Origin of the sequence: Pseudoalteromonas nigrifaciens (assembly GCF_002221505.1) — a bacterium.
Taxonomy (GTDB): Bacteria; Pseudomonadota; Gammaproteobacteria; order Enterobacterales; family Alteromonadaceae; genus Pseudoalteromonas; species Pseudoalteromonas nigrifaciens.
Window position 1 is genome coordinate 576,714 of the sequence record NZ_CP011037.1, and the last position, 57,671, is coordinate 634,384.

General features: G+C 39.5%; 51 protein-coding genes and 2 pseudogenes (2 of these 53 cut by a window edge). 27 read left to right on the forward strand and 26 right to left on the reverse strand.

Annotated features, from left to right (window positions below; translation table 11 throughout):
- Together PNIG_RS19115 and PNIG_RS19120 are read left to right on the forward strand one after the other, a co-directional pair.
- Window positions 1–283, forward strand: partial view of an RNA-guided endonuclease InsQ/TnpB family protein gene (locus tag PNIG_RS19115; RefSeq protein WP_089369279.1) — the 3' end only. 944 nt of this gene lie to the left of the window's left edge; only the last 283 of its 1,227 coding nucleotides appear in the window; its start codon lies beyond the left edge, outside the window; it ends in the stop codon at window positions 281–283.
- A gap of 243 nt (window positions 284–526) precedes the next feature.
- Complete coding sequence (locus PNIG_RS19120; RefSeq protein WP_086997434.1) at window positions 527–2,698, forward strand: S46 family peptidase; 2,172 nt, start codon at window positions 527–529, stop codon at window positions 2,696–2,698.
- A gap of 133 nt (window positions 2,699–2,831) precedes the next feature.
- Here PNIG_RS19120 and PNIG_RS19125 read toward each other — a convergent pair.
- Both PNIG_RS19125 and PNIG_RS19130 read right to left on the reverse strand, forming a co-directional pair.
- Window positions 2,832–2,933, reverse strand: a pseudogene (locus PNIG_RS19125) (SEC-C metal-binding domain-containing protein); the annotation flags it as partial.
- Complete coding sequence (locus tag PNIG_RS19130) at window positions 2,923–3,174, reverse strand: helix-turn-helix domain-containing protein (protein WP_225740920.1); 252 nt, start codon at window positions 3,172–3,174, stop codon at window positions 2,923–2,925. The gene PNIG_RS19130 and the pseudogene PNIG_RS19125, both read right to left, overlap by 11 nt.
- 415 nt (window positions 3,175–3,589) lie before the next feature.
- Here PNIG_RS19130 and PNIG_RS19140 point away from each other — a divergent pair, with 415 nt between their 5' ends.
- Window positions 3,590–4,861 carry an O-acetylhomoserine aminocarboxypropyltransferase/cysteine synthase family protein gene (locus PNIG_RS19140; RefSeq protein WP_086997553.1) on the forward strand — a complete coding sequence of 424 codons (1,272 nt, stop codon included), beginning with the start codon at window positions 3,590–3,592 and terminating at the stop codon, window positions 4,859–4,861.
- Window positions 4,862–5,097: 236 nt separating this feature from the next.
- The gene (gntR, locus tag PNIG_RS19145; RefSeq protein ID WP_089369280.1) at window positions 5,098–6,108 is read left to right on the forward strand and encodes a gluconate operon transcriptional repressor GntR; all 1,011 of its coding nucleotides are present in this window, start codon (window positions 5,098–5,100) and stop codon (window positions 6,106–6,108) included.
- A gap of 172 nt (window positions 6,109–6,280) precedes the next feature.
- Here the strand turns inward: gntR and gntU are convergent, their stop codons facing one another.
- On the reverse strand, window positions 6,281–7,624 hold the full coding sequence (gene gntU / locus PNIG_RS19150) for a gluconate transporter (protein WP_089369281.1): 1,344 nt from the start codon (window positions 7,622–7,624) through the stop codon (window positions 6,281–6,283).
- A 154-nt stretch (window positions 7,625–7,778) separates the two neighbouring features.
- Between gntU and PNIG_RS19155 the strand changes: the two genes are divergently transcribed.
- Window positions 7,779–8,318 (forward strand): gluconokinase, encoded by a 540-nt coding sequence (locus PNIG_RS19155; protein WP_208619501.1) that lies wholly within the window; start codon window positions 7,779–7,781, stop codon window positions 8,316–8,318.
- Window positions 8,319–8,487: 169 nt separating this feature from the next.
- Here PNIG_RS19155 and PNIG_RS19160 read toward each other — a convergent pair whose 3' ends face one another.
- The 14 genes and pseudogenes from PNIG_RS19160 to hisG form a co-directional block, all read right to left on the reverse strand.
- Complete coding sequence (locus PNIG_RS19160; RefSeq protein WP_086997542.1) at window positions 8,488–8,664, reverse strand: DUF1289 domain-containing protein; 177 nt, start codon at window positions 8,662–8,664, stop codon at window positions 8,488–8,490.
- Window positions 8,665–8,681: 17 nt separating this feature from the next.
- Window positions 8,682–9,197: a hypothetical protein gene (locus PNIG_RS19165; RefSeq protein ID WP_086997539.1), complete on the reverse strand. Its 516-nt coding sequence runs from the start codon at window positions 9,195–9,197 to the stop codon at window positions 8,682–8,684.
- Between the two features lie 105 nt (window positions 9,198–9,302).
- The gene (gene hisIE, locus PNIG_RS19170; RefSeq protein ID WP_086997536.1) at window positions 9,303–9,917 is read right to left on the reverse strand and encodes a bifunctional phosphoribosyl-AMP cyclohydrolase/phosphoribosyl-ATP diphosphatase HisIE; all 615 of its coding nucleotides are present in this window, start codon (window positions 9,915–9,917) and stop codon (window positions 9,303–9,305) included.
- Window positions 9,914–10,687: an imidazole glycerol phosphate synthase subunit HisF gene (gene hisF, locus PNIG_RS19175; RefSeq protein WP_011330107.1), complete on the reverse strand. Its 774-nt coding sequence runs from the start codon at window positions 10,685–10,687 to the stop codon at window positions 9,914–9,916. Before hisF ends, hisIE begins: the two co-directional genes overlap by 4 nt.
- A gap of 391 nt (window positions 10,688–11,078) precedes the next feature.
- Window positions 11,079–13,454 carry a diguanylate cyclase domain-containing protein gene (locus tag PNIG_RS19180; RefSeq protein ID WP_089369282.1) on the reverse strand — a complete coding sequence of 792 codons (2,376 nt, stop codon included), beginning with the start codon at window positions 13,452–13,454 and terminating at the stop codon, window positions 11,079–11,081.
- A 310-nt stretch (window positions 13,455–13,764) separates the two neighbouring features.
- Window positions 13,765–13,920 (reverse strand): annotated as a pseudogene (locus PNIG_RS20440) (SDR family NAD(P)-dependent oxidoreductase); the annotation flags it as partial.
- Between the two features lie 235 nt (window positions 13,921–14,155).
- On the reverse strand, window positions 14,156–17,221 hold the full coding sequence (locus PNIG_RS19190; RefSeq protein WP_011330110.1) for an efflux RND transporter permease subunit: 3,066 nt from the start codon (window positions 17,219–17,221) through the stop codon (window positions 14,156–14,158).
- An 11-nt stretch (window positions 17,222–17,232) separates the two neighbouring features.
- Window positions 17,233–18,300 (reverse strand): efflux RND transporter periplasmic adaptor subunit, encoded by a 1,068-nt coding sequence (locus PNIG_RS19195; protein WP_089369283.1) that lies wholly within the window; start codon window positions 18,298–18,300, stop codon window positions 17,233–17,235.
- 564 nt (window positions 18,301–18,864) lie between these two features.
- The gene (locus PNIG_RS19200) at window positions 18,865–19,593 is read right to left on the reverse strand and encodes a 1-(5-phosphoribosyl)-5-[(5-phosphoribosylamino)methylideneamino] imidazole-4-carboxamide isomerase (protein ID WP_089369284.1); all 729 of its coding nucleotides are present in this window, start codon (window positions 19,591–19,593) and stop codon (window positions 18,865–18,867) included.
- A gap of 33 nt (window positions 19,594–19,626) precedes the next feature.
- The gene (gene hisH / locus PNIG_RS19205; RefSeq protein ID WP_089369285.1) at window positions 19,627–20,217 is read right to left on the reverse strand and encodes an imidazole glycerol phosphate synthase subunit HisH; all 591 of its coding nucleotides are present in this window, start codon (window positions 20,215–20,217) and stop codon (window positions 19,627–19,629) included.
- Complete coding sequence (gene hisB, locus PNIG_RS19210; RefSeq protein ID WP_011330115.1) at window positions 20,214–21,275, reverse strand: bifunctional histidinol-phosphatase/imidazoleglycerol-phosphate dehydratase HisB; 1,062 nt, start codon at window positions 21,273–21,275, stop codon at window positions 20,214–20,216. The genes hisH and hisB overlap by 4 nt, the downstream gene beginning before the upstream one ends.
- Window positions 21,272–22,381, reverse strand: coding sequence for a histidinol-phosphate transaminase (hisC, locus tag PNIG_RS19215; protein ID WP_089369286.1), 1,110 nt, complete (start codon window positions 22,379–22,381; stop codon window positions 21,272–21,274). The genes hisB and hisC overlap by 4 nt, the downstream gene beginning before the upstream one ends.
- Window positions 22,371–23,672: a histidinol dehydrogenase gene (hisD, locus tag PNIG_RS19220; protein WP_089369287.1), complete on the reverse strand. Its 1,302-nt coding sequence runs from the start codon at window positions 23,670–23,672 to the stop codon at window positions 22,371–22,373. The genes hisC and hisD overlap by 11 nt, the downstream gene beginning before the upstream one ends.
- Before the next feature lie 5 nt (window positions 23,673–23,677).
- Entirely contained in the window at window positions 23,678–24,577 is a 900-nt protein-coding gene (hisG, locus tag PNIG_RS19225) for an ATP phosphoribosyltransferase (protein ID WP_011330118.1), read from the reverse strand.
- A gap of 397 nt (window positions 24,578–24,974) precedes the next feature.
- Between hisG and PNIG_RS19230 the strand changes: the two genes are divergently transcribed.
- On the forward strand, window positions 24,975–25,211 hold the full coding sequence (locus PNIG_RS19230; RefSeq protein WP_011330119.1) for a hypothetical protein: 237 nt from the start codon (window positions 24,975–24,977) through the stop codon (window positions 25,209–25,211).
- Window positions 25,212–25,319: 108 nt separating this feature from the next.
- On the opposite strand, the gene PNIG_RS19235 is transcribed toward PNIG_RS19230, so the two are convergent.
- Window positions 25,320–26,615 carry a cation:proton antiporter gene (locus PNIG_RS19235; protein WP_086993462.1) on the reverse strand — a complete coding sequence of 432 codons (1,296 nt, stop codon included), beginning with the start codon at window positions 26,613–26,615 and terminating at the stop codon, window positions 25,320–25,322.
- 265 nt (window positions 26,616–26,880) lie between these two features.
- Window positions 26,881–27,849, reverse strand: coding sequence for an IS30 family transposase (locus PNIG_RS19240; RefSeq protein WP_089368521.1), 969 nt, complete (start codon window positions 27,847–27,849; stop codon window positions 26,881–26,883).
- 198 nt (window positions 27,850–28,047) lie between these two features.
- On the opposite strand from PNIG_RS19240, the gene yoaA reads away from it, so the two are divergent.
- The 3 genes from yoaA (at window position 28,048) to PNIG_RS19255 (ending at window position 31,084) form a co-directional block, all read left to right on the forward strand.
- The gene (yoaA, locus tag PNIG_RS19245) at window positions 28,048–29,964 is read left to right on the forward strand and encodes a DNA repair helicase YoaA (protein WP_058375083.1); all 1,917 of its coding nucleotides are present in this window, start codon (window positions 28,048–28,050) and stop codon (window positions 29,962–29,964) included.
- A gap of 9 nt (window positions 29,965–29,973) precedes the next feature.
- Entirely contained in the window at window positions 29,974–30,678 is a 705-nt protein-coding gene (tsaB, locus tag PNIG_RS19250; protein WP_011330122.1) for a tRNA (adenosine(37)-N6)-threonylcarbamoyltransferase complex dimerization subunit type 1 TsaB, read from the forward strand.
- A 76-nt stretch (window positions 30,679–30,754) separates the two neighbouring features.
- On the forward strand, window positions 30,755–31,084 hold the full coding sequence (locus tag PNIG_RS19255) for a hypothetical protein (RefSeq protein WP_089369288.1): 330 nt from the start codon (window positions 30,755–30,757) through the stop codon (window positions 31,082–31,084).
- A gap of 91 nt (window positions 31,085–31,175) precedes the next feature.
- Here PNIG_RS19255 and PNIG_RS19260 read toward each other — a convergent pair whose 3' ends face one another.
- Window positions 31,176–32,465 (reverse strand): alkaline phosphatase, encoded by a 1,290-nt coding sequence (locus PNIG_RS19260; protein WP_011330124.1) that lies wholly within the window; start codon window positions 32,463–32,465, stop codon window positions 31,176–31,178.
- Between the two features lie 324 nt (window positions 32,466–32,789).
- Here PNIG_RS19260 and PNIG_RS19265 point away from each other — a divergent pair, with 324 nt between their 5' ends.
- From PNIG_RS19265 to kch, 4 genes are all read left to right on the forward strand, one after another.
- Window positions 32,790–33,641: an alpha/beta hydrolase gene (locus tag PNIG_RS19265; protein ID WP_011330125.1), complete on the forward strand. Its 852-nt coding sequence runs from the start codon at window positions 32,790–32,792 to the stop codon at window positions 33,639–33,641.
- A gap of 114 nt (window positions 33,642–33,755) precedes the next feature.
- A complete protein-coding gene (gene fadD, locus PNIG_RS19270) occupies window positions 33,756–35,408 on the forward strand; it encodes a long-chain-fatty-acid--CoA ligase FadD (protein WP_089369289.1) in 1,653 nt (550 codons plus the stop codon).
- Between the two features lie 51 nt (window positions 35,409–35,459).
- Window positions 35,460–36,590 carry a ribonuclease D gene (gene rnd / locus PNIG_RS19275; protein ID WP_011330127.1) on the forward strand — a complete coding sequence of 377 codons (1,131 nt, stop codon included), beginning with the start codon at window positions 35,460–35,462 and terminating at the stop codon, window positions 36,588–36,590.
- Between the two features lie 188 nt (window positions 36,591–36,778).
- Window positions 36,779–37,954: a voltage-gated potassium channel protein gene (gene kch, locus PNIG_RS19280; RefSeq protein WP_011330128.1), complete on the forward strand. Its 1,176-nt coding sequence runs from the start codon at window positions 36,779–36,781 to the stop codon at window positions 37,952–37,954.
- Between the two features lie 212 nt (window positions 37,955–38,166).
- Here the strand turns inward: kch and minE are convergent, their stop codons facing one another.
- The 3 genes from minE to minC are packed head-to-tail and all read right to left on the reverse strand — an operon-like array spanning window position 38,167 to window position 39,954.
- Window positions 38,167–38,433 (reverse strand): cell division topological specificity factor MinE, encoded by a 267-nt coding sequence (gene minE / locus PNIG_RS19285; RefSeq protein WP_024604840.1) that lies wholly within the window; start codon window positions 38,431–38,433, stop codon window positions 38,167–38,169.
- 1 nt (window position 38,434) lies between these two features.
- Complete coding sequence (gene minD / locus PNIG_RS19290) at window positions 38,435–39,244, reverse strand: septum site-determining protein MinD (RefSeq protein ID WP_011330130.1); 810 nt, start codon at window positions 39,242–39,244, stop codon at window positions 38,435–38,437.
- 5 nt (window positions 39,245–39,249) lie between these two features.
- The gene (minC, locus tag PNIG_RS19295) at window positions 39,250–39,954 is read right to left on the reverse strand and encodes a septum site-determining protein MinC (protein WP_011330131.1); all 705 of its coding nucleotides are present in this window, start codon (window positions 39,952–39,954) and stop codon (window positions 39,250–39,252) included.
- Window positions 39,955–40,109: 155 nt separating this feature from the next.
- Here minC and PNIG_RS19300 point away from each other — a divergent pair, with 155 nt between their 5' ends.
- Window positions 40,110–40,391 (forward strand): YcgL domain-containing protein, encoded by a 282-nt coding sequence (locus PNIG_RS19300; RefSeq protein WP_011330132.1) that lies wholly within the window; start codon window positions 40,110–40,112, stop codon window positions 40,389–40,391.
- A complete protein-coding gene (locus tag PNIG_RS19305) occupies window positions 40,384–41,400 on the forward strand; it encodes a lytic murein transglycosylase (protein ID WP_011330133.1) in 1,017 nt (338 codons plus the stop codon). Before PNIG_RS19300 ends, PNIG_RS19305 begins: the two co-directional genes overlap by 8 nt.
- 64 nt (window positions 41,401–41,464) lie before the next feature.
- On the opposite strand, the gene PNIG_RS19310 is transcribed toward PNIG_RS19305, so the two are convergent.
- Window positions 41,465–42,010 carry a GbsR/MarR family transcriptional regulator gene (locus PNIG_RS19310; protein ID WP_011330134.1) on the reverse strand — a complete coding sequence of 182 codons (546 nt, stop codon included), beginning with the start codon at window positions 42,008–42,010 and terminating at the stop codon, window positions 41,465–41,467.
- Between the two features lie 225 nt (window positions 42,011–42,235).
- Between PNIG_RS19310 and adhP the strand changes: the two genes are divergently transcribed.
- Entirely contained in the window at window positions 42,236–43,246 is a 1,011-nt protein-coding gene (gene adhP, locus PNIG_RS19315) for an alcohol dehydrogenase AdhP (RefSeq protein WP_086999083.1), read from the forward strand.
- A 78-nt stretch (window positions 43,247–43,324) separates the two neighbouring features.
- Here adhP and PNIG_RS19320 read toward each other — a convergent pair whose 3' ends face one another.
- Both PNIG_RS19320 and PNIG_RS19325 read right to left on the reverse strand, forming a co-directional pair.
- The gene (locus PNIG_RS19320; protein WP_089369337.1) at window positions 43,325–45,745 is read right to left on the reverse strand and encodes a TonB-dependent receptor; all 2,421 of its coding nucleotides are present in this window, start codon (window positions 45,743–45,745) and stop codon (window positions 43,325–43,327) included.
- A gap of 277 nt (window positions 45,746–46,022) precedes the next feature.
- Entirely contained in the window at window positions 46,023–47,294 is a 1,272-nt protein-coding gene (locus PNIG_RS19325; RefSeq protein WP_089369290.1) for a Xaa-Pro dipeptidase, read from the reverse strand.
- A 157-nt stretch (window positions 47,295–47,451) separates the two neighbouring features.
- Between PNIG_RS19325 and PNIG_RS19330 the strand changes: the two genes are divergently transcribed.
- The 11 genes from PNIG_RS19330 to PNIG_RS19380 all read left to right on the forward strand — a co-directional run.
- The gene (locus PNIG_RS19330; protein ID WP_089369291.1) at window positions 47,452–49,305 is read left to right on the forward strand and encodes a DUF885 domain-containing protein; all 1,854 of its coding nucleotides are present in this window, start codon (window positions 47,452–47,454) and stop codon (window positions 49,303–49,305) included.
- Window positions 49,306–49,398: 93 nt separating this feature from the next.
- Complete coding sequence (locus tag PNIG_RS19335) at window positions 49,399–49,911, forward strand: YcgN family cysteine cluster protein (RefSeq protein ID WP_011330139.1); 513 nt, start codon at window positions 49,399–49,401, stop codon at window positions 49,909–49,911.
- Window positions 49,911–50,423 (forward strand): RNA methyltransferase, encoded by a 513-nt coding sequence (locus tag PNIG_RS19340; protein WP_011330140.1) that lies wholly within the window; start codon window positions 49,911–49,913, stop codon window positions 50,421–50,423. The genes PNIG_RS19335 and PNIG_RS19340 overlap by 1 nt, the downstream gene beginning before the upstream one ends.
- Before the next feature lie 279 nt (window positions 50,424–50,702).
- Entirely contained in the window at window positions 50,703–52,592 is a 1,890-nt protein-coding gene (locus PNIG_RS19345; RefSeq protein WP_089369292.1) for a methyl-accepting chemotaxis protein, read from the forward strand.
- Window positions 52,593–52,695: 103 nt separating this feature from the next.
- The gene (locus tag PNIG_RS19350; RefSeq protein WP_089369293.1) at window positions 52,696–53,310 is read left to right on the forward strand and encodes a DsbA family protein; all 615 of its coding nucleotides are present in this window, start codon (window positions 52,696–52,698) and stop codon (window positions 53,308–53,310) included.
- A 300-nt stretch (window positions 53,311–53,610) separates the two neighbouring features.
- A complete protein-coding gene (locus tag PNIG_RS19355) occupies window positions 53,611–54,363 on the forward strand; it encodes a DUF3450 domain-containing protein (RefSeq protein ID WP_058375113.1) in 753 nt (250 codons plus the stop codon).
- 10 nt (window positions 54,364–54,373) lie between these two features.
- A complete protein-coding gene (locus PNIG_RS19360; protein WP_089369294.1) occupies window positions 54,374–55,741 on the forward strand; it encodes a MotA/TolQ/ExbB proton channel family protein in 1,368 nt (455 codons plus the stop codon).
- A gap of 3 nt (window positions 55,742–55,744) precedes the next feature.
- The gene (locus PNIG_RS19365; RefSeq protein ID WP_089369295.1) at window positions 55,745–56,272 is read left to right on the forward strand and encodes a MotA/TolQ/ExbB proton channel family protein; all 528 of its coding nucleotides are present in this window, start codon (window positions 55,745–55,747) and stop codon (window positions 56,270–56,272) included.
- Between the two features lie 54 nt (window positions 56,273–56,326).
- Window positions 56,327–56,737 (forward strand): ExbD/TolR family protein, encoded by a 411-nt coding sequence (locus PNIG_RS19370; protein ID WP_011330147.1) that lies wholly within the window; start codon window positions 56,327–56,329, stop codon window positions 56,735–56,737.
- A 9-nt stretch (window positions 56,738–56,746) separates the two neighbouring features.
- Window positions 56,747–57,352, forward strand: coding sequence for an energy transducer TonB (locus PNIG_RS19375; RefSeq protein WP_086999106.1), 606 nt, complete (start codon window positions 56,747–56,749; stop codon window positions 57,350–57,352).
- 67 nt (window positions 57,353–57,419) lie between these two features.
- On the forward strand, window positions 57,420–57,671 hold the 5' end (the start) of the coding sequence (locus PNIG_RS19380; protein ID WP_089369296.1) for a tetratricopeptide repeat protein. 1,074 nt of this gene lie beyond the right edge of the window; the window shows 252 of its 1,326 coding nt (coding positions 1–252); it begins with the start codon at window positions 57,420–57,422; the stop codon falls past the right edge of the window.

The window sequence follows — 57,671 nt, forward strand, 5'->3', positions numbered from 1 at the left end:
GATTGGCAGGTTTGAAAAATCCACTGGGGTTTGTTCTGAATGCGGCCAACATCATGTTTTAACATTGAACGACAGAAATTTCACATGTACGGCTTGTGAAACTAACCAAAGCCGAGACTTGTCAGCGGCTAAAAGCATAGCAAAAACAGGTGAATTAGATTTGATTGCGGCTGGGATCGTCGCAAGGGTTACCCCCACATCTCAGCAGAAATCAGCCATTAAAACGAAAGTCTTCGAGCTATCGAAGTTTGCTGTTGGAACTGAGAAAAAAGAAGCAGCCTAGTCTCTAAGTCAAGGCTGTAGAAGCCCATTGATCGACACGGAGTGGCGTCGATGGGTAGTTCACAAATAATCACATATTATATAAAGTAGTTATAAGTAAATACAAAATATAGCTGCCTCAGTTTGCTATTAACGCTATATATGAAGGTTTATAGGCCACATTGTAACAATTTATTACCACGGTATTGACCTGCATAATACTTCACGAGTAACCTGTTATAGAAACAATAAAAAGGACTCTATAATGCGTTTAACACCTCTTGTCGCTACAATAGCATCAACTTTAGCAATTACACTTTCAAGCACTGCAATTGCAGATGAAGGCATGTGGCAACCACATCAGCTTCCAGAATTAGAATCAATATTAAAAGCCAAAGGGCTTGAAATAGATGCTAAATCTATTTCAAAATTAACCGAATTCCCGATGAATGCGGTAATTAGCTTAGGTGGTTGTACGGCATCATTTGTATCGCCAAAAGGTTTGGTGGTAACAAACCATCACTGTGCTTATGGCTCTATTCAATACAACTCAACAACCGATAATAATATTTTAGAAAATGGCTTTTTAGCTAAAACTCCAGCGCAAGATTTACCCGCAGCTCCTGGCTCTCGTGTTTATGTTACTAAAACCGTAACTAACGTTACCGACAAAGTAATTAAAGACACTCAACAGTTAAGTGCTAAAGCACGCTACGATGCCCTTGAAAAAAATGAAAAAGCACTGGTGGCTCAGTGTGAAGCCGATGAGAGCTATCGTTGTAATGTGTATTCGTTTCATGGTGGCTTAGAGTATTACCTCATTAAGTCGCTAGAAATAAAAGATGTACGCTTAGCATACGCTCCCGCTATGGGCGTAGGTAAATATGGCGGTGATATAGACAACTGGATGTGGCCGCGCCATACCGGCGACTTTGGTTTTTACCGTGCGTATGTAGGAAAAGATGGTAAACCAGCACAGTACAGCGAAGATAACGTACCTTATGAACCCGATTCTTACTTAAGTGTAAGTGCTAAAGGTGTGCAAGAGGGCGACTTTGTTATGGTAACAGGCTATCCGGGGCGCACTAACCGTTACCGTATTGCTGCAGAAGTAGATAACGTATTTAACGACAGCTATCCTAAAGCGCGTGAACATAATTCAAAATACGTAGCACTTATTGAAGAAAACGCAGAGGACGGCAGTAAAGCGCGTATAGCTTACGAAAGCACTATTGCAGGTTACAATAATTACATTAAAAACTATGGCTCAATGATAGAAAGCTTTAAAAAAGGCACCATGTTTGAGCGCAAAAAACAGTTTGAGCAAGAACTAACTCAATGGATTAATAGTGATAAAACACGCAAGCAGCAATATGGCGATGTTTTAAATGAGCTATCGGCATTAGTAGCGCAATCGCAACTGCATAGCGAGCGCGATCGTATGTTAGGTTATGTACACAGATCACAAATGATCAGTACCGCTCGCAGCTTATACCGTTTAGCGTATGAGCAACAAAAGCCAAATGCAGAGCGAGAGTCTGGATACCAAGAGCGTGACTTACCGCGCATTAAAGCTGGGCTTGAGCGTATGACGCGTCGCTTTGATGCCAATGTAGATAAAGCTATTTTACTGCACTTTTTAGAGCTTTATGCTGCACTTCCGAAAGAAGAGCGCTTTAGCGAGGTTGATAAGGCATTTAAACTACAGAATGGTTTTGATAAAGCGAAACAAAGTGCATTGCTTGAGCAAATGTATACTAAATCAACACTTGATAACGAAGTTGTACGCAATTCATTGTTTGAGCAATCGTTTAGCCAGCTAAACCAAAGCCAAGACCCATTTGTGCAATATGCTAAAGCAATATTTAAAGTAATGAAAGCTGAGGAAGATAAATCAAAAGCACTTGCAGGCAAGTTACAAGCTGCTCGCCCGCAGTTAATGAGCGCTATTATTGCCTTTAATAAAGCACAAAATAAGGCCGTATATGCAGATGCAAACAGCACATTACGAGTAACTTACGGCACGGTAGGTGGCTACTCACCTCAAGATGGCTTGGTAGCAACACCCTTTACATCGCTTGAAGGGTTACTAGCTAAAAACACCGATGTTGACCCATTTAATGCACCTAAAAAGTTACAAGAGCAAATTAAAGCCAAGCTTTATGGTGATTACACCGGCGGCATGAACACAGTACCTGTTAACTTTTTATCAAACGTAGATACAACCGGCGGTAACTCAGGCTCGCCAACACTCAATGGTAAAGCCGAGCTGGTGGGTTTATTGTTTGATGGCGTATATGAAAGCATCATTGGCGATTGGGATTATAACCCAGAACTAAACCGCTCAATTCACGTAGATTCTCGTTACATGCTATGGGTAATGGACAAGGTAGATAATGCCCAAAATTTATTAGATGAAATGAAAATAGTAAAATAAGTTAAGCGTAAAAATAAAGCCGAATCTTTATTTTAGCTGAACTTTATAGCAAATAATAAAATGCCACTTGTTATTAACAGGTGGCATTTTTATATTAAAGAATGAGAAAGGAGGTTAAATTGTGAGCTATAATTTAAGCACAACACTTTTTATACTTTTTACCACTACCGCATAAACAAGGAGAGTTACGCTCAGGGACTTTATCGAATACTTGCGGTGTAGACTTAACCAGTTTGTTGGATAGTTTGTGCGGGCGATAGTGTTAAAAAGCCATACTCCTCGCTTTTTTTCCAAAGTTTGGAAAAGAAATCCAACTCTTGGTAGTAGCAAATTTTTTGTTTATTCTGTAACTTAAATAAGTTAATCGCTAAGGCTTTATTCCACAAGAATCGACAATTTCCCGCATATTGCGCCATTTTAGCGTTAATATCGGGTGTTGTTTTTAAACGAAATTTATAAGCTTTGCGAATAACCATACTGTTATTATATACAGTTAATCAAAAAGGAACAACCCACTTAGTCGCTTCGCGACTATTGCCTTATATCACCGACCTAAAGGAACGGTGTTTTACGGCAAAAGTTGATAAATTTAAATAACTATAGACTAACAGTGGGAGTATTATTTGTGTGCAAAGGGATATATACAGGCACGTGCGACCTGATTGCAGGTGAGACATCAAAAAATATGAATCTGCATGTATTATTTATTTAGGCGTAATACTCTTTATTATTGGTTTTAGTTTACAGCTAAACTAGTTATAGCTTTAAAAGTTAACAGTGGTTGTTTTTAAAGGTTAAAAATTTCAATTGTCATTAGTATATTTCAAGTGCACTTAGTAGCATATAAGTGCTAATTTAACGCTAAGTGAATTAATAACAGGGAATATACTAATGAAACTAGAATCTTTAGCGCTGCATCATGGCTACGAATCAGAATCAACCACAAAGTCTGCAGCAGTGCCAATTTATAATACGTCATCTTATACGTTTGATAACACCCAGCATGGTGCTGATTTATTTGATTTAAAAGTACCTGGTAATATTTACACCCGTATTATGAACCCAACTAACGCAGTATTAGAGCAGCGTATCGCGGCTATGGAAGGGGGCGTAGGCGCACTGGCTGTAGCCTCTGGCATGGCAGCAATTACTTACGCAATTCAATGTTTATGTGAAGTTGGCACCAACATTGTTAGTACTAGCCAAGTATATGGCGGCACTTACAACTTATTTGCACATTCATTACCACGCCAAGGTATTGAAGCACGGATGATCAAAGCAGATGACTTTGAGGCCTTTGAAAACGCAATAGATGATAATACTCGAGCAGTATTTTGTGAATCAATTGGCAACCCTGCAGGTAATATTGTTGATATTGCCCGATTAGCCAAAATAGCACACAGTAAAGGTGTGCCCCTTATTGTTGATAACACAGTAGCAACGCCGTACTTATGCCGCCCATTCGAGCTGGGTGCCGATATAGTGGTGCATTCATTAACTAAATACATAAACGGGCACGGCACTGCCATTGGCGGCATGATTGTTGACTCAGGTAAATTTGATTGGAAAGCAAATGCTACGCGTTTTGCCATGATGAACGAGCCCGATCCGTCTTATCATAATGTTGTTTATACCGAAGCCTTTGCAGAAGCCGCGTTTATTGGTCGCTGTAGAGTGGTTCCGCTTAGAAATACCGGTGCGGCACTTGCACCAAAAAATGCATCAGACATTCTAATTGGCCTTGAAACCTTAGGTTTGCGAATGGAACGTCACTGCGAAAATGCACAAAAGGTGGCTGAGTATTTACAAAAGCACCCTAAAGTTTCATGGGTTAACTATGCAGGCTTAGCGTCAAGTCCATACAACGCAATGTGTAAAAAAACAACTAATGGTAAAGCATCGGGTATATTAAGTTTTGGTATTGTAGGTGGCTTGGAAGCAGGCACTCGTTTTATCGACGCACTCAATATGATACTGCGTTTGGTAAACATCGGTGATGCTAAGTCGCTAGCGTGTCATCCTGCATCAACCACGCATCGTCAGCTTAATGATGAAGAACTCGCTAATGCGGGTGTGAGCCGTGATTTAGTGCGTTTATCGATTGGTATTGAAAATATCGACGATATTATTGCAGATGTAAGTCAAGCGCTCGATAAAGCGTAAGCTATTTATAAGTAATAACATCGTTTAAAATGCCTCTATACACTGAGGCATTTGTATTTTTTTCATTGAAAAGCATATAATTAAGTATCTAATTTGATAATCAGTTGATTTAAGTAAGCCTAGGCAGTATAGATATTATCAATAAGGTTAAATTTACCTAGAAAAATAGCTTAAAAGTGGCTAACCGCGATTATAATTGTTATGTTACTTGTAACATAATAAATTAATTACCTGTGATGAAAAAAAATAAACGCTCTTCACTTCAAAATATAGCGGATGCAGTAGGGGTAACTAAAATGACGGTAAGTCGTTATTTACGTAACCCAGAGAAAGTATCAGCAACAACTCAAATCAAAATTAAAGCAGCCATAGATTCACTTGGTTATATTGCTAATAAAGCCCCTGATTTATTATCCAATGCCAAAAGCTACTCTATAGGTGTGCTTGTCCCATCGTTAACTAATCAAGTGTTTTCGCAAGTTATTCGCGGAATTGAAGATATTACTGAGCCTGCTGGGTATCAAACAATGCTCGCGCATTATGGCTATAGCCCCGACATTGAAGAAAAGAGAGTTGAATATTTATTATCATATCATGTTGATGGGTTAATATTATCGGAAACAACGCATACCGACAGAACCCGAAAAATGATTGCTATGGCGGATATTCCTGTGGTTGAAATAATGGATATTCATCACACTCCAATACAACAAGCGGTTGGTTTTGATAACGCTAAAGCTGCTTTTGAGATGACCAATGCGCTTTTAGATAAAGGCTACCGGAATATTGTTTACCTTGGTGCAAGGTTAGATATGCGCACACAATTGAAGTTTCAAGGCTATAGCGACGCAATGTTACTAAGGGGGCTTACTCCTAAAAGTGTGATGACAAATGAAGCTTCGTCGTTTAGTTTGGGCGCTAAATTATTGCAAAAAACACGTACTGAACACCCAGATACTGACTGTATATTTTGTACTAATGATGATTTGGCTATTGGTGCTATTTTTGAGTGTCAAAGAAATAATATTTCTGTTCCTCAACACATGGGGGTTGCAGGCTTTCATGGCCATGATATTGGTCAATCTATGGTGCCTCAGCTAGCCAGTGTGATCACGCCGCGTTATCGAATTGGTAACCTTGCGGGGGCTAAATTACTCAGTCGTATTAGTTCAACAGCAGATATTGAAATACCCGATGAGCAAATATGTGATACCGGTTATGTGATTCATTTAGGTGAAAGTGTTTGATTAACTATGTCACTCATAAAGCAACCAAATATTAAACCTAGAATATTGAGTTGTAAGTGAAATATGGTGCTTGCCTCCATCAAACAGTAAAAGCTATAACACTCGAAGTAAACACCGATGCTGCTATTTAAGCACAGCATCGGACATATTCAGGGTTTTGAATAAAAATAATTTATAAAAAGAGGGAAATAATCATAGCTACAATAGCACCCGTTGTACCAATAATGGTCTCCATCACCGTCCATGTTTTCAGCGTTTGCATTTCAGTTAGGCCAAGGTAGCGATTAGCTAACCAAAAGCCAGAGTCATTTACATGCGATAAAACGATTGAGCCTCCACCAATGGCGATAGTAACCGATGCAAGTTGAGCGCCATCTAGTCCAAGCGGCTCTAACATAGGTATAATTAAACCGCATGCTGTAAGCATAGCAACAGTTGCAGAGCCTTGAATTACGCGTACAGCGGCTGCTAGTATAAAAGCTAACATAACAATCGGTAAGCCAGATCCCGCAAGCATATTACCAAGCGCTTCCCCTACACCCGAATCAACCAATACTTGTTTAAATACTCCCCCAGCGCCTGTTACCAAAATGATAACGCCAGCAGGTTGTAAGGCACTACTGCAAATTTCCATTATACGATCTTGAGGCACACCACGTTTTACACCCAGTAAATAAAATGCCATTAAGCAAGCTGCAAGAATTGCAGTAAATGGGTGACCGATAAACTCCAGCCAATGATGTAAGTTAGATTGTTGTTCAACAAAACGAGAGCCAATCGTATTTAAAGCAATCATTAATAATGGCAGTGCAATTAAACCTAGAGCTAAGCCAAAACTAGGCTCGCCCTCACCGTCTCTAGTATTATCATTATTTTGGGCGTGTTCAGGTAGTTCAACATGAATTGACTTAGCAATTAGCGATCCCCAAAGAGGGCCGCCAATGATCATAGCTGGAATAGCAGCAAGCAAACCAAATAAAATCATATAACCGTAATCGGCACCAAGTTGAGATGCCACTAAAATAGGGCCTGGCGCAGGGATAAGAAATGCCTGACAAGCAGCAATACCAGCAAGCAATGCGATACCTATTTTAATAACACTACCACCGCTTTTACGTACCACAGCAAATGCAATACCAATTAAAAGTACCACAGCAACATCAAAAAATAGTGGTAAAGCACATATAAAACCAGTAAAGGTGAGCGCCCAGTTAGCGTTTTTCTCGCCAAAACGATGTAATAAGGTATGAGCAATACGGTCAAGCGCTCCAGTCTCTTCCATTACTTTGCCAAACATAGCACCTAATGCAACCACTACAGCAACAAAGCCTAAAGTGCCGCCCATTCCTTTTTGGATAGTTCCAGCGATCATTTGTGGGCTCATTCCAGAGAATAGCCCGGCTATCATCGAAACTAAAATTAAAGCGACAACCGCGTGTAGCCTTACTTTCATGACTAAAAAAAGTAACAGTAGAATAGAGCCTACCGCGGTTAGTATTAAAGATAAATCTGACATATGTTCCCTACTTAAATCCAACTCAAATTATGACGGTTAACTTGTGTTTAATTTCATATTATATTAAGTTACGCGTAACATGTTGCCAGTAACTTAATATAAAAATTCATTCAAAGCTAATGAATTTTTAAAAAAGTAGAGTGAGATTAGCTAAATGAGCCACATAAATATGGGTCGAATATTTATTATTATGGGTGTATCAAGCACCGGAAAGTCGAGTATTGGTTATGCGCTTGCGAAAAAAATGGACGCTAAATTTATTGATGGCGATGATTTACATCCCAAAGCAAATATTTTAAAAATGTCATCAGGACAACCGCTTAATGATGATGATAGGGTGCCGTGGTTAGAAAGAATTCGTGACGCTGCGTTTAGTATTGAGCAGAAAAATGAAGTGGCCGTTATTGTTTGTTCAGCCTTAAAGAAAAAATACCGAGAGCAAATATGCGAAGGAAATGTGAATATTACTTTTTTACATTTACAGGGAAATTTTGAATTAGTTAAGCAGCGAATGCAAGATAGAAGAGGGCACTTTATGCCTACTGAGCTATTAAAAAGTCAATTCGAGACATTGGAAATCCCCCAAGCAGATGAGTTAAATGTAATTAGTATCGACATTAATAAATCATTTAAGCAGGTTGTAAGCGCTTGTTTTCAAGCTACGCAAACCGATATAAATTTAGCTAGCGGGTAACCTATAAGGTATAAATACAAAAATAATGAGTAATAAAGTAGATACCATTTATTTCAAACGTTCAATAACAGGCTAAATTTAACAACAGTTAGTTTTAGTCTATTATTGAAGTTAAAGTTTTATAACCCAGATGTTTAGCTTACCTATTAAAACCCCAGCTATTCATTGCTTAATCGGCTCGTGGGGTTGCTAAAATCACCTTTTTTTCATCTTCAGATAAAATAATCCACTCAAAAATTTCATCATTGGTACGACCGCAGCCGGTACATAGCCCACTGCGTCGTTGGCAAACTCCAATACAATCGGTTTTAAATTTAGACTTGCTAGTTTTTGTTTGAAAACCCATAAAACCCTATAAAAAAATTATTGTTTAGTAGCCACTGATTTGCCAATTTCTAATGAGGTAGACCACGATTTTAAACTAGATAACGTTTTACCTGTGTAGATTGAAATAACAGGGGTGTTTTCATCAAGTACGAAAGTAGTACGAATCGAGTTTTTTGACTCTTTTTGGCTTTCATGCCAATTACTTTCAAGCAAGCATTGGCGAGTAAAAGCGACAGCTTTTTGATGATCTGTTACAGCAGCCATTTGCTCTTTGTAACTATTTTGACAGCGGTAAATAACATTGTCATGATCAAACGCAGTAATTTGGCACTGTTGACCCACTAAGTGATAGTTAGTGCTCCAGCTATCCATAAATTTTGTGGTTACTTTGGTTGTTTTTAGCGATTCAAAACGGGTATCGTATGCACCTAGTAAGGTTTGAATTTTATTACATGGTGTAAGTTGATCTATGGCGGCTGTTTGCTCAGTAACAACGCTAGAACAACCTGAAATTACCAAGCCAGTAAATACGACAGAGGCTAACTTCTTCATTCAATATATCCTTTTAATTAATGAATTTAGTGCGCTATGTGCTAAAGCACACTAAATAATTTAAGTGTGCTTTTTATAGGAAGTTGTTGGTATTAAAGCTACAACTTACTTATGGCGACCTATTAAGCATTTTACTACGTCTTCAAGGGCTAAGCCTTGGCGTTGTAATAACACTGTAAGGTGATAAATTAAATCAGCCGACTCGTTTGTTAGCTCATCGTTATCGTGTTTCATTGCTGCAAGGGCAACTTCTACGCCTTCCTCGCCTACTTTTTGACAACTACGGCTTAAATCTTCTGCGAACAAAGACGCTGTATAACTTTTAGCTGGGTCGTCGTTTTTACGCGCTACAATAACATCTTCAAGTTGCGCTAAAAAGCTTAGGCTTGGTTTTGCATCATCGCCAAAACAGCTTTGTGTGCCTAAGTGGCACGTTGGGCCTTCTGGGTTGGCAAGTACTAAAATAGAATCGTTATCACAATCGGTATGCACTGACACAACATTTAAATAGTTTTGAGATGACTCGCCTTTGGTCCATAAACGCTCTTTTGAGCGCGAGTAAAAGGTTACTTTTTCAGTTTTTAATGTCACGTTAAGTGCTTCGCTGTTCATGAAGCCTTGCATTAAAATAATACCAGAGCGTGCATCTTGAATAATAGCAGGGATCATTTCACTTTTAGTGAAATCAACTTGAGTTTGGTTGTCGAGTGTTAATATCATAATCTTGCGGCCACTTGGTTATTAGTTAAAAATTGTTTTAGTTCACCAATGTTAATCACATTTTTATGAAAAACACTGGCTGCAAGTGCGCCATCAACTTCACTTTGTTTAAACACATCTACAAAATCTTGCATAGATCCAGCACCGCCTGAGGCGATAAGAGGAATATTACACAGTTCGCGTATTTTACTTAATTGCTCAATATCATAACCGTTACGTACGCCGTCTTGGTTCATACAGTTTAATACTATTTCGCCAGCACCAAGATCTTGTACACGTTTAACCCATTCTTGCGTTTTATAGCGGGTACGGCTTGACGCATTAGGATCGCCAGTAAGTTGGTACACTAAGTATTCACCGGTCACTTCATCGTAAAAGCTATCTATACCGACCACTACGCATTGCTTACCAAATTCATCGTGCAGCTCTTTTATTAGCTCAGGGCGGGCAATAGCAGGGCTGTTAATGCTGATTTTGTCTGCGCCGCGTTCAAGTACGCGAGCTGCATCGGCAACCGACTTAATACCACCTGCCACGCAAAAAGGAATATCAATATGGCGGGCAATACTCTCTACCCAATTTACATCGAGTAAGCGTTTTTCAACACTGGCACTAATTTCGTAAAAAACCAGTTCGTCTGCACCGGCTTCGCTGTAAGCTTTTGCCATAGTTAAAATATCACCAACTACTTCATGGCCTTTAAACTTTACGCCTTTGACTACTTGGCCGTCTTTAACGTCGAGACATGGAATTATACGTTTTGATAACATGGGAAAGTCTCGCAGGTAGTGTGTTTATTTTTAAAAATCATAGCTACTATTCTTTTCGTTAATATTTTGCATTAATAACAACACTAAAAACATTATTGTCGGCAAAAGTGATCTTAATAATTACCTACAGTATATATATATCTAAGCGTTATTTATAGGCGAAATATCTTATAGTTAATTACTTTTAAAGCTATTCAGAGGATTGTATAAATAACAAAAAGTGCGTGTTTACGGATGCTAATTACGTGCTGTATTAATGCGTTAACCTATAATGAACGGCTCTAAGCAGCCGCTAACTTAGCGCTTTTTAGGATATACATAGTGAAGCTGTAGGAATATTTGAGTTTTTCAGTTCAGTTCATTTAAGTTATGTATTGTTAAAATTAAATGCTCAACTTAAATTGACTTGTGGTTGGCTGTTATTAGCATGGTCATGCTTTTTACTTTTATGTTCATACATTCTTTTATCCGCTTTGTTAAGCAACTCATCTAAGTTTGCTGCTTCGTCGGGATATAACGCATAGCCAATGCTCACTGTAATTAAGAGTTCGTTATCTTGCAACACAATAGGTAACTCAATAGCGTTTAAGTATCTGGTTATTTGTTTTTCTATTTGGTTGACGTTTTCAATATCGGTGCTTATAACAACGAACTCATCCCCGCCAATACGCGCGATACAGTCTGTTTTACGGGTAATATCCTTTAAACGATCGGCTATTACGGTTAATACAAAATCGCCAACTATATGGCCGTGAGTATCGTTTATTGGCTTAAGTTTATCTAAGTCAAAATATAAACAAGCTACTTTACTGTTCTCTTGTTTAGCTTTTCTAAACTCACATTCAGCAAACTTTGTTAGGGTGTTGCGGTTTGCAAGCCCGGTTAAATAATCGGTTTGAGCTAGTTTGAGTACTTCGTTTTCAGCGATAATACGCTTTGAAATATCAGAATTAATACCGACTATGCTATCACCATATACTCGGCCATCGGCGTTTATATAACGTATTGTTCCACAGGGCAGTATAATTTTAAATTCAGCATGAAACTTTTCATTGTTTGCTATTGCCTTGGTCAGGCTATTTGTAACACTATCATAATCATCAGGATGAATTGTTTGTGACCACTGAGCATAGTTACTAGAAAAAGTACTCTTTTTAATGCCATAAAGTGTGTGCATCCAGTCATCCCAAATAAGCACATCGGTTTTAAAGTTCCATTCCCATATGCCAATATTAGCCGCATCTGCGGCTAATGCCATTCGATGATGCAAATTATCTAGCTCAATTCTAGCTTCTCTGAGCTCAGTAATATCTTCAGCAATACCAAGTAAAAACTTAGCCTTACCTATACTATCTTTTATAATCACCTTGTGAGTACGTAAATAACGAGTTGTTCCATTTATGGTTACGGGTTCTTCGTTAATTGTTAGCGAATTGTTGGAGTTCAATACTTTGCGATCAGCTTTTACAAAAAACTTTGCTTGCTCTGCTGGGAATATATCAAAGTCATTTAGTCCAATAAGCTGTTCTTGTGATTTACCAAGTAATTTTTCAGCGGCTTTATTTACATGACTATAATTTAGGCTCTTAGTTTCTTTAATAAATAAAACGTTAGGTAGGGCATCAAATATAGTTTGTGTAAAGGCTTCTTGGTTTTGAATATCGGTTAAATCTTTAATAGTAGCGACTAAAGGGGCGTTAGTTAGCTCACTTATAGGGTTGATTGCGATTGTTATAGGAAACTCTTGCCCACAATTTTTGCACCCCTGTAATAATTGACTTTTGCCAAAGTTGGATTGATCTTCATTAAATGAATGATAAAGCTTTGCATGCTTTTTTGGCAGCAATATAGCAATGTTTTTGCCAATTAACGCTTGTTGATCAAAACCAAATACTTTAGCGGTTGGAGGGTTAGCAAATTCGATAATGCCTTGGCGATCAAAACATATCACTACGTCTTGTACTGTATTTAGTACTGCTTTTAATTTTGCCGATAACAAGCTTCTGGCGCGTAATTCCATACTGCCTACTAAAAATAAGCTCAATACTAGCACTACAAATATAATCACTTGGGCAAGTTGTGCGCTGTTGTCATTTGCAAGGTAGGTTGTATGGCTAGATTCAAATACATACATAGAGAGCATACCAATATAATGCATACCCGAAATAGCACTGCCCATTACCAGCGCTGCTAAGAAGTTAACCCGCTTTTGTTTATTTTGCGTTGTTTGGCGTAATTCATTTATTTTTAAAGCTAAACCCGAAAGTGCTACGGCAACAAATACAGAGAACGTAAACAGAATGGGCTCATAAGCCATATGCGCTGGCATTATCATGGCTATCATACCTACGTAATGCATACTGCAAATACCTAAGCCCATAAGTATACTTCTAAACCATAAGTGTTTAAAACGCTCTAAATTAGGGGATATAACAAAACAACTAGCAAATATACTGGGTAAAATTGAAACTAGTGTTATAGGTATATTGTATCTTACAGGAATAGGGAGTTGGTAGGCTAACATGCCAACAAAATGCATTGCCCAAATACCTGCGCCTAAAAAGCATGATGACAGTAGGGTCCAAAAAAGCTTTTCGTTTTTAAGTTGCGCGCCTTTAATACGAGCAGAAAGTAAAAATGAAATATAAGATGCAAATACCGCTGTAAATACAGATGCTAAAACAAGTATGGGGTCATATTTGGCTGTGATCACCGCTGCTTTGAGCATTTCTGGCGTTACAAAATGTAGCGTTAAATGATTAGTCAATGCGGTCCCTCACCTTAATTATAAGCTCTAAGGGCCTATTTATGAATAACTTAAGTATAGTATACAAATATAGTGTTGACCATTAAATGCTTAACTGAAAAATATTACTTTGGGTTATTTTAGTACCGTTAGTATGAGGGTTTTTAACGGGGAAATAGGGTTAAGCAAGTTGGTTATGTTAAGTAAGTTGCGATATAAAATGAGTTTGTTGGATTAACTATGGTGTTAGCTTTAACGTATTGATAATAAAAGTATGAAGTAACATTATTTTAATACTTCAGAGGTAAGCACTTTTTAAGTGCATCAGTACTTACAGCGCGTGGGCCATGGCGCTAATAGCGGGGCTGTTGTTAACGCTCGCCATAGAAGAGATATTAATTATGCTGCCATAATCGCTATTTTTCACGTGGGGAGCCACTAATTGACAAAGTCGGCACATGGTAAACACATTCATATCAAATACGCGTTTAAATTGGCTACTTTAATGTCGCAAGGGTTTTATTTACCTGTACCATCGCCGCCAACAGTGTTAACAAGTACGCCGATGGGCACTTTATTAAAGTTATGAAGCTAGTTATTTATCAACAGCATAGAGCGATATTTTATGTTGTGGGTTGGGTATAAAAAAGCATGCGGCCAGATAATATTTTACATTAGCTGGCCGTATATTTTATTTACTTTGCAATATTTAGTTTATTACCTTAGGCATTAACTGGTGTGCGTTCATCTTTTTTAACGCCCATAAAAATAGCGTAAAGCACAGGTATAACAATTAAGGTTAGTAATGTAGCAAAGAGTAGGCCAAATACTAATACAACCGCCATTGATTGGAAAAATGCATCAAAATAAAGCGGTATTACCCCAAGTACTGTTGTTAGTGTTCCCATCATTACTGGTCTTACTCGGCTATTAGCCGAATCGACAATGGCATCATAACGTGGTTTACCTTGCTTAATTTCCATATCCATTTGATCAACCAATACAATGGCATTTTTAATGAGTAGACCAGATAAAGAGAGCAATCCTAATATCCCCATAAACTCAAGTGGAGTTTGTGTTGTTACTAAGCCAAATACCACGCCTATAAGAGCCAGCGGTACCACAAGCCAAATAATAATAGGTTGTTTTAAAGCATTGAATAACACCACTACAATTAGCACCATAGCTAAAAGGCCAAGTGGTAGTGTTGATGCAAGCATTTCATTTGACTCTTTTGATTGCCCATACTCACCATCCCATTCCAATGTGTAACCGGCAGGTAAGTCAATCGCTTCTATTTGTGGCCTTACTCGATTAAATAATTCAGATGCAAGCTGCCCAGGAAGTGGATCGGCTTGAGCCTTAATTGTCCACATTCTATCTTCGCGCTTTAAAATACCATCACGCCATACGGTTTTAAATCCATTAGTAACTTGCTCTAATGGGATTGTTTTACCTGTGATTTGGCTAGGAATTTGAATGTTGCCTATATCATTAACATTCGAGCGCTCTTTTAGGGGAGCTCTAACAATAATAGGAATTAACTCTTCACCTTCTCTATATTGGCCAACCGTTTTACCAGAAAAGTTTTGTTGTAACGCTTCAGCAATTGCTTTGCGTGTTACACCTGCACGCTGGGCATTAATTGGCGAGTATTGCGGTTCAATAACCCTAACTTGCTGGCGCCAAGTATCTTTAATTGAGAGTGCACCGCCGTCATCAATCATGATTGCTTTCGCTTTATCGGCTAATTCACGAATTACAGCGGGTTCTGGTCCTTTAAATGTTGCCTCAATTTTAGAACCACCTCCGGGTCCCATTACAAAGCGCCATACTTTGCCTTGCGCTTCTGGGAAGGTGTCATCTATATACGCTTGTACTTTAGGGATCATAGTATCAAGCACTTTATAGTCATCTACTTTAGCTAATATTTGGCCGTAAGAACTGTTTGGTGATTCTGCTCCATAAATAAGCATAAATCGTAAACCGCCACCACCAATTAAGGTTTGTACGCCCTCAATACTCTCTTGTTGTTGAATAAAGGATTCAAGCTTGATCATATCTTTTTTGGTTTTTTCGATATCAGTTCCTTGCGGTAACCAAAAATCTACTACCATTTGTGGTGTTGTAGAGGCTGGGAAAAACCCAGATTTTACAAACTGAAATCCCCACATTGATGCACTAAAAGTAAATATCACTACAGCAACTGTTAACCAGCGATGATTAAGCGAGCTAACAACAATGGATTGATAAGCCGCCATAATCATATTAGGCTTAGCTGTTGTAGAGGTGTCTTTATCTTGTTCTTTAAACAAGCAAAAACAAAATAGTGGCGTTAGGGTAATTGCAAATAACCAACTGTAAAGTAAAGAAATTAAAATAACCCAAAATAAATGCCCAGTAAATTCGGCAGTATCACCCGGTGCTAAACCTATAGGTGCAAAGGCCACAATACCTACCAAAGTGCCGCCTAATAAGGGCCACCTTGTTTGCTTTACAACTTCAGATGCTATTTCTAGCTTTTTGCGCCCTTGTTTAGTACCAACCAGTATTCCCTCGGTGACAACAATGGCATTATCAACCATCATCCCTAAAGCAATAATTAATGCCCCAAGTGAAATTCGGTGCATGGGTATGCCGCTAAAATCCATGGTTGCTAGTGTGGCAAAAATAGTCAGTAGTAATACTGCGCCAATAACAAGTCCAGAGCGCAGCCCCATAAACACAAGTAAAGTAACAACAACAATAATTAATGCCACAATTACATTTACTACAAAGTTATCTACCGATGCCTGAACAACCTTACCTTGATGATAATATTCATGCACTGTTATACCAATGGGTCTCACGTTTTCAGCTTGTTTAACGCGCTCATCTACGCGCTCAAACACTTTAACAACGTTAGTACCAAGCACACTGGCAACCCCTAAAGAAATTGCCGGTTGCCCGTTGTAACGTACAAGTTTAGTTGCTGGGCTTTGAAAACCACGATATACATTAGCAATATCTTTTAAATATATAGCTTTACCGTCATTGGTGGCGCTGACTAATAGGTTTTGTATTGTTTCAATAGAATTAATAGAGCCGGTGGGATCTATAAAAATACGTTGATCACCAATTTGCGTATTACCGGCACTTATTACTGTATTTTGCTTATCTAAAATTGAATAAATATTACTGATTGAGCTACCTAAAGTGGCCAAATCTTCACGGGCTATTTCAACAAAAATACCTTCTTGCTGAACACCGGTCATAGCTACTTTAGCAACGCCTTTAACCTGTAAAATATCACTTTGTAGGTTTTTAGCGTAGGCATGCAGCTCATCAGGAGAGTAACCCTCGGCTGTAATTAAATAGCTTAAACCATATACATCACCAAAATCGTCAAATATTTGTGGCGTACCTGTACCTGGTGGAAGGGAAGGGCGAGCATCATTAATTTTATTTCTTAGTTTGGTCCATATAATCTGTAGCTCAGACTTTGTCGGCGAAAACTCCGATTTAATCTCAACTTTTATCTCAGACATACCCGATGAAGAGGTAGACGATATGGTATCAATTTCCTGCAATTCTTGAATAGCACGCTCTAAAGGCTCAGTTACTTCTCGGGCTACCTCTAAAGGGCTCGCACCAGAGTAAGGAACAAACACTTGTGCGGTACGAATTATAAACTCAGGGTCTTCAAATCGTGCCATGTTTTTATATGAAGAGAAGCCAAAGCCTAACGTCAGTATAATAATTATGGTACTAATGAGTTTGTTATTAATAGTCCACTTTGCTAAATCCATTACTCAAGCTCCTATGACTTAGTCCAAGCGCGTACTTTCATACCATCGGTTACATAATTTGCACCGGCACCAACAATTACATCGCCGGCTTTTATACCACTGGTAACAACTAGTTCTTCACCAATACCGTTTACTAAGGTGACAACCGTTTTACTCACGATCATAGATTCACTTACTGTCCATACATAGTGCTGGCCATTTTCTTCAAAAATAGCAAATGTAGGCAGAGTAATTTCATTTGTAGTCGACTTATTATCAAATTCGATACGTAAACTGGCATTCATGCCGGGTAAAATATTTAGCTTTTGCGGTACAGCAAATGAAAACCTAACTTCATAAGTTTGGCTAGACGTATCAGCTTCTAAATTAGCGCGACGAAATGTAGCAGGAATAGGAGTATTAGCAGCTGATTCTAAAAGTACAAAGGCACGGCTGTCTGTACGCGAGTCAACGGTGGCAACAATAGAAGATGGAATATTAACAACCACTTCCATTTCGCCTTTACCAAATAAAGTAACTATATGCTGGCCTGCATTTACATTCTCAAGCGCCTCTACTGGTACAGCGGCTACAATTGCATCATAAGGGGCAACTAAAGTACTGTCTGTCAGTGCTTTTTTTGCTGAGTCATAGCGAGATTGAGCAACTTCTTTTTTCGATTTTAGCTGCTCTATATCTCTAGCCGAAATTACGCCATCTTTAGAGAGCTTAATTCCGCGATTAAAGTCATTATTAGCTGTTTCATACTGTATTTTTGTAGAGTTTACTTCGTTAATAAAGTTACGCTTTTCTAACGATGCCAGTTCGTCACCTTTTAATACGGATTGCGCTGCAATAACATTGAGTTTGTCTATTTTGCCGCCAACTTGAAATGCCAACTTTGCGCTTTTTATCGCATCGACAGTAGCAGGATAAGTAAGAATGTTTGATTGCGCAGTATCTTTAATGGTAATTAATTTAACAGGCTTTGGGGCCTTTTCAATTTTTGTATCTACCTCAGGCTCAGAGCAGCCCGACAGTAGTACTGCTAATGCAATGCTTAGCGTATATCGATTTTTTACTACGTGTTTTATATTCATATTTTATGCCTTTTATAAAAATCAGGTACGCTTAAACTATATAAACCGGTAAACCTACAACAAACTGTGTAACTATTAATAAGCTTGATAACCTTATTACTTATAAGGAGTATCACCATTGCTTTTATTAACTTTCCCAACGACTTATGAATAATTATACCAAATCGATTGAGTGTAATTCTGTATTGTTATGCTGTTATTAGAAGTAAACGCTATAAAGCCAAATACTGCAATTATAATTGTTATTATAATGTTAATTTAATATTTGTTATACAAAGAGTATACTTTAGCGCATATTTTAAGAATAACATTGTAAATTCAATACGTTAATATATCTGTGCGTTAATGTTTTTGTTTGTGCGATTGTGTAACTCAGTGATACAGGTAAGTATATTATGTTGCAAAATTGCGAGCTTGAAAGAGCTTAATATATTACTAGGGCTACTTTAAGTACTGTATGAGGCTAGGTTAAGGGCTTTACCTGAGGTGTTGCTATTAAGAATTAAGTTAATGAATAAAAGCACAGTATAGGCACTGTGCTTGTATATATATTAGTAAAGTGCCTTAGCGTGTTACTGCTAGTGCTTGCTCGACACTAAATGCGCCATCGAGCAGTGATTTACCTAAAATAATACCGCCAATCCCCAGCTCTTTGAGCTTTTTAATGTCATCAAGAGAACTTACGCCACCAGATGCTTGTACTTTAATAGTTGGGTTATGCTTAATTAAATCCTCGTACAGCGCGAACGATGGGCCGGTCATGGTGCCATCCTTACTGATGTCCGTACATAAAAAGTCAATAACACCTAAGTTAGCATAAAAATCTACTAGCTCAAGTAAACCAAACTCAGATTCAGTTAGCCAACCATGGGTTGCCGGTGCCCAGCCAGTGGCTGTTTTATTTACATCAAGGGCAATAACAAAGTGCTCAGCGCCAAATTGCTCGATCCAGGCTTTAACTTGTTCGCGTTTTTCAACCGCCATTGAGCCAATAACCACTTGGCTTGCGCCGGCTTTTAGCCAATCACTTACATCTTGCTCACAGCGAATGCCACCGCCAACTTGATACGGCACATTAAGTGCTTTTGTAGCCGCTTGAATGTGTTGCCACTGTTTTTTACTTGGATCGCGGGCACCTTCTAAATCAACTAAGTGAAGTTTACCTGCGCCGCTGTCGGCGTATTCTTTTAAACGCGCGCCTAACTCGAATGGGTAAAACTGTACAGTCTCGTATTTGCCTTGATATAAGCGCACAATTTGATTTTGTAATACGTCTAATGCTGGAATAATCACAGTGTGTCTCTTTATTAATAGATGAGTGGCAGCCTATAGCTGCCAATCAACAAAATTTTGTAATAAACGTGCGCCTATTTTAGCGCTGCGCTCTGGGTGAAACTGCATGCCGGCATAGTTATCTTTAGCTACTATGGCCGAAAAACGTTGTCCGTACTCGCCACTTACTAATGTGGCGTTGTTTACCGTGTGCGCAAAGCTGTGTACAAAGTACACTTGCTCGTCGGGTTTTAGTCCTTTCGTTAAGGCATGCTCTTTATTAATGGTTAAATTGTTCCAGCCCATATGCGGTGATGTAAGTTGGCCTACATCAAGCGCTGTTACATGGCCAGGTATTTTACCTAAGCACTGCACGTTACCTTCTTCGGTGCTTTCGCACAGTAACTGCATACCTAAGCAAATACCCATTAGCGGGCGCTGGTATTCGTTTATAGCGTGTTGCCAACCGTTATCTACTAAGCGTTTCATGGCAACCGAAGCATGGCCAACACCGGGTAATATAGCGCGCTCAAAACCCGCTAACTGCTCTGGAGAGGTAATTACAGTTGGCGTTTGTCCTAAACGTTCAAAGGCAAAACGGACTGAGTTTATATTAGCGCACCCGGTATTTATTATCGCAATCATAAACACCCTTTAGAGCTAGCAGTTTGCTGGCTAATATCTTGCGCTATTGCCATGCGCAGTGCGCGAGAAAATGCTTTAAATAACCCCTCTACTTGATGATGGCAGTTACCGTCGCTTACCGATAAAATTAGGCTAATTGCGGCGTTATCGCTTAAGCTTTTGAAAAAATGCTCAACCATTTGTACATCTAAATCGCCTGCTTTTTCGCGGCTAAAATTAGCGTTAAGTACAAACGAAGCACGCCCCGATAAATCAATTTGTGCTTCGGCTTTACATTCATCCATTGGCAGGGCAAAACCATATCGAGCAATTTGCGATTTAGTGCCTAAGGCTTGTTTAAGTGCAACACCTAGAGCAATACCTATGTCTTCAACAAGGTGGTGCTCGTCTATGTGCAAATCGCCTTTGGCTTTAATGTTTAAACCAATGTTGGCGTGGGTGCGAATTTGATCAAGCATATGATCAAAAAAGCCAAGGCCGGTATCTATACTGCCGTTTTTAGTTTGATCTAAGTTTATTGCTACATCTATTTGAGTTTCTTTGGTATTACGTGTAACGCGGCCCTCGCGGTTTGCGGTGGTTAGTTTAGTAACTATTGCACTCCAATCGCCATCGTACAAAATACCTTCGCAACATAAATTTTGTGCCAGGCCTATATCAGTTTCACGGTCGCCAATTACAAAAGAGCGCGCTAAATCTACTTTGCCTGAGCGCATTAGCTCGGTAAGTAAACCTGTTTTAGGTTTACGGCAATCGCAGTTTTGCTCGTCAAAGTGTGGGCAAATTAATACCTCGTCAAAGTTAATGCCTTGGCTTTGTAGTATGTCCATCATTTTGTTTTGGGCTAGATCAAAATCCTGTGTAGGAAAGCTGTCGGTGCCTAAACCATCTTGGTTAGATACCATTACTAAGCGATAGCCTGCTGCTTGTAATTGTAATAATGCGGGCATTACACCGGGTAAAAACGCCAGCTTTTCAAGGCTGTCTACCTGTTTATCGGTAATTGGCTCTTCAATTATGGTGCCGTCGCGGTCAATAAATAAATAGGGGTTACTCATGATACTTCCTGTTGTGCTGAAATTGCTGAGGCTGTTGGCAATGCTAGGCCATCAAGCCAAATTTTTACTTGTTTAAGTTCTTGTTCGCTACCAATTGAAATGCGTAGCCAGTCGCTTTCACCATATAAGGTAAAAGCGCGCATAACCAAACCTTGCTCAAGTGCGATTTTAAAATAGTTTTTATCGGCTAACTTTAAAGTAACAAAGTTACCTTCACCAGTGAGAATTTTTAATACAGCAGGCGATTCACTTAGCCACTGTACAAGTTTAGCTTTTAAAGCGTTTAAAATAATCACTTGGCGGCGCATTGAGGTAATTGCATCGGGAGCAATTGCTTGCGCTGCAATACTTGCTACTACGCCAGATACCGGATACGGCGCTATTACTTTACGAATTGGCGCAAGAGTTGCTGCTTGTGCAAGCGTAAAACCGGTTCTAAGGCCTGCCAGTGCAAATGCTTTTGAAAGGGTACGTAGCACCACTACATTACTAAATTGGTTTATTAATTTTGTAGCGCTTTGCTCTGGGCAAAATTCTATATAGGCTTCATCAACAATAACCAATGCTTTATCTGCAAGTGCTGTTGCAATTGCGGTCACTTTATCAAGTGGGGTTAAGCTGCCTGTGGGGTTATTTGGGTTACAAATAAATACCAATTTTGAGCTGCCAACCGCATCTACTATTTCATCAACACTGCCATTTAATAATAGCGCTTGTGTTAGTGCGTTAATGGCGACATTGTGTGTATCGGCAGTGACTTTATACATGCCGTAAGTTGGCAAAAATAGCGCAATGCTGTCTTTTGCGCTTTCGCAGTATGTTCGCACTAAAAGCTCTATGCCTTCGTCGGCACCACGGGTCATTAGCACGTTTTCGCTTTCAAGCTCTGCATACGCCGCGTAGCGATCAATAACCAGTTGTGGTTGTGGATCTGGATAGCGGTTTAAATCTTCAACACTCAGCTGGATGGTTTTAGCATACGGACTTTCGTTGGCATTTAACCAAGTTGTGCCGCTTAACTTTTCACTTTTAGCTGAGCTGTAAGCAGCAAGCGCTGCAATATTTGCTGGTAATAAGTTATTAGCTTGCGTGCTCTCATTGCTCATTTTTAATTGCCTCTAAGCGAATTGAAACCGCATTTGCGTGAGCATCAAGGCCCTCGGCATTTGCAAGGGGTAAAATAGCTTTTGAAAGCTGGGTTAAACCACTTTTAGTAATTGTTTGGACTGTGTAGGTGCGAAAAAAATCAAGTAAGTTCAAGCTAGAATAGCTTGCGCTATAACCATAGGTTGGCAATACGTGATTAGTACCTGATGCATAATCGCCTGCCGATTCAGGCGTATAATCGCCCACAAATACTGAGCCCGCATTTTTAACTTTATCTAGGTAGGGTGTGGAGTCTGCTAGTTGCAAAATTAAGTGCTCAGGGCCGTACTGCGCTGATACGTCAAACGCTTGTGCGATTGAGTCAACTAAAATAAGTGACGAGTTAGCCAAGGCTTGCTCGGCGGTTTCTTTGCGGCTTAATTTAGCAAGTTGGCGAGTAAGCGCCTGCTGAGTTTGTTCTATAATACTTTCGCTGTTACATAATAAAATAACTTGCGAGTCAGCACCGTGCTCTGCTTGTGAGAGTAAATCGGCGGCTATAAATTCTGGATTTGCACGTTCATCTGCAATAACTAATACTTCAGATGGGCCTGCAGGCATATCAATGGCCATGCCAGGTACAGTTTGCGCCACAAGTTGCTTAGCCATAGTGACAAAGCTATTACCTGGGCCAAAAATTTTATTCACTTTAGGCACTGACTCTGTGCCATAAGCCATTGCTGCAATTGCGCCTGCGCCACCACTTTCTATTAGCGTGGTAATGCCGCATAATTTTGCTGCGTATAAAATAGCGGGGTTAATGGCTTTATCGCCTTGTACGGGGGTAGCAAGTACAACGGTTTTTGCACCGCTTAATTGGGCTAATACACCTTGCATAATAACCGACGATGGCAGTGGAGCACTGCCACCGGGTACATATATACCAACAGCTTCGATGGCTTGATATTTCAGTTCACACACAACGCCCGGTTGGGTCGATAATTTAATACCTTTAGGTAATTGCGCTTCATGAAAACATTTTACATTTGCATAAGCGGTATCAATGGCATACTTAAGCTCTGCACTGAGCGCCTGCTCAGATGCGTTTATTTCATCAAGCGGCACACGTAAACGTGGATTCGCTCTATTATCAAACTCTTTAGCCATGTCCAGCAAAGCCTCGTCGCCTTGCTCTTTTACTTTAGCTAAAATAGTTTTACATATAGCTTCAACCTTAGCGCTGGCCGAAACCGCAGGGCGTGTTAGCGCCGCTGCTTGTGCTTGTGAAGATTCCTCATTCCAACGAAGCATGTTACTTACTCCATCATTTTTTCAATAGGCATAACTAAAATTGAGTTAGCACCTAGGGCTTTTAGCTGCTCCATGGTTTCCCAAAATAAAGTTTCGCTGCTTACCATGTGCAGTGCTACATAATCATCACTACCGGCAAGGGCAAGTAGGGTAGGTTGACCAGAGCCAGGCAAAATTTCGCAAATTTCTTCAAGCTTATTTTTTGGCGCGTGTAGCATGATGTATTTGCTTTCTTTAGCTTGTCTAACACCACGTAGGCGCGGCATAAGCTTATTAATAAGTGCTAATTTATCGGTATCTTGTAGGTCTTTATTTTGAATTAAACAAGCGTTTGATTCTAAAATAGTATCGCCTTGCATTAATCCATTCGCTTCAAGCGTTGCGCCAGTAGAAACCAAGTCACAAATTGCATCAGCAAGGCCTGCACGTGGTGCTACTTCAACCGAGCCGGTAAGCATAACCGTGCTCGCGTTAATGCCTTCGCGTTTTAAGTACTGTTTTAAAATTTCAGGGTAGGTTGTAGCAATGCGCTTGCCTTCAAACCAGCTCTTGTCTTGCTTACCAAGCTCTTGTGGCCACGCTAGTGCTAGGCGGCAGTAGCCAAAGTCTAGTTTAGACAGTTTAGTTACTTCGCTTGGGATACCTTGGCGTAAACGCTCAGCTTGCACTTCTACTAGTACGTTTTCACCCACTATACCTAAATCACATACGCCTTCCATTACTAAGCCCGGAATATCGTCATCGCGCACACGTAATACATCAATTGGCATATTAGTTGAGTGTGCAATTAAGCGTTGTTCACGAAGGTTAAGTTTGATACCTAGCTGTTTAAGTAGCTCTTGGCAATCTTTTGAAAGGCGGCCGCCCTTTTGGATGGCGATACGTAGACGATTACTGTTGTTCATTATTCATTTTCCTTTAATTTAAAAACTAAAAACCCCGAGGCGGAACCTCAGGGCGAAAATGAATCAATTTTTTATGACTCGCCAGAGGTTCCTTTTAGGAATAACCTCTCAGCGAAAGACCTGACAGGTTATTCCGATGAATGGTGGTGATGTACTGATGTCAGGTTTAAGCGCATTTTATTGTCCTATTTAACAAACGTTTATATAGTTAACGTGTGTTGTTATGTATCTCGATTTGTGCGTATTATAAAAACATAAAGCAGCATAATATGGCAAGCCTTTTTTTACATAATTAAAGAATATGTTATAACCGCCGATATAAACTAGGATTAATGTATATTAACTTAAGCTTTAAAAGCTCAAACCATAAATTGATTTTGGTATTGAAGGAGGATGTATGGATATTATGATCCCCTACTTAGGGCCAATTACGCGTTTAGCGCTCGAGCCTAAAGGGGCTTTTTATATTGCGGGCGTAAAACAAGGTGCGAGTACTGACAAAGTCGCATTAGACGAGCGTAAAAAACGTGAGTTAGAAAAAAAACAAAAGCTTTCACTTATCAACGAAAACACCGATAACTCGGGTATTAAAAAAGATGAAGACGGTACGCCGCACCTAGATACATGGGCATAAGTTGTTAAGCTGCGTTATTAAGCGCAGCTACAAAACAGATCAAATACGCCCCAAAGTAGGCGCTATTTGATCATGTATATAACCAGTTAACCGCAGCAAAGTAATAGCTTAATTAGCCGTTTTTTTAGTTTGCTCTGCAGATGCAATACTGCTGTGAATAAGTGGTGAAATAGTTAAACCTTGAATAATAATTGAAAAAATCACCACTACATAGGTCACAATTACAATTAGGTTATGTAAATCAGAGCCGCCAATAAAAACTTCTTCACGGGGTATGGCCGCTGCCATGGCTAATGCTAAGCCACCTCTTAATCCGCCCCAGGTTAATATTTTAACGCTATGCTTGTCGTAACTTCTAAATTGTTTAAACAATACAAAAGGGGCACCTACACTAATGAAACGGGCTATAAGCACAGCAGGTATCATCAGCAAGCCTACGCCAATTTCACTTAGCGTAATGGGCATGGTCACTATGAGCATGCCAATAATTAAAAACAGTAGCGCATTTAAAAAGCTGTCCGTGGCATGCCAAAAGTCTTTTACATAACGGGTATCATCGGGCCCTGTGCGTTCAGTGGCTTTAGAGCGAGTAATATTACCTAACAAAATACCGCTGGTTACCATAGCAAGCGCGCCCGATATTTCCCATAAATTAGCCGCTGCAAATCCTGCGCTTGGGATAGTGAGAGTAATAAGCAAGCGAATATTTACGTCGCGACTATTAATAATTAAAAAGTGGCCAACCAGTGCGATAGCCAAGCCAAACGCTATACCACCAAGGGCATCAACAAAAAACAGCTCGGCTATATCTTTAAAGTTTGCATCGGTACCATAAAAGGCTACTGAAAAAATAGTGGTAAATATAACTAAACCAATCCCATCGTTAAAAAGCGATTCGCCCTCAACTTGTACCGAAATACCCTCAGGTGCACGCATTTGCTTAATGATAGCCAGTACTGCAATTGGGTCGGTGGGGCTAATTAATGCACCAAATAATAAACAGTATATAAAAGGCACTGGCCAGCCAAAGGCTGCAAATAAGTAAAAACTTAAATAGCCAACTATAAAAGTAGAAACCAAGGTAGAAAACAAGACTAAAACGGTTATTTCCCAGCGTTGTTTTTTAAGAGCTTGCAGGTTAATTTCCAGTGCGCCGGCAAACAACAAAAAGCCTAGCATGCCTTTAAGAAGTAACTCATTAAAGTTAATACTCGAGACAATTTGGGTCATAGCTAACGCGTTTTGATCGCCCAAAAGCTTAACAGCAATGATCAACAATAATGAAATGACAACCGAGCCTGTGGTAATGGCAATAGTGGTTTGCATTTTAAGAATATATTGATTTGCAAATGCAATAAAAATAGCAAGTGCAGAAAGAAAGCAAATGAGGTACCAAGCATTCATCGATTAACCTTAATTAATTATAAGCGACACACAAAAAGCGAGTTTCAAGGCTGCTATGGTACTCCTGTCATATTATAGTGTCACAATATTTATAGGCGAATTAGGCGTTTAATTTAACTTTACTATCGCAACTGGTTAATAGTAAATGAGCCATTGTTAATAGTGTTGTCATAACTTTAAAGCTAAGTTAGTAATAACGTGTCTTGGTAATTTAGGATGAATAATTAAAATGAAGACGCGGATTCAAATCTGAAGTGCATAACGTTTAGGCGGCTTTAGCCGCCAAGTGATCCTGCATCAATTTTGCAGGCGTTTCAAATCCAAGTGTCTTCCTCGGACGATTATTAAGTTGCTCAAGTACTGGTATAACTTGCGCTGGTGTTACCGCCTTAAAATCGGTGCTCTTCGGCCAATACTGACGTAGTAATCCATTCGTGTTTTCATTCAATCCGCGCTCCCATGAATGATAAGGGTGAGCAAAATAAACAGGAACATTTAAAGCCTCTGTGATTTGCTCGTGATAAGCGAACTCTTTTCCATTGTCAGCCGTGATGCTATGAAGCGCTGACCTATATGGCCTTAATAGTTCTATCGTCGCCGTAGTGACGGCTTCCGCTGTTTTTCCTGCCACCTGAGTTGATACAGTGAATTGGGTGACCCGCTCTACAATGGTAACAAGGGCGCCTCGATGACCTTTACCTATGACGGTATCTATTTCCCAATCTCCGATACGGCCTTTCTCATCAACTATTTGTGGACGTTCTTCAATGCTAACGCGATTTTTTATTTGCCCTCGGTTTGTTTTACCATGACTGCGCTTGTGATATTTCTTACCGTGTCGGCGCAGATGTAGGTATAACTCACCACCTGCTTTTTTATCTTCCCAGATATACAGATAAATGCATTCATGGCTGACAGACAGTTCACTTTCTTTGCGTAACCATCCCGTTATTTGTTCAGGACTCCACTTCTCATTAAGCTTCTGGGTAATTAAAGCTATCATTTCAGGTGTCATCTTAAGCGGTTTTCTTACACTTCTTCGGCGAAACAAAGCCCGCTCATGAGCTTGTTTGTGTCTGTAACCTCGCTTACCTGTATTTCTAGAAAGCTCTCTTGAAATCGTAGATTGCGATAAATTAGTTAGCTCAGCAATACTTTGTTGCGTAAAACCGCTTTTCTTTAGAACGGCGATCTGGCATCTTTGCGCATAGGTCAGTTGTTTGTAATGTCTCATTGTAAAATCTCTTGCCGGAGAAAAAGCAGTTAGTTTATGAGCAACTGACCACTTAATCTAGCCAAAACAAGTTATGCACTTACAATTTGAATCTAGGAGATTTTATTTTATAAATAGCGTCATAAAAGTAAAACTACTTTGTAATTACTTGCCCTTGGTGGTTAGCTTACGTAAAATCGCGCTATTATTTATTGTAAAGTGATTGGTATTATCAAACAGCTGTTTAGTGCAACCGGGCCTTTGGCGTTATCTTTAGATGGGTATACACCACGACAGCCACAAATAGATATGGCCGTTGCCGTTGCTGATGCGTTAAAAAACAGCTCACAACTAGTAGTTGAAGCCGGTACGGGCACAGGAAAAACCTTTGCCTACTTAGCCCCCGCGCTTAAATCAAAAGGTAAAACCATCATATCTACGGGCTCTAAAGCCCTGCAAGAGCAGTTATATCATCGCGACTTACCTCAACTCGTAAAAGCGTTAAGTGCTTCTAAAAAAACGGCATTATTAAAAGGCCGAGCAAACTACTTATGTACTTATCGACTTAATCAGCATGTGGCTCATGTACCTACCGACGATTCTGATGTAATGCACCAATTAGCTATGGTGGCTAAGTTTGCCAGCGAAACACAGTCAGGCGACTTAGCCGACTGTATTGGTATAGAAGACGATGCAAAAGTATTACCTTATGTAAACTCCACCGCAGACAACTGTTTAGGCAAAGAATGCCCCGACTTTCAAGCTTGTTATATAAGAAAAGCACGCTTAAATGCGGCTGATGCCGATATAGTGGTAATTAACCATCATTTATTTTTTGCTGATATGGCGGTAAAAGACAGTGGTTTTGCAGAGCTGATGCCCACAGCAGATGCTTATATATTTGACGAAGCACACCAATTAAGCGAAATTGCTAGTGATTACTTTGGCGAAAGCGTTAGCACTAAAAAGCTGGTGGATTTAATAAACGATTTACGCGCCATTTATCGAGCCGAAATCCCTGACATGCTGCAGCTAGGTAAAAGCTTAAATAAACTCGAAACCAGTGTTGCCGATTTACGCCTGCAGTTTGGCGTTGATGGCAGCCGTGGTGATTGGCGCGCTAAACTCAGCGATAAGCAAATTTGCGCCGCGTTGCATCGGGTTATTAGCGACCTAGACTTTGTTTATCAGGTATTAAAACTTTGCTTAGACAGAAGCGATAAAATAGAGCACCCGTTTGAACGTGCACTGGCATTTAAAGGCCAGTTGGAGCGGGTATTCGATACCACGCAAACAGGTTTTAGTTATTGGTATGAAACCACCCGCCGTTATTTAACTATTAATATAACGCCATTAAATGTATCAGTTAAATTTGCTAAAATGATGGCCGATACAGGCGCAGGGTTTGTATTTACCTCGGCTACATTGTCGGTCGATAATCAGCTTAGCCACTTTAACGCCAGCCTTGGACTAACACCAAAACAAAGCATGATGGTAGATAGCCCGTTCGATTATCCAAACCAAGCACTGCTGTGTTTGCCGCGTTACTTACCTGAGTCGCACGCAGACAATATGCCCCACGCAATTGTAAAATTAACGCTGGAACTGATTAAGTCGGCTAAAGGACGCTGTTTTGTGCTTTTTACAAGTTACCGTATGATGCATTTAGTAGCCGAAGGGCTTACTACGCAAATAGACTACCCAGTTTATATGCAAGGACAAATGTCGAAACGTATTATTTTAGAAAAGTTTACCCGTCATGGTAATGCAGTGCTATTAGGGACGGCTTCATTTTGGGAAGGGGTTGATGTACGCGGCAGTACGCTAAGCTGTGTTATTATTGATAAGCTTCCATTTGCCGCACCAGATGACCCTTTACTACAAGCTAAAATGCAAGACTGCCAAATGCAAGGAAAAGACCCCTTTGCACATATACAATTACCACAAGCAGTTATTGCGCTTAAGCAAGGTGTAGGGCGGTTAATACGCGACAGTAAAGACAAAGGCGTACTTGTAATATGCGATAATCGCTTAGTTACACGCCAGTACGGGCAAGTATTTTTAAAGAGCTTACCGCCAATGCGCCGCACGCGAAGCTTAGAAGATGCCAATAAATTTTTACAACAAATTAATTAGAGTAATAAAATGATCAAAAGTAATATTCTTGCCCTTGATGCGTCTACCGAAGCGCTATCAATTGTTTTACATTTTAAGGGGCAAACATTTCATCATTTTGAAGAATGCCCACAGCAGCATAGTCAAAAAATACTGCCATTAATAGATCAGCTATTAACCAGCGCAAACTGTAAATTAAAAGACTTAGACGTAATTGGCTTTGGTCAAGGTCCAGGTAGTTTTACGGGAGTACGTATTAGTGTAGCTATTGCACAAGGCCTTGCATATTCAACTAAATTGCCACTTGTAGGGGTATCTACGTTAGCTATTATGGCGCAACAAGCGTTTGAGCAACACGGCCATGAAAGTGTTTATCCTAGTATTGACGCCCGCATGGGAGAGATTTACTTTGCGCATTACCAAGTACAAAACGGCTTAATGCAATTAGTTAATCAAGAATGCGTAATTAAACCTGAGTTGTTAAATCAAGATTATATAGCCAATAGTGCACCACAATCGGTTGCTGTAGGTACAGGGTTTAAAACATACCCTGATGCGTTGAATGATTTTGATAACGTAACTATTAATAGCGAGATCACACTGCCCGATGCACGCTACATGCTAGCATTTGTAGAGGCAGGCTTTTTAGCGGGTAACGTTGTAAAAGCAAGCGATGCACAGCCTAAATATGTACGCGATACTGTTACTTGGAAAAAGCTTCCAGGTCGAGAGTGAAAATTAAATAACGAGTATTTGCAAATTGGTTGTTTTTAAATCATAATTTTAAATAGATTAAGATTGGAGACGCGTAATGACGCTGCCTATTGGTTCAGGTTTTTTTACCGGAGATATTCCGGGTAGAGTTAGCTCTGCTAAAGTAGTTACTAATAAACCACAAGGTTTGTTAGAGCACACTGCTGCGCCAAAAACGAATACCGATTATGTTAAAAACAGTCGTGAAGGCGTAGAGTTAGCCAATCAGTTTTTTAAAGCGAACGCCGCAAATACACAATATAATCAAACTATTTACGACCAACCTTCAGCACAAGTAAGCAAGGCTATTTCCACTTATACCGAATTTGCAAATTTAGAACGACGTGCTGAAGTGCAAGATTTAATTGGTGTAGACATTTACGCTTAAATTACTCAAATATAAAATTTAAAAATAAAAAGCCCGAACATATTAGATGCTCGGGCTTTTTGTTTGTTATATGTGCATTGTTTCTAATACGTTATTTTTCTATAAATGCAATTAGCTTATCGGCAATGTCAGTATTGTTTTGTGAGCCCGTAAATTGCTCGCTACCTTTACCATAGGCAAATACTTGTACATCTACAGCAGTGTGGCCACCAGTTGTCCAGCCAGTAAAGCTGGCATCGTTAATAATACTTTTAATGGCTAAATTTAAAGGCTTTTTACCCATTTTTTTAGCTTGCTCAAGTTTAATTTGGTGCTCAGCACTAAACTCAATATTAGTATTAGCCGACCAAACTGTTTTTAAATCACTGGCATCCATTAATAGCGAGGTTAATTTACCAGCCGAGGCTTTAACGCCTTTAACTATTTCGGTATCCCACTTGTATTGTCCGTGGGCACCAAGTGTTAAACCACCTGTTGAGTGATCTGCGGTAACAATTAAAATCGTGTCTTGGTTTTTATCAACGTATGCTTTTGCTTTTTCGACCGATTTAGCAAAATCGTCCATTTCTGCCATAGCACAGGCTATATCGTTAGCATGGCCACACCAGTCAATTTGGCTGCCTTCAATCATCACAAAAAAGCCTTCTTTGTTTTGGCCATCTAATAAATCAAGTGTTTTAGTGGTTAATCGTGCAAGGCGATTAGGGTGCTCATCAATTGCGTATGGAAGGCCTTTTTCGGCGTATAAACCAATGGCAGGGAGCTGCGTAATTTGGCCTAGGTTATTAATGTCGTCGGAGTATTGATAACCAGCAGCTTTAAATTCTTCAATTAAGTTACGGTCCTCACGAATAAAATATTTAGTCCCTCCACCTAGCATTAAATCAACGGGTAGCTTGCCCGCAATTTTATTGTCAATGTAATCATTAGCAATTTCATCGTAGTTACCGCGAGATTCATTATGAGCTGCAAAGCTTGCCGGTGTGGCGTGGTTAATTTGCAAAGTAGCGACAAGTGCCGTGGTCATACCGCGCTCTTTTGCAATTTCTAACATCGTTTTAACGGGCTTTTTATTGGTATCTACGCCAATAGCACCGTTATAGCTTTTATGGCCGCTGCTTAACGCTGTAGCGCTTGCTGCGCTGTCGGTAACATAAGTATGATCGTCTGGGTAGGTGTGTGCCATGCCAGTTAAAATAGTATCGAATACAGTGCTTTCAATTGCTTTTGTGTTCGAATCGTCTTTAAAGTAGCGATAAGCAGTTGTATAAGCTGGGCCCATACCATCGCCAATCATATAAATAATATTTTTTGGTGCCGAATCTGCATAAGCACCTGTTGCGCTGCATAAAAGCGCCAATAAACTGAGCTGTTTTTTCATGTTTGTACCTTTTAAATGTACTTAATTTAATAGCTTGGAGTTATTGTATACAGTTAATATGATAAATAAATTAATATCGATGAACGACTAAAGCAAAGTGTTAAAGTTATATTGAGCTTAAGCTTTATTAAATCAGGATCACATAAACTAATTTACTTGCTTAGTTATAATTACTCCTTTGTTTTAAATTAGTTGGTAGCAAATACCTATCATTAAAGGTTACATTGTCTATAACTACTGAAGGATAGATTTAAAAACACCTTTTAAAACACGTTAGAGCTAACAGTTATAAATAATCATTAATAAAATTAATAGGGGTGTGCTGTGGAACCATTTAATATTCAAATCAATAATTTAAATATTCATGGTTTAAAAACGGGAAGTGGAGATGAAGTTGTAATTGCGCTACATGGTTGGCTTGATAATAGTGCAAGTTATATCCCTATGTTAGCAAATGCCAAAGTGCAGCAAACGTGGTATTGCCTTGATTTTGCCGGACACGGATTGTCGTCATGGCGTAGCGACGACGCACACTATTATTTTGTAGATTATATTGATGATATATATCAGTTTATAAATACTCTAGGGGTAAAAAAAATACATTTAGTAGGGCACTCTATGGGAGCTATGGTGGCGGGTGTGTTTGCAAGCTGCTTTAGTGACTATGTAACGTCTGTAACATTTATAGAAGGAATAGGGTGCGTAACAACCCCAAGTGAAGAAGTAACGCAACAACTTAAAAGTGCTATTTTAAACCGAGACAGGCTAAAAAATAAAAAGCCAAGAGTGTATCAATCGAAAGAGCAAATACACCAAGCACGTGCGCAAACAACAGACTTAAGTAGCCAGCTTATTGAGGTATTAATGGCGCGCAATATTAAAACAATTAAAAATGGATTTGCATTAACAACCGACCCAAAGCTTAAAAATCATTCAGGTTTTAGGTTTGATGAGGCGCAATGTATTGGTGCAATAAAAAATTTAATTGCGCCATGTCAGTTAATACTAGGGGATACAGGCTACACTTTTGTAAAACAAAATTTAGAAAACTATGCTAAATATTACAATAGCTTAAATGTAATAACTGTAGAGGGCGGGCATCACTGTCATATGCAAAGTAGTGCGCACTGTTTTGAACAGATTCAAGCATTTATGGTGCAAAGTAGCGTGTGTTAATTGTATATTAGCGTTAAATGTGGGATTATTCTTCATTAGAGTATTTGCTCAATTGTCAAAGTGCCTTACTTAGATTAAGGTTAATAAAAATATAACTATAAACAGGGGCTAAGAGTGGAAAAAATTTGGCTTAAGCGCTACCCAGAAGGTATGCCTGAAACTATCGATCCTGAGCACTATGCCTCATTACTCGAAGTGTTTGAAAAAAGTTTTACCGACTACAAAGATTTACCTGCATTTACAAATATGGGTAAAACCTTGTCTTATGATGAAATTGATACTGCAACTAAAAAAGTTGCGTCTTATATTCAAAATGATTTAGGCCTTAAAAAATGTGACAAAGTGGCAGTTATGATGCCTAATTTGTTACAAACGCCCATTGCTATTTTAGGTATTTTACGTGCAGGCTGTGTTGTTGTTAATGTAAACCCACTCTACACAGTGCGTGAACTTGAGCACCAACTCAAAGATTCTGATACTTCAGCAATTTTTATATTGGCTAACTTTGCCGATACACTCGAAAAAGCGCTACCGCATACCGATGTTAAACATATTGTTGTTACCCAAGTAGGTGACATGATGGGTGGCATTAAAAAGCATGTTGTAAACTTTGTTGTTAAGTACATTAAAAAGATGGTGCCAAGCTACACTTTGCCAAATACCATAGATTTTTGCGACTTACTTAAAGCCGACGAAAATGCCTATGTACGTCCAGAGGTTAACTTAAGTGATTTAGCTTTTTTACAATATACCGGTGGAACAACGGGTGTATCTAAAGGCGCAATGTTAAGCCACGGTAATATGGTAGGTAATCTTGAGCAAGTTTCAGGATGTTTAGACCCAGTGCTTGAGCGCGGTAAAGAAGTGGTAATAACTGCGTTACCGCTTTACCATATTTTTGCATTAACGGCTAACTGCTTAACATTTATGAAGTACGGTGGCCTAAATGTACTTATAACTAACCCACGCGACATGCCTGGTTTTATTAAAGAATTAAGTAAAGCTAAATTTACTGCTATTACGGGTGTAAATACTTTATTTAATGGTTTGTTAAACACGCCAGGATTTGCCGAACTTGATTTTAGTCACTTAAAAATGTCATTAGGCGGCGGTATGGCTGTACAACGCCCAGTTGCTGAAAAATGGCAAACAGTTACAAAATCTAAATTAATGGAAGGGTATGGTTTAACCGAGTGTTCTCCTTTAGTTACCGTTAGTCCTTATGACTTAACGGCATATAATGGCTCAATTGGTTTACCGGCTCCAAGTACTGAAATCAAATTAATTCTTGATAATGGCCAAGAAGCAGCAAAAGGTGAACCAGGAGAGCTTTGGGTTAAAGGCCCGCAAGTTATGCTTGGTTACTACAAACGCCCAGATGCAACCGCTGAGAGCTTACAAGATGGCTGGTTTGCTACCGGTGACATAGCAACTTATGACGACGAAGGTTTCTTTTATATAGTCGATCGTAAAAAAGATATGATTATTGTCTCGGGCTTTAATGTATTCCCTAACGAAATTGAAGAAGTTGTTGCCATGCACGACGGAGTGCTTGAAGTAGCAGCTATTGGTATCCCTCACGATACGAGTGGTGAACAAGTTAAAGTTTTTGTTGTAAAAAAAGACCCTTCTTTAACTGAAAAAGATATAATAAAACACTGTCGTGATAATTTAACTAATTATAAGGTGCCTAAGCTTGTTGAGTTTAGGGATGAGTTACCTAAAACTAACGTAGGTAAAATACTCAGAAGAGCCTTGAAAGATTAGCAACCATTAAAAAAGCCGACATATGTCGGCTTTTTTATTGTAGGAGACTAAGTGCACTACCAATTAATTGAAACCCAAAATCAGCTTAATACTTTTGTTGAGCAAATTAAAAACAAGCCCGTTTTAGCCATAGACACAGAGTTTATGCGTCGTCGTACTTTGTACCCAGAAGTTGCACTTATTCAAGTTTATGATGGCGAGCATTTAGCACTTATAGATCCACTGGCAGAACTGTCATTATTCGATTTTTGGCAAATCTTAAAAGATCCTGCTGTTTTAAAAGTATTTCACTCTCCTTCAGAAGACATCGAAGTTTTTCAAAAGTACGCTGGGTTTGTTCCTACGCCGTTATTCGATACTCAATTTGCACTGCAAATTTTAGGCGAAGGAAACTGTATGGGCTTTGCTCTAATGGTAAAAACTTTATTGGATATTGAAATAGATAAAAGTGAATCACGTACAAATTGGTTGCAACGGCCATTAACAAATAAACAATTAGAGTACGCTGCTGCCGATGCCTATCATTTATTACCCTGTTTTAATCTTATTATTGACAGTGTAAAAGCCGCCGATTTATTTAATATTGTTATTAGCGAAAGTGAGTTAGTGGCTAATAAGCGTGAATTTCAAACCCCAGATGAGCTGCTCTATAAAGACATTAAAAATGCGTGGCAACTAAGGCCACATGAACTTGCAATATTAAGAGAGCTGGCTGTTTGGCGTCGAAATAAAGCAATTCGTAAAAATTTAGCACTTAACTTTGTATTAAAAGAACATAATATGACAGAAATTGCTAAACGAGGCCCTGCAAGTTTAAATGCATTAAGGCAAATTCCGGGCGTTGAGGCGATAGAAGTGAACCGCTCGGGAGTCGAAATACTAAAGTGTATTGAACAAGCAAAAGCATTACCTGAGGAGCAACACCCAGCAATTTTAAAGCGTTTAATAGACTTTCCTAGTTACAAAAAAGTAGCGAAAGAGATAAAACAAAAAATTAATAAAGTTGCCAAAGAACATAATATTCCAGAGGATGTAATGGCTTCTAAAAAGCAGGTTAATCAACTAATTAGTTGGAATTGGAAATTATCTGCAGCACAAAAAGAGCAGCATATTAAACCAGATTTGCTTAGTTCTTGGCGCTATTCTTTTGTAAAAGATACGCTAAAAGAATGGGATGTTTGATCGTATTTAAGTCTCTAAGGTTAGCTTACATAGATAACTTACTTAATAGTGTATTGAGCTAACAGGTATAAATACTAAGCTATTATAAGTGCACCTATTATTGGGAGGCAGTTATAATAGCTTTATTAATTTATTTGCTATTCATTTAGTGGTGTTTTTTATATACCACTGTTATTAAAGTGCTTTTTATGAAAGTTGAAACAATAAAACGTAAACTATTAGAACTATGTAAACCAGCTTGGATATTAGCTATTTTGGTTGCTTTTAATGGTTACTGGCTAATTAAACCTGTTGTTGCACGTATGCTCGAAATGCTACCGGGTGTATTAAACTGGTCGCTCGATTGGTTAAATTTAATTGATAAAATAGGAATAACAGAACTACCGCGCTTTATTTTAGGTGCAGGCTTAATAATAATGTCGGTTGGCTTAGCTTTAAAAGCACGTTTAGCGTGGGCTTTTTCACTGATACTATTAATAGTGGTCGCGGTTATTAGTATTTCATCGTCAAGCTCTGGGCTAATATTATTGTCTTACACTATGGTTGTGAGCATGTTATTACTCGTATACTGGAAAAGCTTTGATGGCTCTAGTATTACCGCAGGTAGTTTGTTTGCTCTAACGAGTACAGGCGCATTAATGCTTTATGCTGTGTTTGGCACTTTGTATTTAGGCAGCGAGTTTAGTACCCCTATTACCGATTTACCCACTGCATTTTACTTTTCTATTGTGAGCATGTCGACGGTAGGCTATGGCGATCTTTACCCTGTAACGTCTACAGCGCGATTATTTACCGCATCAATTATTGTTATGGGTATTACCGTTTTTGCTACTTCTATCAGTGCTATTATAGGCCCTGTGATTGGTGGTAATCTTAAAAAAATTGTTAAAGGTAGGATTTCGAACGTAATGAGAAAAAATCATTTTATTATTTTAGGTATTTCACCCACCGCACACAGTGTTTATGCCGGTTTGGTAGAGCGTGGCGATGCAGTTACTTTAGTGTGCCCAACAGGGTCTGAACACGAATACCCGGTAGATGCAGACATTGTTTATGGCGACTCAAGCTCAGCAGATATCTTAATCGAAGCGGGCGCTAAAAAGGCAAATTATATTTTAGCGTTACGCAATGATGATGCTGAAAATGCGTTTAGTATTTTAGCGGCTAAAGAAGTTGCTGGCGAGGACACCAAAACAATTGCTTTGGTTAATTCAAGTAAACATATTCCGCAAATTAAGCGCGTAAAACCTGACGTAGTATTTTCATTGCAACTACTCGGTAGTGAGTTGTTAGTGAGAACCCTAAAGGGTGAAACCATTGATAATAAACTGATCACTAAATTGTTCTTTGGTGATGCAGAATAAGCTCGGCTAATTACGGCAATGCTTAACTACTTATATAATAACCTTAAGTGTTAACTAAACTAGTCAACTTCAAGTTGAAATATAAGAGCTTAAATAACTCTCTTATTTTAATTTTAGGGTAAAGCTAAAAGTAAAATTGTTAAACATAAAAAAGCCGTTCACTTTAATGAACGGCTTTTTTGCGAGCAGTAATTTAATGCTTAATTACTGCCTTATACTTTTGGCTCTTCGTCAGGCAAGGTTACGTTTAGCTCAAGCACGGCTAAGTCATCTTCGTTCTGATCAAATTGAACTTGGACTGCATCACTGCTCACGTTAACGTATTTACGGATCACATCTAAAATATCTTGTTTTAATTGTGGTAAGTAATCCGGCGTTCCTCGTTGAGAACGTTCGTGCGCGACTATGATCTGCAATCGCTCTTTTGCTAATGACGCACTGTTTTTCTTTTCTGAGCGGAAGTAGTCAAGTAAAGACACGTTAACCTCCAAATATCCGTTTGAATAAACCTTTTTTCTCTACATCTAAGAAGCGAAAGTCGACAGTCTCACCTAGTAAGCGGCTAATAGCATCTGCATAAGCTTGGCCTGCATCAGACTCACTGTCTAAAATAACAGGTTGGCCAGAGTTAGATGCACTTAATACTGCTTGAGACTCAGGAATAACGCCTAATAAATCAATCGCTAAAATATCCTGAATATCTTCAACCGATAACATTTCACCTTTAGAAACACGATCTGGATTGTAGCGAGTAATTAATAGATGTTCTTTTATGTTTTCTAAGCCTTCTTCAGCGCGCTTAGACTTACTGTGTAAAATACCTAAAATACGGTCTGAATCTCGCACTGACGATACTTCAGGGTTTGTTGTTACAATTGCTTCATCGGCAAAGTACATAGCCATCATAGCGCCAGCTTCAATACCAGCTGGTGAATCACAAACAATGTAATCAAAGTCTTCTTTTAATTCGTTAAGCACGCGCTCAACACCTTCGCGTGTTAGGGCGTCTTTATCACGAGTTTGTGATGCAGGGAGTAAAAATAGTTTATCAACGCGCTTATCTTTAATAAGTGCTTGATTTAAATTTGCTTCACCATTAATTACGTTTACAAAGTCGTACACTACACGACGTTCACAACCCATAATTAAATCTAAATTACGTAAGCCAATATCGAAATCGATAATAACTGTTTTGTAGCCTTTTAATGCTAAGCCTGTACCAATTGCGGCACTTGACGTTGTTTTACCAACGCCACCTTTACCCGAGGTAACGACAATAACTTTTGCCATGAGATTTATCCTTTAACCAAAGCTGAAATTTCTAATGATTCATTTTTTTGTTGTATCTGCACAGCGCTACCCCAGTGTTCACCTTGCAGTGAATCACTGATCCAGTAATTGCCATTAATAGAAACAAGTTCTGCTTCTAAGCGATTACAAAATATATGTGCGTTTTTAAACCCTTTTGCGCCAGCGATTGCTCTACCACGCAGGGTTCCGTATATATGTACGTTGCCATCTGCAATAACTTCTGCGCCATGGCTTACAGCACCTAGTACCACTAAATCGCGATCTTTTGCATAAACTTGCTGACCAGAGCGTACCGTGCCATTAATTATTTGTGCAGGCAAGTGCACTGTTTTTTCAACAATAGAGGTATTGGGTTCTTTTTTAACAGATTCACTCTTAACGTCTTGTGAATAATTTAATACAGATAGGCCAGCTGCTTTGGCTTGCGTATGTTGCTCGTCTGAGCCATTACACACACCAACCGCATTAAAGCTCATACGCTCAAGTAATGATTTTAAATGAACAAAATCGAGAGAGTTATTTTTTATCTCAATTAAGTTAACAACAATAGGCGCACCTTCAAAAAACTTGGGCGCTTGGGCTATTTTAATATACAGTTGCTCTGCTAAAAGGTTTATATCAGTACTGTAAAGATGTAAAACTGATAACGTAAAAAGATTCCCTTTTAGCTCAAAAATTTGTTCTGACATACACGCTCAATTGAATTATCTGATCAGAGATTAAATTTAGATAAACGCAGGCTGAATAAGGCCTTTATTGAAATTTTCAATCTAATTATTCTAACTTATTATTGCTCTCATGTTATAGTGTGAATCATTGTTAAGCAAGAATTTATAGGGCCATAATGCTCACTGCGGTATATAAAAGTAAGAAAAAAGCGGATAGCTTCTTATTTGTTGAAAAAAGAGATGATTTTACTAAAGTTCCGGAACCTTTAATGGCTATGTTTGGTCAACCTAAATATGTGATGCTGATAAACCTAGCAAAACGTGCGATGTTAGGCACAGCTGATTTAGAAACCGTAAAAGCAGCATTGACAGAAAAAGGGTATTATTTACAAATACCGCCTCCGCAGGAGAATCTGTTAAGCCAATTACGAAAAGAAAACGGAGCCGATAATGATTAAAAAATTAGCCATGATTTTATGTGGAGTATGTTTAAGCACATCTGTAATGGCAAAAACACAAGCTGAATTTCAAACATATTTAGACGCTTTAAAGCAAGAAGCAATTGCAAAGGGTTACGACAGCCAGCTTATTGATCAAGCCTTTGCTGGTGCAAGCTATAAAGAAAAAATAGTATCTGCAGATAAAAATCAGCCAGAAGTTAAAGAAACGCTCGAAACCTATTTACCTAAACGCGTACCGCAATGGAAAATTGATCGCGCCCGTAAATTATACGCCGAAAACCAAGACGTGCTAGAAAAAGTAGCTAAAGACTTTGGCGTGCAAGCGCGCTTTATTGTGGCTATTTGGGGCCTTGAAAGTAACTTTGGTGCTATACAAGGTGGCCATAATGTAATTTCATCGCTCGTTACGCTCGCATTCGATGGTCGTCGCGAAACCATGTATAAAAAACAGCTTTGGGCTGCGCTTGATATTTTAAAGTCAGGGCACATTACCCTTGATAAGTTTAAAGGCTCTTGGGCAGGTGCTATGGGGCAAACGCAATTTATGCCTACCTCATTTAACGCTTACGCGGTTGACTATAATAACGATGGTCGCAAAGATATTTGGACTACCAAAGAAGATGCATTCGCCTCTATTGCTAATTACTTAAAGCAAGAAGGCTGGAACGACTCGCTTACATGGGGTCGTCAGGTTAAGTTACCAGAAAACTTTGATAGTAAATACGTGCTAGTGCGCGGTACTAAAACGCGTAAACAATGGTTAGAGTTTTGGAATGACTCAGAGCGCTCATTAGCTGAATGGCAAGCACTAGGTGTACGCCGTGCAGATGGTAGTGATCTGCCAAATGTAGATGTACGAGCAGCGTTGGTAATGCCAGATGATATAAATGGTCGTATGTACTTAGCCTACGATAACTATAAAGTATTTATGCACTGGAATCGCTCGTATTACTTTGCTACCAGTGTAGGTTATTTATCAGACAGAATTGGCTATCCAAAAATATAATACAGATTAAATAAGTATCTAAAAAAAGCCGCAATTGCGGCTTTTTTTGAATTTTGGGTTTTACTTACTCTTTTTTAAATATTTTATCTTTTAAATCAATTACCTTACCAATACCAGATCCTAACTTCATTAGCTTATTAAGCTGCTCAGGGGTTAAACGCTGTAATTCAGATGACCATTTAGTCACTGTTTCAAGCAGGTTATGAATTTCGCCCATTTGTTTTTGTGCGTAAAGTTCATCTTCGTTGCTTGCAGTATCTAATAGATTATCGCGCAGTAAGCTTAGAGTAGGCTCTACTTCGCGTTTTTTACGTTCTTCGAACACCCGGTTAGCCATATCCCAAATATCACCCGCAGGGGCATAATATTCTTTTCTGTCGCCAGGAATATGTTGTACTTTAATGAGCTGCCACGATTGCAGCTCTTTAATGCCCATACTAACATTGCCACGTGAAATACTGAGGGATTCTGCAATTTGGTTCGCGGTCATCGGATTTTTAGTAATAATCAATAAGCCACACATTTGTCCAATAGTACGATTGAATCCCCAGCGGCTACCCATTTCACCACAGTGCATTACAAAGGAAAAATTTTTGTCGGATAAACTCATAGCTTCTTAATTTTTAGTAATTTCAGAAACTAATGCTAGCACGCTTATTGAGTATGGCAAGATTTTACAGCGAGTTAAGTAATTACTGTCAGACTAAAGTTTAATTTAGATTAATAATCACTCAGCTATATTGGTTTAAGTTGTAACGGGTATAAAGCAATGAAGTTTATTTTTAATACACATTAATACTTATTTTATAGGTATTACTTAAACGATGGAATGATTATGAAAGCTGCAATTAATAATGAATTTAAAGGTAAATTACAAATAATAGACATGCCTATCCCAGAGGTTGGCATAAATGATGTATTGGTAAAAATAGCGGCCTGTGGGGTGTGTCATACAGATTTACATGCATGTCATGGCGATTGGCCTGTTGCGCCTAAAATGCCTTTAGTGCCAGGCCACGAAGGCGTAGGTGTAATTGAAAAGGTCGGTAGCAATATTAAACACCTAGAAGTAGGCGATCGCGTTGGTGTGCCTTGGCTTTACAGTGCCTGTGGGCATTGTGAGTTTTGCTTAGATGGCAGAGAAACCCTGTGTTTGTCACAACATAATACTGGCTACTCTATAGATGGTAGTTACGCCGAATATTGTTTAGCACACGGTGACTACGTGGTAAAAATACCCGAAGGGCTTGGCTTTTCAGAAGCCGCGCCATTATTTTGCGCTGGAGTAACCACGTATAAAGCACTTAAAGTATCGGGAGCTAAACCCGGGCAATGGGTGGCTATTGTGGGAGTGGGCGGCCTTGGGCACTTAGCTGTACAGTATGCTAAAGCAATGGGATTTAATGTTATAGCGGTTGATACCGGCAAAGAAAAACTCGCGCTGGCCAAAGAGCTTGGCGCAGATATTACCCTCGACTTTAAAGAAGTGGTTCCAAGCGAAGCCATTTTTAAACAAGTAGGCGGCGCGCATGCAGTTGTATGTACTGCAGTTTCAAAGCCTGGTTTTGAGCAAGCTTATAAAAGTGTACGTCGTGGTGGTAAGTGTGTGTTAGTTGGTTTACCGCCAGAGGATATGCCATTACCTATTTTTGACACAGTATTAAATGGTGTGTCAGTTGTGGGCTCTATTGTAGGTACTCGAAAAGATTTACAAGAGTGCTTAGAATTTGCAGCACAAGGTAAAGTAAAAGCAATTATTGAAGAAAAACGCTTAGAGGATATTAACGAAATTTTTGATGATATGCTCAAAGGCGAAATTAACGGCCGTATAGTTGTTACTATCTGATCTAAATTAAGCATTCATCAAATACAAAAAAGCACGGTTTCTAAATTAGAAAACCGTGCTTTTTAAGTATTTAACTAGTTAAAGTGTGTAGCTAAAGCTCAATTTAGCATTGCGCTCTTGCCCAGGCATACCGCCTAAAAACATGGCTTTAGAGTAATAACGCTTATTAAATAAATTATTAAGATTTAGCTGCATATGCCATTTATCAGTTGTGTACGAAATGGCAGTGTCATAAATTGTATAGCTAGGTACATAACCATCCGGAATCGAAAACGAGCTAGAGTTAGTGCTGCGGTTATCTACAAAAGTAATACCGCCGCTAATATTTACCGCCTCTGGTAAATTAAACATGTTTGCGTAGTAGGTCACCCAAGTGCTGGCAGTTACATAGGGCACGCCTTTTTGGCGAGTATCGAAACTGCTGCTATTAGGATTACTTTGATCACGTGCATCTTGGTATACGCCGTTGACGTTTATTTTCCATTTATCGTTTAAGTAAGCGTTTAAATCAAGCTCCACACCTTTGGTTTCTTCTTTACCATTATAAAAGCTTTCAACTACACCCTCTGCAGATACACCGGCTTCATAAAGAGGATTAGCATACTCTAAATTAGTTCGCGCGCTTTCAAATACCACAATAGACGCTAATAACTGATCGTCAAAGGCCTTAAAGCGAAATCCTAAATCGTTACTTAACGATTCAGAATCTTCTCTGTCGGCTTCGTTACCACTTACAGAGCCTAAAACACTGTAGGCTGTACGCCCTTTAGAATGATTAACAAATATCGAGAAATCTTCAGTTGGTTGATAAGTTGCACCTAAATTATAGGTTAAACCACTGTCTGATGTATTTGCCTCAGGTGTTGGGTTTGCACGGCTTGAACTGTAGCGCTCATCTACACCTAAATGCTCGTAACTTTGTTTAATACGGTTATAGGCAACCCCAATACGTGTAGTAAGGGCTTCATTTATATAGCTTACATGTTGAATACCTAACCCCCAAGCTTGTACTTTTTTATTGTAGTCGCTGGTTTTAAGTGGGTCGTAATCGGCAAAGTTACCGGTTGGCCAGTTAGGCTCTCGTATATCGTAAATGTAGGGCAGTGTGCCTTGGTAAAGTAAGTTACCGTCGCTATCGTTGATCACTTTATCGGCATCATAAATAGAATATTGTTTAAAGCCAATATCTCTATCTTCATAATTAGCGTTTACTAATAACTCGTTGTCTATATCGGCTACTGAAAAGTCGTAACGCAAATCGGCAAAGTACTGCCATGACTTTTCGTCGGCCTCCACTTGGCGATACTCTTGGCGGCGTGCTGCAAACGGGTAAAGTACCCCGTCTTCAACTAGTGGCGCGCGCGGATCTTGGTTTATTACTCCACTGCGAGTTGAATACACGTAATTATAAGCCCCGGTTTGACGAGCAAAGCTTGAGGTGTAATTACGATACTGCAATTGTTGATTCAAAAATAAATCATCGGTAATAAAGTAGTTGTGGGTTAATTTAAAACGCAGCTCCTCACCTTCGTTATCTTTAGCCATAGGTGAAATAATACCATTAGTACCAAAGCTGTAAGGCGTTAAACCATCTGAAGACGATAATGAATTTGCAAGCTCAATGCGCTGCGCTTCAGATAATTGCAAGCCATTGCCAGACGGATCATTTACTAAATCAGCACCGGTTACTTGATCTGACGTTAGTCCATTTACCGAGTTTGCATCGTAAATACGAATAGGGTGACCAATTGAATCCACTGCAATGGCATCTTTAATGTAGGCCGCGGAGAGCATAATATTTTGTTTGTTATCGAATACATATTTAAGCGAGGTATAAATTTCGTCGCGATCTTCTTTTAAGTCACGAAAACCGGCACTGGAAGCCGTTTTAGCCATGACTCTGTAGGCTAAATTATCGGTTATAGCATTGGTGCTATCAATCGAAACTGCATAGCTATCCCACTGGCCAAGCTCTACGCCCACTTTATGTTTTTCGTTAAACTCAGGCTTTTTTTCAATAAGGTTTATTACGCCACCAGCGCTACCAATGCCATATAAACCAGTAGCAGGGCCTTTTAGTACTTCAACCGATTCAACATTAGTAAGCGAACGAGTCGGGTTAAAGGTATTACCTAGCCCCGCACCGCCATACATACCGTCGTAGGTGTAATTGGCATCTAAACCGCGAATAACTAAATTATCGCCAATACCGTAGTTATTGCCGGCTTGAGTTAAACCACTTACGTTGCGTACTAAGTCTTGCAGGCTTTTAACCCCTTGTGATTCTATAAGTTCACGGTCAATAATAACCACAGGAGCTGGGGTTTCCATTAACGACATATTTGACTTAGTAGCTAGGCCGGAACTCATAACAACACGGTTTTGTTTTTCGTAAACGCTAATGCGCTCTATGTTGTCTTCAACTTTTATGTCATCGGCAAAGGCTAATTGTGCATTTAAACAAGCAAGGGTAAGTAAAGAATATTTAAAGTTATGCATATAATGGTAAGTATTCGTATTTAACAAGTTGCGTGAATGATAATGGTTATCGTTATTAAAATAAATAAAAAGTTCAAAAAAAAACTTTAATAACAATCTGTTTGCTGTTTTTTTAATCGTGTTGAAATTGGTAAGCGTAACTTATGCTTTTTAAATGTACGATTAGCTTTTTCAGCCTAAGTTGGCCAAAGTTTCAGCTATAAATTGTTTAGACTTAAAATAAAGGCCCGCTATAAATTAAAAGCGGGCCTTATGTAGAGCTATCTAAAAAGAGTTACTAATTTTTGTAAACTACCCCTGCCTTCATTACAAAAGGAATGTGCTCAAGTGTTGCAATATTTTTAAGCGGATTGCCTTTTACTGCAATAATATCGGCTGCAAAGCCGGTTTTAAGTTGGCCTAACTGCTTATCCATTTTTAATAGCTTTGCGCTATTTACAGTAGATGCTTGAATTGCTTGCAGTTCAGTCATACCAAACTCAACCATGCGAGAAAACTGTTTAGCATTATCGCCATGCGGGTAAATAGCAGCATCGGTGCCAAATACCATGTTTACGCCGGCGTTCACTGCACGTTTAAAGCTATCACGCTGTACTTTAGATACTTGGCGTTCTTTATCTAGGTTTTCCTCATCTACGCCATTTTGTTCGCCAAAACTCAATGTATATTCGGTATTGTAAATATCCATTGAAAGCCAAGTACCATGATCTTTAGCTAATTTAATTGCCTCGTCATCTAAATAACTGGCATGCTCTACGCTATCAACACCGGCTTTAATTGCGGTTTTTATACCATCTGTACCATGAGCATGCGCGGCTACTGGTAAGTCGCGAAGGTGCGCTTCATCTACAATGGCTTTCATTTCTTCAAACGAGTACTGCTGTGCACCCAATTTAGTTCCTTTTGAAAATACTCCCCCTGTGGCACAAAATTTAATGGCGTTGGCTCCGTATTTAATATTTTCGCGCACTTTAACGCGTACCGCCCATGGACCATCGGCAACGCCTTGCGAGGTATATTTAAGCTCAGGTGGCAAACGGTTGTTATCACAATGGCCGCCGGTAATACCTAAAGAGGGGCCTGCTGCCCAAATACGAGGGCCAATTATATCGCCTGCATTAATTCCATCGCGTACTGCAATTACGCTGTAACCTTCTGCGCCCACGTTACGCACAGTAGTAAACCCAGCTTCTAGGGTTTTTTTCGCAAAGTATGCTGCTTTTACAGCCATACGCGGTATCGATTGTCCTACACGCTCACTGCGAGGTACCGTTGGATCGCTGGTTAAATGCACGTGCATGTCCATTAATCCTGGCATAAGTGTCAGTTCAGGCAGCTTAATATGTTCATCCCCTTTATTAAGCTTAGGCGTTTTATTGCTATCAATTGCGGTGATCACGCCATTATCTATGGTAACTAGGGGCGACTGTATTAACTTACCACTTTGAACATCAAGCATTGCCTTAGCAGATACATAAGTAACAGCATAGGCATTCATACTGTTTAAACATAAAAGTGCGATAGAAGCAGACAGTAGTTGTTTTTTCATATTAGGGGGTCTTTTATTAGTATTTTAAATTAACTCGACTTTACCAACCTAAACACAAACTGCAAATAAATAGCGATGGCTGTTATCTATCGTAATTTCTTTATTTAGTTGATGTAACTACGCATACTCGATAAGTAAATTTTAACAAGGGATCAGCATGAAATTAATAAACTTGGCGGTTATAGCCAGTGGTGTACTGCTTGCTTTAAGTGGTTGCACTAATATAAATAAAAGTAAGCATGAAAGTAACACCACCAGTAGCCACGCGCATTTGAGCATGGCTAATACTGCCAAAGCAGTGGTGTCAGAGCTTTCAGCACAACAACAGCTTGATGTACTGGTAGCGCAATATTACGATGAATCGCTTATGTTTAGCCCTCTCAGTGCCACTTACAATGGCCGTAATGAGTTTAATAACCAATTTACGCCTGTTATTTCATCGGCTAGCCGTGATAAAAAAGCCGCTTTTTATAAAAAATATCAACAGCGCTTATCACTTATAGATAAAGAGCAGCTAGTAGGACAAGCATTATTAAGCTTTGAAATATTAACTCAAGACTTAGCGCTTAAGCTTGAAGGAATGCAATACCCAGATTATTTACTGCCAATTAATCAAATGGCAGGGGCACATAACACCTTTGCTGGTTTTGGCTCGGGACAAAGTGCACAACCTTTTAATACAGTTGAAGATTACAGCAACTTTTTAGCCCGAAGTGAGGGCTTTATTAATTGGCTTGTAAGTGTGCAAGAATCAATGGCGCAAGGCATAAAGCTTGGCGTAGTGTTACCAAGGCCACTGGCTAAAAAGCTGCAACCACAATTTGCAGCCCATCTGGTAACTGACGCTGAAGACTCACTATTTTGGGCGCCAATTAAAAACTTCCCAGAGTCGTTTACAGCACAGCAAAAGCAACAAATTACAGCACAATATAGAAAATTGATTATAGAGCGTTTAGTACCTGCATATAACAGCATGAGCGAGTTTTTAGCTAATCAATATATTCCTAATAGCCGAGAAAGTGTTGGTTATAGCGATTTACCTAACGGTAAAGCGTGGTACGAATACCAAATTAAAAAACACACTACGCTTAGTTTATCTGCCAACGAAATTCATGATATTGGTTTAAGTGAAGTAGCGCGTATTTTATCGCAAATGAAAAAAGTAAAAGAAACAGTTGGCTTTAAAGGTGACTTATCTGCATTTTTTGACCACTTACGTGATTCGGACGAATTTTATTACAACACGCCGCAAGAGTTAATAGCGGCATACGAAAACGTAAAACAAAAAATTGATGCGCGTTTGCCACTGCTTTTTAACATAGCACCAAAAGCGCCATACGTTGTAAAAGCAGTAGAAGCTTACAGAGCACAGTCGGCTGCGGGCGCATCTTATGCGTCTCCAGCACCAGATGGTTCTCGCCCAGGTGTTTTTTATATTAATACCTATAACTTAAAGGCGCAGGCTAAGTTTTTACTCGAAACACTATCGATTCACGAAGCAGCACCTGGGCATCACTTTCAAATAGCATTACAGCAAGAAATAGATGGCCTGCCAGATTTTCGTAAATTTGGTGGCTACACCGTATTTGCCGAAGGTTGGGCGTTGTACGCTGAAAGTTTAGGGAAAGAGCTTGGCTTATTTACCGACCCGTATATGTGGTATGGGCGTTTATCAGATGAGCAATTACGCGCTATGCGTTTAGTACTCGACACTGGTTTTCATGCAAAAGGCTGGACGCGTGAGCAAGGTATTGATTACATGCTAGCTAATTCGTCTATGGCTAAAAGTGATGTAATAGCCGAAGTTGAGCGTTACATAGCATGGCCAGGCCAAGCGTTGTCGTATAAATTAGGAGAGTTTAAAATTAGTGAGCTGCGCGACTACGCACATAAACAGCTAGGTAATAAGTTTGATATTAAAGCGTTTCACACGCAAATACTCATAGATGGCGCATTACCTATGCCAATTTTAGAACAGAAAATAAAGCGCTGGGTTAAATCAGTACAATAATGCTTAGGCAAAGCCCTTACCTGCAAGGTATTGGCTTTGCGCCATTTGCAGCAATACGGTAGAATGCGCGCTCTTTAGGGGCGCGAGTACATTATGTTTGATCAACAATTAGCAAATACACAATTTTGGCTTGAAAAAAGCCTAAGCGACATGAACCAAAATGAATGGGAAGCCATTTGTGACGGCTGCGGGAAATGCTGCTTAAATACCTTTATTGATAGCGAAGATGAAGATGAATTTACCGCCACCGATCAGCTACGCGAAGGTGAGCAGTTAATATTTACTAATATTGTGTGTCAGTATCTCGATAATAATACCTGTGGTTGTAGCGAATACGAAAATCGTCAAACGCTGGTACCATCTTGTGTAAAACTTACCAAAGAAAACCTCAAAGATATCTTTTTTATGCCACAAAGTTGTAGCTATCGCCGTTTGCACGAAGGGCGAGGGTTGGCCTCGTGGCATCCGCTGTTAAATAATGGCGACAAAACAAAAATGCATCAGCAGGGCATTTCGGTAAAAGACAAAACCGTAAAAGATTGCGACGTTAAGCTCGATGACTTTGACCTATATATAGCAGAGTGGCCAACCAAGGATAGTGATTAATGAGCAAGCAACAGGCTGTTATTGGTTTATTAAATCCCAAAAGCCCAACTAATGTGGGCGGTGTATTACGTGCTGCAGGTTGCTACGACGCACAGCAGGTGTTTTTTACCGGAAACCGTTATTTAAATGCACAAAAGTTTCATACCGATACAAAAAATGTGGTTGAACGAATTTCACTAACTGCCACCGATAATTTAGAAAAAGTAAAGCCACAAGGTGCCACGGTTGTGGTTATTGAGCTAATTGAAGGTGCAACGCCACTGCCTGAGTTTACCCACCCAGAAAACGCATTTTATGTGTTTGGCCCAGAGGATGGCTCAGTGTCTAAAGACGTTTTAAAGTGGGCCGACGAAGTCGTGTATATTCCTACTATTGGCTGCATGAACCTCGCCGCCACTTGTAACGTGGTGCTATACGATCGTTTAGCAAAACTAGGCGGCGTAGAGAGCAGCGATACTACAATTATCAATTCGCGCGATACCAATAATAAAATGAAATGGGAAAAAGCATAGCGCTTTAGTCGCTGTGCAGCGTATTTTAAAACGACATAAATCTCCCGCAGTTAAGCGCCAATCAGTAATAAGCCTCGCAAGGGGCTTGTATTTTTAAGTACACAATTTAAACAACACACCTTAATCTTCCCGATCCTTCTAAGTTCATGAATAATCATAATTAAGCCTTTATTACTGTTTTAGCTCTTTTGTTGCTCGTAAGCTTTAATAACTAAGACATTTAGTTAAATATTTGCTAAAACTGTAGGTGCTAATAATAACAATTAAAAAAGGGCACTTATGTTTGGCACGTTAAAATTTACCTCTAAGGTCACTATTGCTGCATCACTGGTATTAGTGTTGGTACTTGGTGTTTTTACAATTAATAACTATGTATCTATGCGTAATCAAACCGAGCAGCAACTTGCTCTTGTACTGCAACAAAGTTCAGAATCTGTTTCGCAAAACATTGCTAATTGGCTAAATGACAAACTGGCAATTGTTATTGCCATAGCAAAAACGCACCAACCTGGTGATAGCAAAGCGCTTACCCTTACACAGCTTAATACCGCTGAGTTGGCCGGAAACTTTAAAAATACCTATATTGGTAAATCCAATGGCGTGTTTATATTAAACGATCAAAGCGTAGTATTGCCCGCTGATTTTGATGCCACGTCTCGCCCTTGGTACAAGCTAGTAGAAAACAAAGAAAATACTGCCTTTACTACCCCTTATATAGATGTAACCAGCAATGAACTTACTATATCTGCGGTTGTGCCGATGCAGCAAAATGAGCAGTTTATTGGTGTAGCGGGCGCCGATATAGAAATGAGCATTATTACAAAAATTATTAACGATATAGATTTTTTAGGCTTAGGTTACGGCTTTTTAATTGACAGTAACGGCCAAGTGTTAAGCCACCCTAACAGAGCACTTAATTTAAAAAATACTACTGAGTTATTTGGTACCCACACTGCTTTGCAAAGCGAATTTACAGAGTATCAAGTGGCAGGGCAAAGTAAGCTTATATCGTATACAAAAATACGCGGTATAGAAAACGTTGACTGGTACTTAGGCGTGGTAATCGATAAAGATAAAGCCTTTGCCAGTGTGTCGGCCTTTGGCAAAACGGCCGCTATATATATGCTTATTGGTATCGTTGTTATCATTATTATGATGCAACTATTATTGCGCTATTTAATGCGCCCAATGCAGCGATTAAACGACGCTATTAAAAACATTGCCCAAGGTGAAGGCGACCTAACGTGTAGATTAGAAGTTGAAAATGAAGACGAATTTGGCGAGTTAAGTCATTCTTTTAATTTATTTATTGAAAAAATACAGCACTCTATTGAACAAGTAAAACACACCACAGAGTCATTAGATGTGGCTATTTCGAGTTTAGTCGCGCAAACCGACTCAACATTATTAATGTACGAAGACCAAACTAAACGCACCGACAGTGTAGCAACCGCAATTAATCAGTTTTCTGCCACCGCAATGGAAATATCAAACAGTGCTGAGCGTGCCTCTAAGTTAGCTAAAAATGCCGATCAGCACTCAGCGCAAAACCAGCAAACACTCAGTAATAATGTGGCCAGTATTCATCAGTTATCAAAAAATATGGAACAGGCACAGCAAACTATTAATAGCTTAAATGTGCATACAGCCAGTATTGGCCAAGTACTTGAGGTAATTAAAGGCGTAAGCGAGCAAACAAATTTACTTGCCCTGAATGCCGCAATAGAAGCTGCACGGGCTGGTGAAGCTGGGCGAGGTTTTGCTGTAGTTGCCGATGAAGTTCGCCAATTAGCGCATCGTACTCAGCAATCAACCCAAGAAATAGAAGACACCGTAAGCCAATTACAAAAAGGCTCTAATTTAGCGGTAGAACTAATGAAAACCAGTTTAAGCGACAGCGAAACAAGCGTGCAACAAGCCGATGCAGTAGGTGTTGTAATGCAGCAGATTATAGATGCAATACAAAAAATTAGCGATGCGAATCATGTTGTAGCTAGTGCAACCGATGAGCAAAATCAGGTTGTTAAATCCCTCGATTCAGACATTCATAATATTAGTGAGCTTTCAATACAGGGCAAAGCTAATTTAAACCGTACCTTGGATGAATGCACCAAGCTTAAACAACAATTTAGCGATTTAGAGCGTATGGTTAAAAAGTTTAAAGTTTAAAGTTTAAAAACAATCGCTAACAACAGTTTAGCTATTAACCATTATAGTATGTGTAAATGCTGGTGGCTTACATTAAGCACGGGCTGTTAATACGGAGGAGCAAATGGCTCAAAGTAAACTTGTTTATGTACACGACCCTATGTGTAGTTGGTGTTGGGGTTATGCACCAAGCTGGCATAAATTAAAAGCTGCTCTTGAGAGTAAGCTAGTAGTTGAATACAAAGTGGGAGGGCTTGCACCTGACAGCCAAGATCCTATGCCACAAAACATGCAGGATATGCTACAAAACACCTGGCATAAAATAGCAGCGCAATTGGGGACTGAGTTTAATTTTGACTTTTGGCGCAACTGTAAACCAAGGCGCTCAACGTACCCAGCGTGTAGAGCGGCGCTTATTGCGCGTAAAGCGGGCAAAGAAAGTGCAATGGTTGCAGCCATTCAGCAAGCTTACTATTTAAATGCTCAAAACCCCTCAGATGAAAGCACATTAATTAGCTTAGCCGAGCAAATAAGTTTAAATAAAGCGCAGTTTGCAAATAGGCTTCAATCAAAAGAGCTTAATGATGAGTTAATTGCAGAGCTTAATTATGTACATAGTTTGCCCATTCAGGGTTTTCCATCTTTAGTGCTTATTAATGAGGGTAGCGCGTACCCAATAGCAATAAACTACACCGACTGGCAAAAAACATTAAACCAAATTAATGCTATTTTAAGCTAAATAGCCTGAACTCAGGTTAAGTATTGCTAAATTATGCGTGTTTGGCTGCCAAACACTCACTCCCCTTATAACACTTGTTACACAACACTCCTTACACAGCACTTCCTACACAGTCCCCTTAGACAGGCTATTTATTAACGCTGTCATAAAAGCGACTTCTTTGCGCAACATGCTTGTCATTTTTCATCTATACACTTTCGCTCATTGAAAATATTTAGTTTTTAATTGTTTGTATCAAACGTTTAAAGCTAACAAAAACAAACTAGCAAATCTGCTAACTAACGAGTAAAGGTGTATGCGATGAAAGGCGTTAAACCATTAATTATAGCTGGTATTGTGGCCGCAAGTGCCGCTGTACACGCAAACGATTTAAATAAGGTTATTGATAAAAGCAGTGAAATTACTAAATCGGCTGCGCAATCACAAACAAAAATAGACAAGATTGCAGATTCAATGCAAGGGCGTCTGCAACAGTTTAAAACTCTTAATAAAGAAATTGATGGTTTAGCTGTGTATAACGCTCAGCTTACAAAACAGTTAAATAACCAAATTGCAGAAATGCAATCGATGAATCTCTCTATGGATCAGGTTTCAATTATTGAGCGTCAAATTACGCCACTAATGATGCGCATGATCACCGGCCTTGAACAGTTTGTATTACTCGATGTACCATTTTTAAAAGACGAACGTGAAAAGCGTTTAACCTCTTTAAAAGCCATGATGGAACGTGCCGATATTACCTCTAGCGAAAAGTTCCGCCGCGTACTCGAAGCCTACCAAGTAGAAGTTGATTATGGCCGTACTATTGAAGCCTACAGCGCACTGCTTGAGGTAGATGGTAAAGAGCGCGAAGTCGATTTTTTACGCATTGGTCGCTTAGAGCTCATTTACTTAACCCGTGATAGTAAATTAGCTGGCAGCTGGGATACACAAACAAAAACGTTTGCAGCACTTCCAGACTCAACCATTAGCCAAATTAATAAAGGTTTACGCATTGCGCGTAAGCAACTTGCCCCAGATATGTTAACTCTGCCAGTTCACGCAGCACGATAAGAGGTCGAAAATGAAATTGTTTACTCAAATGACAAAAATGGCCGTACTTGCTGCAAGTATAAGTTTTACATGCGCAAGTGTAGCAGCAGAGCCAATGGATTTAGATTCATTACTTAAAAACCTTGAACAAGGTAAATCTGCGCAAAGTGTGCAAAATACTCAGCGTGAACAACAGTTTACTGCGCGTCAAAACGAGCAAGTAAAAATGCTAAAAGACACGCAAGCAAAGCGTAGCCAAATGCTTAGTGAATCAGAGCGTTTAGAAACACAGTTTGAAGAAAACGAAATTAAACTGGCTAATTTAACCGATACTCTATCAAAGCGTATGGGATCACTTAAAGAATTGTTTGGTGTGTTGCAACAAGTGGCAGGCGATTCAAGCAATAAGTTTGCTACCTCTGTGGTATCGGCAGAAATACCAGGGCGAAGTGTTTTTATGGACGATCTGGCACAAAAAATGGGATCTACTTCACAACTTGCTTCAATCGAAGATATTGAAAAAGTGTGGTACGAGCTACAACGTGAAATGACCGAGCAAGGCAAAGTGAGCCGCTTTAATACTCAGGTTATTATTGAAGGTGGTAACAAAGCAGAGCAAGAAGTTGTGCGTGTTGGTGCTTTTAACCTTATTTCCAACGGTAAATATTTAGAGTACAGCCCAAGTACAAATACGCTAAGTGAGCTTACTCGCCAGCCCGTATCGCGCTATACATCAACCGCAGGCGATTTACAGCAGGCTAAAAACGGTATTGTACAGTTTGCACTAGACCCAACCGGTGGCTCAATTTTAGGTTTACTAGTACAAGCGCCAGATACCGCTGAGCAAGTACACCAAGGCGGCGCTGTTGGTTACGTTATTTTAGGTGTGGGTTTATTAGCACTGTTAATTGCAATTGAGCGTTTCGTATCTTTATTGCTAGTGGGTGGCAAAATTCGCCGTCAACTTAAAGACACGGTTGCTCGCGACGATAATCCACTAGGCCGTGTTATGAAAGTAAAAGACGACTACCCAAATGTAGCCTACGACACCCTAGAGCTTAAATTAAGCGAAGCTATACTGCGTGAAATGCCAAAAATAACCCGTAACTTAACCCTGATTAAAATTATTTCAGTAGTGGCTCCGCTGCTAGGTTTACTTGGTACAGTTACCGGGATGATCAATACCTTCCAAGCCATTACCTTATTTGGCACCGGGGATCCTAAGCTCATGGCAGGCGGTATTTCACAAGCGCTTGTAACAACAGTACTTGGCTTAGTTGTGGCAATACCCACAGTATTTATTTACACCATACTCAACACCCGAGCAAAAAGCTTACTGCTTATTTTACAAGAGCAAAGCGCGGGCATTATTGCAAAACGAAGTGAAAAAGGAGCATAAACCATGGTGCTATTGATTGATTCAATCAATGCTATCCGTGATTTTCTCGACACTGGTGGCCAAGTTCTCTTGGTCATTGGGGTGTTAATCTTCGCGATGTGGTTATTGATACTCGAGCGATTTATTTACTTTTTTAATGGTTTTCGTGGTTACAAAAAAACCATCAAAAATAGTTGGCTTAAGCGCAACGAGCGTAATAGCTGGAATGCAGAACAAATTCGCCAAGCGATGATCTCACGCGCCAGTATGCGCCTTAACGCTAACTTAGCACTTATTAATGTGATGGTTGCATTGTGTCCGCTACTTGGTCTACTTGGCACAGTAACAGGAATGATTGAAGTGTTTGATGTTATGGCAATTACAGGTACAGGCAGTGCGCGCTCTATGGCGTCGGGTGTATCTAAAGCAACTATTCCAACTATGGCAGGCATGGTCGGTGCGTTATCTGGGGTATTTGCCTCAACGTACTTACAACGCCGGGCTAAACGTGAAGTAGCGCTACTTGAAGACAGCATGGTTTTAGACCATTAAGCAATTATTAATAAGTGGCTCTACCTATAGCCACTTATTTCAGGAGAATAAAAAATGAGAGCCCCATTAGGAAACCTATTTCAAGAAGACGAAGCAGAAGAAATAAACATGACCCCCATGCTAGATGTGGTATTTATCATGCTTATTTTCTTTATTGTGACCGCCTCATTCGTAAAAGAGTCGGGTATTGATGTTAACCGCCCCGAAGCCGCCACTGCGGTTAAAAAAGAACGCGCTAATATTTTGGTCGCTATTTCAGACACAGGTGAAATTTGGATTAATAAACGCCAAATAGATGTGCGTGCGGTGCAGGCAAATATTGAGCGTTTAAAAGCCGAAAACCCACAAGGGAGCGTGGTTATTCAAGCAGATAAAAAGTCGACCACGGATACTTTAATTAAAGTAATGGATGCAGCGCGCGCCGCGGGTGTGTTTGATGTGTCGATTGCGGCCCAAGAAGCCTAAGGGTTAGCCATGCGTTATTTAATAGCATTTGTAATAGCCATTTTAGTAACCTTTATGCTGTTTTTAAGCATGCAGGCACTTATTACTGGTGGTGAGGGCGCAATGAGCGAACCTGCAAAGGGGAACGTGCTTGACTTTGTACGGCTTAAAAAAGAAGAAAGCTTACAAACAAAACAGCGCAAACCACAAAAACCACCCACACCCAAAGAGCCGCCACCACCAATGGAGTCACCAAAAATGCAAAACAGCGATGCCAATGCAAAAGCTAATAATTTTGACTTTGCGGCCAATGTTGATGCCGAGGTGAATTTAGCCGGTGGTTTAGCCCTTGAATCAAGTGATGGTGAATACCTGCCCATTGTAAAAGTGGCGCCAGTGTACCCAAGGCGCGCACTGTCTCGTGGGATTGAAGGCTACGTTATTGTTGAGTTTACAGTAACCAAACAAGGTACAGTTCGCGACCCTCAGGTATTAAAGGCAGAGCCTGAATCGCTATTTGACCGAGCGGCGATGGATGCAGCCCTTAAATTTAAATATAAGCCCCGCGTAGTTAATGGTGAAGCCGTTGAAGTTGCGGGAGTACAGAACAAAATATCTTTCCAGATAAGCGGTTAATTTTTGGATTAATTAATTCAACCTATTATTAATTCAATCTATCGATGGATAGAAAAGCGAGGCGATGATGAAATTACAACCAATAGCAGTTATTTTTAAATTAACACTTTTTTGCACCGCAACAATAAGCGCAAGTATTGTAACCCCCAGTGCACTTAGTTTATTACCAGGTGTGAGTGCTTTTACAGCGCAAGCCGCAGAGCAAAAAACCAAACGAGTACCGGCCCTGCGTGAAAAAGTATATAGCCAGTTAGCGCGAGCCCAAAAGCTTGCCGACGATGGAGATGTTAAAGCAGGCCTTGAAGCGCTTGATTCTATA

What these genes read in the sequence shown, in the direction of transcription:
- PNIG_RS19155 (WP_208619501.1), top strand. Translation starts at nt 7,779, where the DNA reads ATGAGCCACATAAATATGGGTCGAATATTTATTATTATGGGTGTATCA.
- PNIG_RS19255 (WP_089369288.1), top strand. Translation starts at nt 30,755, where the DNA reads ATGACGCTGCCTATTGGTTCAGGTTTTTTTACCGGAGATATTCCGGGT.
- hisF (WP_011330107.1), bottom strand. Translation starts at nt 10,687, where the DNA reads ATGTTATCAAAACGTATAATTCCATGTCTCGACGTTAAAGACGGCCAA.
- PNIG_RS19375 (WP_086999106.1), top strand. Translation starts at nt 56,747, where the DNA reads ATGCGTTATTTAATAGCATTTGTAATAGCCATTTTAGTAACCTTTATG.
- PNIG_RS19305 (WP_011330133.1), top strand. Translation starts at nt 40,384, where the DNA reads ATGATTAAAAAATTAGCCATGATTTTATGTGGAGTATGTTTAAGCACA.
- PNIG_RS19195 (WP_089369283.1), bottom strand. Translation starts at nt 18,300, where the DNA reads ATGAATATAAAACACGTAGTAAAAAATCGATATACGCTAAGCATTGCA.
- hisH (WP_089369285.1), bottom strand. Translation starts at nt 20,217, where the DNA reads ATGATTGCGATAATAAATACCGGGTGCGCTAATATAAACTCAGTCCGT.
- PNIG_RS19235 (WP_086993462.1), bottom strand. Translation starts at nt 26,615, where the DNA reads ATGAATGCTTGGTACCTCATTTGCTTTCTTTCTGCACTTGCTATTTTT.
- PNIG_RS19350 (WP_089369293.1), top strand. Translation starts at nt 52,696, where the DNA reads ATGGCTCAAAGTAAACTTGTTTATGTACACGACCCTATGTGTAGTTGG.
- PNIG_RS19340 (WP_011330140.1), top strand. Translation starts at nt 49,911, where the DNA reads ATGAGCAAGCAACAGGCTGTTATTGGTTTATTAAATCCCAAAAGCCCA.
- hisG (WP_011330118.1), bottom strand. Translation starts at nt 24,577, where the DNA reads ATGAACAACAGTAATCGTCTACGTATCGCCATCCAAAAGGGCGGCCGC.
- tsaB (WP_011330122.1), top strand. Translation starts at nt 29,974, where the DNA reads ATGATCAAAAGTAATATTCTTGCCCTTGATGCGTCTACCGAAGCGCTA.
- PNIG_RS19365 (WP_089369295.1), top strand. Translation starts at nt 55,745, where the DNA reads ATGGTGCTATTGATTGATTCAATCAATGCTATCCGTGATTTTCTCGAC.
- PNIG_RS19370 (WP_011330147.1), top strand. Translation starts at nt 56,327, where the DNA reads ATGAGAGCCCCATTAGGAAACCTATTTCAAGAAGACGAAGCAGAAGAA.
- gntR (WP_089369280.1), top strand. Translation starts at nt 5,098, where the DNA reads ATGAAAAAAAATAAACGCTCTTCACTTCAAAATATAGCGGATGCAGTA.
- PNIG_RS19320 (WP_089369337.1), bottom strand. Translation starts at nt 45,745, where the DNA reads ATGCATAACTTTAAATATTCTTTACTTACCCTTGCTTGTTTAAATGCA.
- PNIG_RS19190 (WP_011330110.1), bottom strand. Translation starts at nt 17,221, where the DNA reads ATGGATTTAGCAAAGTGGACTATTAATAACAAACTCATTAGTACCATA.
- PNIG_RS19360 (WP_089369294.1), top strand. Translation starts at nt 54,374, where the DNA reads ATGAAATTGTTTACTCAAATGACAAAAATGGCCGTACTTGCTGCAAGT.
- PNIG_RS19335 (WP_011330139.1), top strand. Translation starts at nt 49,399, where the DNA reads ATGTTTGATCAACAATTAGCAAATACACAATTTTGGCTTGAAAAAAGC.
- PNIG_RS19140 (WP_086997553.1), top strand. Translation starts at nt 3,590, where the DNA reads ATGAAACTAGAATCTTTAGCGCTGCATCATGGCTACGAATCAGAATCA.
- PNIG_RS19120 (WP_086997434.1), top strand. Translation starts at nt 527, where the DNA reads ATGCGTTTAACACCTCTTGTCGCTACAATAGCATCAACTTTAGCAATT.
- gntU (WP_089369281.1), bottom strand. Translation starts at nt 7,624, where the DNA reads ATGTCAGATTTATCTTTAATACTAACCGCGGTAGGCTCTATTCTACTG.
- PNIG_RS19330 (WP_089369291.1), top strand. Translation starts at nt 47,452, where the DNA reads ATGAAATTAATAAACTTGGCGGTTATAGCCAGTGGTGTACTGCTTGCT.
- hisIE (WP_086997536.1), bottom strand. Translation starts at nt 9,917, where the DNA reads ATGATATTAACACTCGACAACCAAACTCAAGTTGATTTCACTAAAAGT.
- minC (WP_011330131.1), bottom strand. Translation starts at nt 39,954, where the DNA reads ATGTCAGAACAAATTTTTGAGCTAAAAGGGAATCTTTTTACGTTATCA.
- hisB (WP_011330115.1), bottom strand. Translation starts at nt 21,275, where the DNA reads ATGAGTAACCCCTATTTATTTATTGACCGCGACGGCACCATAATTGAA.
- kch (WP_011330128.1), top strand. Translation starts at nt 36,779, where the DNA reads ATGAAAGTTGAAACAATAAAACGTAAACTATTAGAACTATGTAAACCA.
- PNIG_RS19240 (WP_089368521.1), bottom strand. Translation starts at nt 27,849, where the DNA reads ATGAGACATTACAAACAACTGACCTATGCGCAAAGATGCCAGATCGCC.
- PNIG_RS19160 (WP_086997542.1), bottom strand. Translation starts at nt 8,664, where the DNA reads ATGGGTTTTCAAACAAAAACTAGCAAGTCTAAATTTAAAACCGATTGT.
- hisC (WP_089369286.1), bottom strand. Translation starts at nt 22,381, where the DNA reads ATGAGCAATGAGAGCACGCAAGCTAATAACTTATTACCAGCAAATATT.
- PNIG_RS19165 (WP_086997539.1), bottom strand. Translation starts at nt 9,197, where the DNA reads ATGAAGAAGTTAGCCTCTGTCGTATTTACTGGCTTGGTAATTTCAGGT.
- PNIG_RS19260 (WP_011330124.1), bottom strand. Translation starts at nt 32,465, where the DNA reads ATGAAAAAACAGCTCAGTTTATTGGCGCTTTTATGCAGCGCAACAGGT.
- hisD (WP_089369287.1), bottom strand. Translation starts at nt 23,672, where the DNA reads ATGCTTCGTTGGAATGAGGAATCTTCACAAGCACAAGCAGCGGCGCTA.
- PNIG_RS19310 (WP_011330134.1), bottom strand. Translation starts at nt 42,010, where the DNA reads ATGAGTTTATCCGACAAAAATTTTTCCTTTGTAATGCACTGTGGTGAA.
- PNIG_RS19345 (WP_089369292.1), top strand. Translation starts at nt 50,703, where the DNA reads ATGTTTGGCACGTTAAAATTTACCTCTAAGGTCACTATTGCTGCATCA.
- minD (WP_011330130.1), bottom strand. Translation starts at nt 39,244, where the DNA reads ATGGCAAAAGTTATTGTCGTTACCTCGGGTAAAGGTGGCGTTGGTAAA.
- PNIG_RS19130 (WP_225740920.1), bottom strand. Translation starts at nt 3,174, where the DNA reads ATGGTTATTCGCAAAGCTTATAAATTTCGTTTAAAAACAACACCCGAT.
- PNIG_RS19355 (WP_058375113.1), top strand. Translation starts at nt 53,611, where the DNA reads ATGAAAGGCGTTAAACCATTAATTATAGCTGGTATTGTGGCCGCAAGT.
- PNIG_RS19300 (WP_011330132.1), top strand. Translation starts at nt 40,110, where the DNA reads ATGCTCACTGCGGTATATAAAAGTAAGAAAAAAGCGGATAGCTTCTTA.
- PNIG_RS19325 (WP_089369290.1), bottom strand. Translation starts at nt 47,294, where the DNA reads ATGAAAAAACAACTACTGTCTGCTTCTATCGCACTTTTATGTTTAAAC.
- PNIG_RS19230 (WP_011330119.1), top strand. Translation starts at nt 24,975, where the DNA reads ATGGATATTATGATCCCCTACTTAGGGCCAATTACGCGTTTAGCGCTC.
- adhP (WP_086999083.1), top strand. Translation starts at nt 42,236, where the DNA reads ATGAAAGCTGCAATTAATAATGAATTTAAAGGTAAATTACAAATAATA.